General features: G+C 60.6%; 46 protein-coding genes, 1 tRNA gene and 1 pseudogene (1 of these 48 running past the window's edge). 30 read left to right on the top strand and 18 right to left on the bottom strand.

The window, feature by feature from the left end; translation table 11 throughout:
- Positions 1-202, top strand: the end of a protein-coding gene (locus QUV11_RS11825; RefSeq protein ID WP_300882938.1) for a DUF983 domain-containing protein. Its footprint begins 221 nt before the window's first position; only the last 202 of its 423 coding nucleotides appear in the window; the start codon falls outside the window, past its left edge; the stop codon is at positions 200-202.
- A 3-nt stretch (positions 203-205) separates the two neighbouring features.
- Here QUV11_RS11825 and QUV11_RS11820 read toward each other — a convergent pair whose 3' ends face one another.
- Complete coding sequence (locus QUV11_RS11820) at positions 206-640, bottom strand: DUF2147 domain-containing protein (RefSeq protein WP_300882937.1); 435 nt, start codon at positions 638-640, stop codon at positions 206-208.
- Positions 641-859: 219 nt separating this feature from the next.
- On the opposite strand from QUV11_RS11820, the gene QUV11_RS11815 reads away from it, so the two are divergent.
- From QUV11_RS11815 to QUV11_RS11795, 5 genes are all read left to right on the top strand, one after another.
- Entirely contained in the window at positions 860-2,164 is a 1,305-nt protein-coding gene (locus QUV11_RS11815) for an isoprenylcysteine carboxylmethyltransferase family protein (RefSeq protein ID WP_300882935.1), read from the top strand.
- Positions 2,165-2,246: 82 nt separating this feature from the next.
- Positions 2,247-2,657 carry a c-type cytochrome gene (locus QUV11_RS11810; RefSeq protein WP_300882932.1) on the top strand — a complete coding sequence of 137 codons (411 nt, stop codon included), beginning with the start codon at positions 2,247-2,249 and terminating at the stop codon, positions 2,655-2,657.
- A 110-nt stretch (positions 2,658-2,767) separates the two neighbouring features.
- Positions 2,768-3,166: a Co2+/Mg2+ efflux protein ApaG gene (gene apaG / locus QUV11_RS11805; protein ID WP_300882980.1), complete on the top strand. Its 399-nt coding sequence runs from the start codon at positions 2,768-2,770 to the stop codon at positions 3,164-3,166.
- A 12-nt stretch (positions 3,167-3,178) separates the two neighbouring features.
- Positions 3,179-3,991, top strand: a complete 813-nt coding sequence (locus tag QUV11_RS11800) for a LysR family transcriptional regulator (protein WP_300882930.1) — start codon at positions 3,179-3,181, stop codon at positions 3,989-3,991.
- A 7-nt stretch (positions 3,992-3,998) separates the two neighbouring features.
- Complete coding sequence (locus QUV11_RS11795) at positions 3,999-4,568, top strand: GNAT family N-acetyltransferase (RefSeq protein WP_300882928.1); 570 nt, start codon at positions 3,999-4,001, stop codon at positions 4,566-4,568.
- On the opposite strand, the gene QUV11_RS11790 is transcribed toward QUV11_RS11795, so the two are convergent.
- The 3 genes from QUV11_RS11790 to QUV11_RS11780 form a co-directional block, all read right to left on the bottom strand.
- Positions 4,504-5,826 (bottom strand): serine hydrolase, encoded by a 1,323-nt coding sequence (locus QUV11_RS11790; RefSeq protein ID WP_300882926.1) that lies wholly within the window; start codon positions 5,824-5,826, stop codon positions 4,504-4,506. The two genes, QUV11_RS11795 and QUV11_RS11790, sit on opposite strands and share 65 nt — an antisense overlap.
- A gap of 139 nt (positions 5,827-5,965) precedes the next feature.
- Positions 5,966-7,957, bottom strand: coding sequence for a DNA topoisomerase IV subunit B (parE, locus tag QUV11_RS11785; RefSeq protein ID WP_300882924.1), 1,992 nt, complete (start codon positions 7,955-7,957; stop codon positions 5,966-5,968).
- Positions 7,958-8,032: 75 nt separating this feature from the next.
- On the bottom strand, positions 8,033-8,782 hold the full coding sequence (locus QUV11_RS11780) for a GcrA family cell cycle regulator (RefSeq protein ID WP_300882922.1): 750 nt from the start codon (positions 8,780-8,782) through the stop codon (positions 8,033-8,035).
- 68 nt (positions 8,783-8,850) lie between these two features.
- Between QUV11_RS11780 and QUV11_RS11775 the strand changes: the two genes are divergently transcribed.
- The gene (locus QUV11_RS11775; RefSeq protein ID WP_289619230.1) at positions 8,851-9,729 is read left to right on the top strand and encodes an ABC transporter permease; all 879 of its coding nucleotides are present in this window, start codon (positions 8,851-8,853) and stop codon (positions 9,727-9,729) included.
- Positions 9,730-9,773: 44 nt separating this feature from the next.
- Here the strand turns inward: QUV11_RS11775 and hspQ are convergent, their stop codons facing one another.
- A complete protein-coding gene (gene hspQ, locus QUV11_RS11770; RefSeq protein WP_289619249.1) occupies positions 9,774-10,100 on the bottom strand; it encodes a heat shock protein HspQ in 327 nt (108 codons plus the stop codon).
- Positions 10,101-10,353: 253 nt separating this feature from the next.
- On the opposite strand from hspQ, the gene QUV11_RS11765 reads away from it, so the two are divergent.
- From QUV11_RS11765 to QUV11_RS11745, 5 genes are all read left to right on the top strand, one after another.
- Positions 10,354-10,443: transfer RNA gene (locus tag QUV11_RS11765), tRNA-Ser, on the top strand.
- A gap of 143 nt (positions 10,444-10,586) precedes the next feature.
- Positions 10,587-11,738: a site-specific integrase gene (locus QUV11_RS11760; RefSeq protein WP_300882918.1), complete on the top strand. Its 1,152-nt coding sequence runs from the start codon at positions 10,587-10,589 to the stop codon at positions 11,736-11,738.
- A gap of 600 nt (positions 11,739-12,338) precedes the next feature.
- A complete protein-coding gene (locus QUV11_RS11755) occupies positions 12,339-12,482 on the top strand; it encodes a benenodin family lasso peptide (RefSeq protein ID WP_300882916.1) in 144 nt (47 codons plus the stop codon).
- 26 nt (positions 12,483-12,508) lie between these two features.
- The gene (locus QUV11_RS11750) at positions 12,509-13,183 is read left to right on the top strand and encodes a lasso peptide biosynthesis B2 protein (RefSeq protein WP_300882914.1); all 675 of its coding nucleotides are present in this window, start codon (positions 12,509-12,511) and stop codon (positions 13,181-13,183) included.
- The gene (locus QUV11_RS11745; protein ID WP_300882912.1) at positions 13,183-14,904 is read left to right on the top strand and encodes an asparagine synthetase B family protein; all 1,722 of its coding nucleotides are present in this window, start codon (positions 13,183-13,185) and stop codon (positions 14,902-14,904) included. Before QUV11_RS11750 ends, QUV11_RS11745 begins: the two co-directional genes overlap by 1 nt.
- Here QUV11_RS11745 and QUV11_RS11740 read toward each other — a convergent pair.
- From QUV11_RS11740 to QUV11_RS11705, 8 genes are all read right to left on the bottom strand, one after another.
- Complete coding sequence (locus tag QUV11_RS11740) at positions 14,897-17,125, bottom strand: prolyl oligopeptidase family serine peptidase (protein ID WP_300882910.1); 2,229 nt, start codon at positions 17,123-17,125, stop codon at positions 14,897-14,899. The genes QUV11_RS11745 and QUV11_RS11740 overlap by 8 nt on opposite strands.
- Complete coding sequence (locus QUV11_RS11735; protein WP_300882908.1) at positions 17,115-19,634, bottom strand: TonB-dependent receptor; 2,520 nt, start codon at positions 19,632-19,634, stop codon at positions 17,115-17,117. Before QUV11_RS11735 ends, QUV11_RS11740 begins: the two co-directional genes overlap by 11 nt.
- 127 nt (positions 19,635-19,761) lie before the next feature.
- Positions 19,762-20,772 carry a FecR family protein gene (locus QUV11_RS11730; protein WP_300882906.1) on the bottom strand — a complete coding sequence of 337 codons (1,011 nt, stop codon included), beginning with the start codon at positions 20,770-20,772 and terminating at the stop codon, positions 19,762-19,764.
- Positions 20,769-21,326 (bottom strand): sigma-70 family RNA polymerase sigma factor, encoded by a 558-nt coding sequence (locus tag QUV11_RS11725; protein WP_300882978.1) that lies wholly within the window; start codon positions 21,324-21,326, stop codon positions 20,769-20,771. The genes QUV11_RS11730 and QUV11_RS11725 overlap by 4 nt, the downstream gene beginning before the upstream one ends.
- 328 nt (positions 21,327-21,654) lie before the next feature.
- Complete coding sequence (locus QUV11_RS11720; protein WP_300882904.1) at positions 21,655-22,248, bottom strand: GntR family transcriptional regulator; 594 nt, start codon at positions 22,246-22,248, stop codon at positions 21,655-21,657.
- On the bottom strand, positions 22,248-23,111 hold the full coding sequence (locus QUV11_RS11715; RefSeq protein WP_300882902.1) for a phytanoyl-CoA dioxygenase family protein: 864 nt from the start codon (positions 23,109-23,111) through the stop codon (positions 22,248-22,250). The genes QUV11_RS11720 and QUV11_RS11715 overlap by 1 nt, the downstream gene beginning before the upstream one ends.
- A complete protein-coding gene (locus QUV11_RS11710; RefSeq protein WP_300882900.1) occupies positions 23,108-23,731 on the bottom strand; it encodes an acyl-homoserine-lactone synthase in 624 nt (207 codons plus the stop codon). Before QUV11_RS11710 ends, QUV11_RS11715 begins: the two co-directional genes overlap by 4 nt.
- A gap of 549 nt (positions 23,732-24,280) precedes the next feature.
- Positions 24,281-25,033 carry a LuxR family transcriptional regulator gene (locus QUV11_RS11705; RefSeq protein ID WP_300882898.1) on the bottom strand — a complete coding sequence of 251 codons (753 nt, stop codon included), beginning with the start codon at positions 25,031-25,033 and terminating at the stop codon, positions 24,281-24,283.
- Between the two features lie 508 nt (positions 25,034-25,541).
- On the opposite strand from QUV11_RS11705, the gene QUV11_RS11700 reads away from it, so the two are divergent.
- From QUV11_RS11700 to QUV11_RS11655, 10 genes and pseudogenes are all read left to right on the top strand, one after another.
- Positions 25,542-26,531 (top strand): zincin-like metallopeptidase domain-containing protein, encoded by a 990-nt coding sequence (locus tag QUV11_RS11700; protein ID WP_300882896.1) that lies wholly within the window; start codon positions 25,542-25,544, stop codon positions 26,529-26,531.
- A complete protein-coding gene (locus tag QUV11_RS11695) occupies positions 26,528-26,938 on the top strand; it encodes a DUF2958 domain-containing protein (protein WP_300882895.1) in 411 nt (136 codons plus the stop codon). Before QUV11_RS11700 ends, QUV11_RS11695 begins: the two co-directional genes overlap by 4 nt.
- 185 nt (positions 26,939-27,123) lie before the next feature.
- Positions 27,124-29,280: a ParB/RepB/Spo0J family partition protein gene (locus QUV11_RS11690; protein ID WP_300882893.1), complete on the top strand. Its 2,157-nt coding sequence runs from the start codon at positions 27,124-27,126 to the stop codon at positions 29,278-29,280.
- A 91-nt stretch (positions 29,281-29,371) separates the two neighbouring features.
- Complete coding sequence (locus QUV11_RS11685; protein ID WP_300882891.1) at positions 29,372-29,848, top strand: hypothetical protein; 477 nt, start codon at positions 29,372-29,374, stop codon at positions 29,846-29,848.
- On the top strand, positions 29,845-30,651 hold the full coding sequence (locus QUV11_RS11680; protein WP_300882890.1) for a hypothetical protein: 807 nt from the start codon (positions 29,845-29,847) through the stop codon (positions 30,649-30,651). The genes QUV11_RS11685 and QUV11_RS11680 overlap by 4 nt, the downstream gene beginning before the upstream one ends.
- Positions 30,652-30,742: 91 nt before the next feature.
- Positions 30,743-35,085: pseudogene (locus tag QUV11_RS11675) on the top strand (strawberry notch-like NTP hydrolase domain-containing protein).
- 11 nt (positions 35,086-35,096) lie between these two features.
- Positions 35,097-36,143: a toprim domain-containing protein gene (locus tag QUV11_RS11670; protein WP_300882888.1), complete on the top strand. Its 1,047-nt coding sequence runs from the start codon at positions 35,097-35,099 to the stop codon at positions 36,141-36,143.
- A gap of 330 nt (positions 36,144-36,473) precedes the next feature.
- Positions 36,474-37,412 carry a DUF2493 domain-containing protein gene (locus QUV11_RS11665; RefSeq protein ID WP_300882887.1) on the top strand — a complete coding sequence of 313 codons (939 nt, stop codon included), beginning with the start codon at positions 36,474-36,476 and terminating at the stop codon, positions 37,410-37,412.
- A 63-nt stretch (positions 37,413-37,475) separates the two neighbouring features.
- Positions 37,476-38,402: a HEPN domain-containing protein gene (locus tag QUV11_RS11660; RefSeq protein ID WP_300882886.1), complete on the top strand. Its 927-nt coding sequence runs from the start codon at positions 37,476-37,478 to the stop codon at positions 38,400-38,402.
- Between the two features lie 254 nt (positions 38,403-38,656).
- Positions 38,657-39,052: a VOC family protein gene (locus tag QUV11_RS11655; RefSeq protein WP_300882883.1), complete on the top strand. Its 396-nt coding sequence runs from the start codon at positions 38,657-38,659 to the stop codon at positions 39,050-39,052.
- Between the two features lie 225 nt (positions 39,053-39,277).
- Here QUV11_RS11655 and QUV11_RS11650 read toward each other — a convergent pair whose 3' ends face one another.
- Positions 39,278-39,541, bottom strand: coding sequence for a DksA/TraR family C4-type zinc finger protein (locus tag QUV11_RS11650; protein ID WP_300882882.1), 264 nt, complete (start codon positions 39,539-39,541; stop codon positions 39,278-39,280).
- Between the two features lie 302 nt (positions 39,542-39,843).
- On the opposite strand from QUV11_RS11650, the gene QUV11_RS11645 reads away from it, so the two are divergent.
- Positions 39,844-40,869, top strand: coding sequence for a GlxA family transcriptional regulator (locus QUV11_RS11645; RefSeq protein ID WP_300882881.1), 1,026 nt, complete (start codon positions 39,844-39,846; stop codon positions 40,867-40,869).
- A gap of 73 nt (positions 40,870-40,942) precedes the next feature.
- Positions 40,943-42,808 (top strand): GGDEF domain-containing phosphodiesterase, encoded by a 1,866-nt coding sequence (locus tag QUV11_RS11640; protein WP_300882879.1) that lies wholly within the window; start codon positions 40,943-40,945, stop codon positions 42,806-42,808.
- Positions 42,809-43,126: 318 nt separating this feature from the next.
- Here the strand turns inward: QUV11_RS11640 and QUV11_RS11635 are convergent, their stop codons facing one another.
- Positions 43,127-43,906, bottom strand: a complete 780-nt coding sequence (locus QUV11_RS11635) for a TetR/AcrR family transcriptional regulator (protein ID WP_300882878.1) — start codon at positions 43,904-43,906, stop codon at positions 43,127-43,129.
- Between the two features lie 33 nt (positions 43,907-43,939).
- Here QUV11_RS11635 and QUV11_RS11630 point away from each other — a divergent pair, with 33 nt between their 5' ends.
- From QUV11_RS11630 to QUV11_RS11620, 3 genes are read left to right on the top strand one after another with little or no spacing between them, the layout of a single operon-like run.
- Positions 43,940-45,079 (top strand): efflux RND transporter periplasmic adaptor subunit, encoded by a 1,140-nt coding sequence (locus QUV11_RS11630; RefSeq protein ID WP_300882876.1) that lies wholly within the window; start codon positions 43,940-43,942, stop codon positions 45,077-45,079.
- 13 nt (positions 45,080-45,092) lie between these two features.
- A complete protein-coding gene (locus QUV11_RS11625; protein ID WP_300882874.1) occupies positions 45,093-48,296 on the top strand; it encodes an efflux RND transporter permease subunit in 3,204 nt (1,067 codons plus the stop codon).
- A complete protein-coding gene (locus tag QUV11_RS11620) occupies positions 48,289-49,728 on the top strand; it encodes an efflux transporter outer membrane subunit (RefSeq protein ID WP_300882873.1) in 1,440 nt (479 codons plus the stop codon). Before QUV11_RS11625 ends, QUV11_RS11620 begins: the two co-directional genes overlap by 8 nt.
- Positions 49,729-50,382: 654 nt before the next feature.
- On the opposite strand, the gene QUV11_RS11615 is transcribed toward QUV11_RS11620, so the two are convergent.
- Both QUV11_RS11615 and QUV11_RS11610 read right to left on the bottom strand, forming a co-directional pair.
- Positions 50,383-51,429: an aldo/keto reductase gene (locus QUV11_RS11615; RefSeq protein ID WP_300882871.1), complete on the bottom strand. Its 1,047-nt coding sequence runs from the start codon at positions 51,427-51,429 to the stop codon at positions 50,383-50,385.
- On the bottom strand, positions 51,429-52,136 hold the full coding sequence (locus QUV11_RS11610) for an ester cyclase (protein WP_300882869.1): 708 nt from the start codon (positions 52,134-52,136) through the stop codon (positions 51,429-51,431). The genes QUV11_RS11615 and QUV11_RS11610 overlap by 1 nt, the downstream gene beginning before the upstream one ends.
- A 255-nt stretch (positions 52,137-52,391) precedes the next feature.
- Here QUV11_RS11610 and QUV11_RS11605 point away from each other — a divergent pair, with 255 nt between their 5' ends.
- Positions 52,392-53,642 (top strand): cytochrome P450, encoded by a 1,251-nt coding sequence (locus tag QUV11_RS11605; RefSeq protein ID WP_300882867.1) that lies wholly within the window; start codon positions 52,392-52,394, stop codon positions 53,640-53,642.
- A gap of 24 nt (positions 53,643-53,666) precedes the next feature.
- A complete protein-coding gene (locus tag QUV11_RS11600; RefSeq protein ID WP_300882865.1) occupies positions 53,667-54,893 on the top strand; it encodes an alpha-hydroxy acid oxidase in 1,227 nt (408 codons plus the stop codon).
- Between the two features lie 9 nt (positions 54,894-54,902).
- On the opposite strand, the gene QUV11_RS11595 is transcribed toward QUV11_RS11600, so the two are convergent.
- Entirely contained in the window at positions 54,903-55,952 is a 1,050-nt protein-coding gene (locus QUV11_RS11595; protein WP_300882864.1) for an AraC family transcriptional regulator, read from the bottom strand.
- Positions 55,953-56,324: 372 nt separating this feature from the next.
- Here QUV11_RS11595 and QUV11_RS11590 point away from each other — a divergent pair.
- The coding region (locus QUV11_RS11590; protein ID WP_300882862.1) for a TonB-dependent receptor at positions 56,325-57,671 on the top strand (1,347 nt) is incomplete at its 3' end.

Genomic DNA, 57,671 nt, shown 5'->3' with positions numbered 1-57,671 from the left:
GCTGGCACCGGTGCTGATCGCCGCCGGAAGTCGCGAACTGCTGCCGATGGGGGTGCTGGCGCTGGTCGCGATCATTGGCGCGCTGCTGCTGACCATTGCGCTGCTGCAACCCGCCAAGGGCGCGGTGATCGCGCTGCAATATCATTGGCGCATGCACGGGTTCGGCGAAAAGGAAGCGGCCGCGCCGGGCAAGCCCGACTGACGCTCAGAGTTTGCGCCAGATCTGCGACTTGCACAGCAGCCCGCCCAGTATGCAACCACTGATCTTTATGCGGTTGGCGTCGAGCTGCTTGATGGTGGAATAGTAGGTGTCGCCAAGATCGGGCACGAAGACATTGCCGCGCCAATGGCCAGGTTTGGTCTGGCGGTAATTGCGCAACAGACTGGTGCCGATGAGCTGCGGCGTTCCTCCGGAAGCGGCGTCCTTCTTGGCAAGGTCACTGGCCCAGCTCACCTTGCCGCACAGTTCTGTGCCGCAAGACTGGGTGACGACACGCACGTCGCCGGTGGGGTTTTCCCATGTGCCGTGAATCGCTTCGGCACCGGCCGGCACCCCGGCCGTCGCTGCTCCCATGCCTGCGATGGCGAAGCCAAGCCCCGCCCAAGCGAGTCCCGTCACCCGCACCAGCCCCAGATACATATTCAAACCCTTTGCAACCCTTGTCCCGGTATCTCCCACTTGAGCCTGTCTCCTACGAGAGCCCAGACCCTATACCGGAGCTACGATTAGCGCACGATCGTGTTCCCGTGTCGAGCGGCTTTCCAGTTCCCGCCTCAATTTGCGACAAAATGCAGGGGCTTGGCTGCGCGCATATTCTTTCATCCAATCCTTACCAATCTGGGTTAAGGAAGCGGAACGATGTCCAGCGCCGTCCTTGCCGCTCATGATCCCTGTCCACCCAGCGCCGTCAGCCATGGCGCGGGACTGATCGGGCTTGTCGGGCTGATCGGCTGGGTGCTGCTGGCGCGGCACTATGCATGGAGCGGCCCCAACGCCGCTCTGGTGTGCTGCATCGCCACTGGCCTTCCGATGGTGTTGTGGTCGGTGCTGGTCGACAAGGTGCACAGGCGACCCAGCACCGGACTGGACTGGGCCAATCCGCGCCCCGTGAAGGATGTCATCGACACCAGCCTGATCAAGCTGACCGGGCTGTGGATGACCTGGGCCGGGATCGCGGCGATCTACGCGACCACGCGCTGGTACTGGACGGGCAGCTACCAGTTCTCGATGAACGTGTTCATCTATGCGTCGCCGTTCCTGTTTTTCCTGTCGATCCCCTATGTCATCTGGGTCGACCGCTATCTGAAGGATCAGCGCGACGGGGCATGGCATTTCGGCGCGCTGATTTCGGGCCAGCCAGGCTGGGAGCGCGACGCGATCTACCACCATCTGCGCGCCTGGGCGGTGAAGGGCTTTTTCCTCGCGTTCATGCTGTCGATCGTCCCCGGCGGCTATGCCGATATCGTCAACGCCAATGTCGCCGAAATCGCGACCAACCCGGTATGGATCGCCAGCTGGCTGATCATCGCGATGTTCCTCGTCGACGTGCAGTTTGCCACCGTCGGCTATGCGCTGACGCTGAAGCCGCTCGATTCGCATATCCGCACCGCCAACCCCTATATGGCAGGCTGGGCAGCGGCATTGATCTGCTATCCGCCGTTCGTCCTGATGGGCGACAACGGCCCGCTCAATTATCATGTCAACACGGCAGATTGGACCTACTGGTTTGAAGGCAACACCCCGCTGTTGATCCTGTGGGGCGGGTGGCTGGTGTTGCTGACCGCGATCTATGCCTGGGCCACGGTGGTGTTCGGCATCCGCTTTTCCAACCTCACCCATCGCGGTATTCTGACCCACGGGCCCTATCGCTGGACCAAGCATCCTGCGTATCTCTCCAAGAACACCTATTGGTGGTTTGCCACCATGCCGTTTCTGGTGACCAACGGGTCGTGGGTCGATGCCGTGCGCAACGCCGCGCTGCTGGCCTGCGTGTCGGGGGTCTATTACTGGCGCGCGCGCACCGAGGAGAGGCACCTGATGGCCGATCCCGATTACGCCGCCTATGCCGCATGGATGGACCGCCACGGTCCGGTGCCGCGGCTGATCGGCTGGATGACCGGCAGGCGCGTAAAGCCCGACGCGATCCCCGCCCCGGCGGAATGACCGCGCGGTCGGGTTGGAACCGCGGAGCGACGCCCCCATATCCTGCGCTTCCCTCAAGGTGCGCGGAGCAATGCAGTTGACGATGTCCTTGAAGTCGCTTTCGTTCACTATCCCGGCAGCGTCGCTGGCCTTGGCGTCGCTGGTGGTGACCAGCCCGGTTCTCTCCGCCGCCCAAAGCCCGGCCATGGCAGGCGATGCCGCACGCGGCGCGAAGGTGTATCAGAGCAATTGCACCGGCTGTCATGCGCCCGACACCAACAGCGTCGGACCCGCGCATCGCGGCGTATACGGGCGCAAGGCCGGCAGCGCGCCGGGCTTTGCCTATTCGCCGGGCCTGAAAAAGGGGGGCTTCGCCTGGGATGCCGCGCGGCTCGACGCCTGGCTCACCAATCCGCAGGCCTTCATCCCCGGCGCCAAGATGGCCTTTCGCTTGACCAGTGCGCAGAGCCGCGCCGATGTGATTGCCTATCTCAAACAGGGCGCGGCACAATAAAGGCACGCATTCCGGACTCCGCCGCGGCGGCACAGGAATTTATCCGATGCCCCCTTTCCCACGACCGCTGAACGAGGCATATTATGGCCATGGACCGATTTTCAGACAGCATGGACAAGTTTTTCGGCCATTCTGCGACCACGCACGGCGTGGCCGTCAGGGTCGCGGTCAGCTTTCTGCCTGATCGTTCGCGCGCGGACTCGGCGCATTGGTTCTGGTCCTATCACATCCGCATCGAAAACCATTCGGACAGCGCGGTGCAACTGCTCACCCGCCATTGGGTGATCACCGATGGCCGCGGCAATGTGCATCAGGTCGATGGTGAAGGCGTGGTCGGCGAGCAGCCGGTGATCCTGCCCGGCAAGTCGCACGATTATGTCTCGGGCTGCCCGCTCACCACCCCGACCGGGCGGATGGAGGGCATCTATCGGATGATGCGCGACGACGACCAGGTGATCACGGTGGAGATTCCGCGTTTTCCGCTGGTCGCGCCCGCCGTTGCCGATTAATCGGCATTCCCCATGAAGCGTACTCATCTTCCGCTCAACGGCCTGCGCGTGCTCGACGCCGCGGCGCGCCATCTGAGCTTCACCCGCGCGGCCGATGAGCTGGCGGTGACACCGGCTGCCGTGGGCCAGCAGATCCGCGCACTCGAAGACATGCTCGGCGTTGTCCTGTTCCGCAGGACCCCCAAGGGACTTGAGCTGACCGATGAAGCGGGCGCGGGGCTCGATGCGCTGCGCGGCGGCTTCCTGCAGTTCGAGGAAGCGGTCCGCGCGATGCAGCAGGGCCAGTCGAGCTTCCGCCTGACCATCGCGGTGCCGCGCGACTTTGCCGCCAAATGGCTGCATCACCGGCTGATCAACTATGCCGCCGCCAATCCGGAGATCCGCTACACCCTGGTATCGGGGGACACCGATATCGACTTCACCGAAGCCAATCTCGATTGCGCGATCCGGCTGGCCGATGGCCCGGCGGAACTCGAGGGCGCAGTGATAGGCCCTGCGCAGTTCATCACCGTTGCCGCGCCGGGCAATTCGGGCGACCGTCGGATCGAATGGCCCGGTTGCGGCCGCGACCAGAGCGAGACCGAAGCCGATGGCAGCGCGGTGATGCAGGTGGCCGATGCAGGGTTGGGCCTCGATGCGGCCATTGCGGGCTTCGGCAGCGTGACCGTTCCGTATATGCTCGCCGAGCGTGATCTGACCGAAGGGCGCCTGGTCGCCGTCGGTGAGGCCAGGCCATCGCGCCGCGCCTATTGGGTGGTCGCGCCGACCCCGCAATGGCGGCAGAAGAAAGTGCGCGCTCTGGTCGAGGCGCTGACCGCGCTATGACCGCCCCATGACCACGATGCCGGTGCTGGCGAGCGAGCGGCTCGTGCTTCGCCAGGTGCGTGTCAGCGATGCCGAGGCGCTGTTCGAGGTTCTGTCCGATGCGGAGCTGATGACCTGGTGGTCGTCGGGCCCGCACAGCTCGGTCGACGACACCCGCGCCTATCTCGAACCTGCAGCCGTCGGCGAATGGCGAAGCTGGGCGATCACCCGGGCCGGCGACGACATCGCGCTGGGCTGGGTTGCAGTGCATGACCGGCGCGAGAACGTCAGCGAAATCGGCTATATCCTCGCCCGCTCATGCTGGGGGCAGGGCATTGCGCGCGAGGCCGTGACCATGGTGCTCGACCAGTTGCTGATCACCGAAGGCCAGCGCCGGGTCTTCGCCGATGCCGATCCGGAGAACCTCCACTCGATCGGCTTGCTGACCGCGATGCGCTTCGTGCAGGAAGGCCATCTGCGGGCCGAATGGGAAACCCATATCGGCGTGCGCGATAGCCTGATCTTCGGTCTGCTCAGGGACGAGTGGCTGGACCGTCGCCCGCAACCAGCTGATCGAGCAGCCGGGTCATCAGCGTGACGAAACCCGGCTGGTCGATATCGGCCGCCGGATTGTTGGCCACCGCCGACACGATATAGCGCTCGTCGGCCGGGCTGTGGGCAAGGAAGCTCATCGCCATGATCCCGGGCTCAGACCCGCCCTTGTAGCCGAGATACGCCCAGCGCGCCGCATTGACCGGCGCAATGCCCGCATTGACCGTGAGGATCGCGCGCGTGACCGGATCGCCCTCGCGCTCCAGCATCGCCAGCAGCCTTGCGATGTCGGCGGGGCTGGCGAACCATTCCACCGTATCGATCTGGTTGGGGCCGCCGGTATAGACCGACAGGTCGAGCTTCGGCAGACTCAGCGTGTCGCCCGCTTGTGCCAGGATCGCGGTCTGCCCGGCATCATCGGCGGCCAGGAAGCGGTCGCGCAGGGCTGCATTGGCGGGCATCTTCAGGCCGGTGACCGCCTGGGTGGGCAGCAGCGGGATCATGTCGGACGGACGGGCATGGCCGCTGGCGCGCACAATCGCCGCCAGCTTTGTCTGGCCGATTGCGGCGATGAGCGTGTCGGTGGCGCTGTTGTCGCTGATCGAGATCATCAATGTCGCCAGCGACTGCAGCGTCATCGGCGCCTTGTCGGGCCAGGCCTGAGTGATGCCAGAGGGGTGGGATTTTTGCGCCAAGGGCAGCACATCGTCCCACCGCCGTTCGCCCGCGCGCACCGCCCGATCGATCTCGGCGAGCACATAGAGCTTGAACACCGACGCGATGGCAAAGCGCTCCTCCGCCGCATGGCTGGCGATGGTCTCGGTTCCCGCATCGGTCAGCTTCTGGACGACAAAGCCGCTACGCCCGGGCAGCGCGGCGATATCCGCGGTGATCTGCTCAAGCGTATCGCCCTGCGTCCGCGAGCCGGTGACGAACAATCCTGACAGCTTGCTATCCTGGACGCCGATGGTGAAGGTGATGATCGCCTTGTCGAATCGGATATCGACCCTGGCCGAGCGCGCATCCATCGGCTGGATCGCATCGACCGCCGACGCGTCACCAAACTGCGTGTTGAGTTGGACCAGCACCGTGGCGAGCTGATCAGGCGGTACGGCGGTGAGGAAGGCGGGGGTGAAGATGGTTGCGGGCTCGGCCGTGCCCTGAAGCAGCGCGAGGACATCGCGTGCGGGCTGGTCGAAGGTGGTTTGGGTTGCAGGGGCGGGGGGAGGTGCATCAGTCTGTGCGATGGCTTGGCTTCCGAAAGCAACCGACAGAAAGACCAGCGCGAAGACAATACGCTCCATGACCTGTTCCAGGCCAGTCCACCAACCAATGCCTTTTTTGTCACCCCCGCGCAGGCGGGGGTCCCGCTTGCTTCTCGATCCGCCGCGCAAAAGCGGGATTCCCGCGTTCGCGGGAATGACGGGGGAGGAATTTCGCGCGCTAAGCGTCGATCGCTTCACGATCCACCTGCGCCGCGTGGTTCTGGATGAAGTTGAAGCGGTGCTCGGGGTTCTTGCCCATCAGTTCGCCGACCAGATCCTTGACCGCGGAAAACTGCTCGTAATTGGGCGGTAGCGTGACGCGCAGCAGCGAGCGGCTCTGGCGGCTCATCGTCGTCTCGCGCAATTGCCCTGGGTTCATCTCGCCCAGCCCCTTGAAGCGGCTGACCTCGACCTTCTTGCCCTTGAGGATCGTCCGCTCGAGCTCGGCGCGGTGCGCATCGTCGCGCGCGTACCAGCTCTTGGCACCGACCACGAGCCGGTAGAGCGGCGGCTGCGCGAGGTACAGGTGCCCCGCCTTCACGATATCGGGCATCTCCTGGAAGAAGAAGGTCATCAGCAATGTCGCGATGTGCGCGCCGTCGACATCGGCATCGGTCATGATGATGATGCGGTCATAGCGCAGCTGGCCCGGATCGCAGTGCTTGCCGGTGCCGCAGCCCAGTGCGAGCGCGAGGTCGGCGATTTCCTGGTTGGCGCCGATCTTGGCGCTGTTGGCCGAGGCGACGTTGAGGATCTTGCCGCGGATCGGCAGGATCGCCTGCGTCTTGCGATCTCGCGCCTGTTTGGCCGAGCCGCCCGCGCTGTCGCCCTCGACGATGAAGATCTCGGTCTCCGCGCCCTCGACCCCGGTGCCGTCGTTGCTGCAGTCGGTCAGCTTGCCCGGCAGCCGCAGCTTGCGCGCGCTGGTCGCGGTCTTGCGCTTGACCTCGCGCTCGGCCTTGCGCTTGAGCCGTTCGTCCATCCGCTCGAACACGAGGCCCAGCAACGCCTTGCCGCGCTCCATATTGTCGGTGAGGAAATGGTCGACATGATCGCGCACCGCGTTTTCGACCAGGCGCGCTGCCTCAGGCGAGGTCAGCCGGTCCTTGGTCTGGCTCTGGAACTGCGGATCGCGGATGAACACCGAGAGCATCAGCTCGCTGCCGGTCATCACGTCCTCGGCGGTGAGCCCCGCTGCCTTCTTGTTGCCGATCAGCTCGCCAAAGCCGCGCAATCCTTTGAGGATCGCGGCGCGCAGTCCCGCCTCGTGCGTGCCGCCATCGGGGGTGGGAATGGTGTTGCAGTAATAGCTATAGCTGCCATCACTCCACAGCGGCCACGCGACCGCCCATTCGACCCGGCCCTTGCCATCGGGGAAGTCCTGCCGCCCGGCGAAGAAATCGGATGTCGCGCACTCGCGCCCGCCAAGCTGCTCGCGCAGGTGATCGGCAAGCCCGCCGGGGAACTGGAACACCGCTTCCTGCGGCACCTTGTCGTCGGACAGCTCGGCATCACATTTCCAGCGGATCTCGACCCCGGCATAGAGATACGCCTTGGAGCGGGCGAGCGCGAACAGCCGCGCGGGCTTGAACTTCGCGCCTGCGCCGAAGATTTCCTCGTCGGGCACGAAGCTGATCGTGGTGCCGCGGCGGTTGGGGGCAGCGCCGACTTTCTCGAGCGGACCCAGCGGCGCCCCGCGCGAATAATGCTGCGCGTACAATTCCTTGTTGCGCGCCACTTCGACCAGCAATTCGCTCGACAGCGCGTTGACCACCGACACGCCGACGCCGTGCAGGCCGCCGCTGGTGGCATAGGCCTTGTCGGAGAACTTGCCGCCCGAATGCAGCGTGGTGAGGATTACTTCGAGCGCCGACTTGCCGGGGAATTTGGGGTGCGGATCGACCGGAATGCCGCGGCCGTTGTCGCTGATTGCCAGATGATTTCCGGGGCGCAGGGTCACCTCGATCCGGCTGGCATGGCCGGCGACCGCCTCGTCCATGGAGTTGTCGAGCACCTCGGCCGCCAGATGATGCAGCGCACGCTCGTCGGTGCCGCCGATGTACATCCCCGGCCTGCGCCGCACCGGCTCGAGCCCCTCCAGCACCTCGATCGCCGAAGCGTCGTAAGTTTCAACGGGAGCTTGCGATTTGGCGAACAGATCGTCGGACATGCGACCTGCTATAGGGCGCAAAGACGGCGTCCGGCAAGCACGCTGCCGGACTTATCCGCTGCTATTGAGTGGTGATCAGCGGACGCGCGGTCCGCCGAACGGCATCGGCGGCGGCGGGCGACGCGTGCCGCGCGGCAGCTGTGCCTGATAGGCGCGGCCGCAATGTTCCACGCAATAGGGAAAGCCCGGATTGACCTGCTGTCCGCAGAAGTGGAAATCAGGTTCGCCCGGGTGCCCCATCGGCCAGCGGCAGATGCGGTCGCTCAGGTCGAGCAGGCTGGTCTTGCCGGCAATCTCGGCGCTCGGGCGGGCGGGGACCAGACGGCGCGGCGGTGCAGGCGGAATCGGTGCCTGCTGGTCGCCGGGGCCCTGACGCAGGAATCCGCCGGGACCGACCGATACGATGCGCGGCTGCGGCTTTGGCGGCACGGCGGGTTCTGCACCTGCATCCAGGCCGGTTTCCTCGTCATCGTCTGCCGCATCGACGGGTTCAACCGGACGCGGTGCAGGTGTCGGGGCAGGGGCGGGGGCAGGCGCAGCGCGCACCGGCTGCGCAGCCGAATCCGTCTTGAACGGCGGGGCATCGCTTTCCGGTTCCGCCTCTGCCTTTTTCGCAGGTTTGGGCGCGTCGGCCTTCTTGGCAGGCTTGGGCTTGGCTTCGCCAGCCTTGACCGGCGAGGGGCGCGACTTCAGGCCAAGGCGATGCGCCTTGCCGATCACCGCGTTGCGGCTCACCCCGCCCAGTTCTTCAGCGATCTGGCTGGCGGTGAGGCCTTTTTCCCACATGGTTTTGAGCTGATCGATCCGCTCGTCGGTCCATGACATGAACAGCAATTCCTTCTTGACCAATTGGGACTTGCCCGGTCTGGTGTCCGCCGATAGGCGCAACCACCATGAACGATCAAGCACCAAATCCCCCCGTCGCCGTCGCTGCGCCGGGCAATCGACCTGAAATCGGAACCGGCGCTGCCTTTGCAGAGCCCGGCACCGTCCGGATCGGCACGATCAACTGGGGAGGGTTGAAAGCCCTCTATATGAAAGAGGTGCGCCGGTTCTTCAAGGTCCAGTTGCAAACCATCTGGGCACCGGCGATCACCACGATGCTGTATCTGGTGATTTTTACCGTCGCTTTGGGGCGCAGTGGCCGCACCGTTCTCGACGTTCCGTTCGCCGATTTCCTTGCCCCCGGGCTGATCGTGATGGCGATGATGCAGAACAGCTTTGCCAATTCGAGCTTCTCGCTGCTGGTCGGCAAGATCCAGGGGACGATCATCGATTATCTGATGCCGCCGCTGTCCGAGCTTGAGGTTCTCGTTTCGCTGGTCATCGCGGCGGTCACCCGCGCGGTGTTCGTCGGCGGCGCGGTCTGGCTGGCGATGCTGCTGTGGCCCGGGATCGACGTGATGCCGCGCCATCCGCTGGCGATCATCTGGTTTGGCGTGATGGGCGCGATGATGCTGGCGTTCATGGGCGTACTGACATCGATTTGGGCGGAAAAGTTCGATCATGCCGCCGCGATCACCAACTTCGTGGTGGCGCCGCTGGCGCTGCTGTCGGGCACCTTCTATTCGGTCGATGCGATGGCGCCGACCTTCCGCGCGCTCAGCCACGCCAATCCGTTTTTCTATGTGATCTCGGGCTTCCGCTACGGCTTTATTGGCTCGACCGATTCGCCCTTGCTGTTTGGCGCAGGCCTGCTGCTGGCGATCAACGCCGCGCTGGCGCTGGGCTGCTATATGCTGCTGCGCTCGGGGTGGAAGCTGCGCTCCTGATCTGCGTTTCGCACGCGATCAGCCGTACAGTCTCAGCCGCACAGTCAGTGCATGGTGCGCAGACGATAGCGTCCATCGCTGAACGGCCCGAACAATTGCGGCACCGCAGGGTGATCGACAGGTTCGCCGGTGTCGTCGGTCACCAGATTCTGCTGGCTGACATAGGCGATGTAGCTGTTCTCGGCGTTTTCGGCGAACAGGTGATAGAAGGGCTGGTCCTTGGCCGGGCGCAGTTCCTCGGGGATCGATTCATACCAGTCGTCGCTGTTGGCGAAGACAGGATCGATATCGAACACCACGCCGCGGAAATCGAAGATGCGGTGGCGTACAATGTCGCCGATGGCATAGCGCGCCTTGGAGATGCGCGGCATGATTACCCCGCCTGAAGACTGGGTCGTTCCCGATGCATCGTCGTTGCCGGACCGGAAGGGATTGTTGCTCATAGCATCAATCTAGGGTGTTGCGTCGCAGCATACAAGCTTTCCGCCCAACGAGGGCAGGTTTCCACTTGGCAAGGGTGAAAGCCTGCGCTAATGGCCCGCCTTCCCGCAGATCGACCACATCGCTTTCTGCACTGCGGGGACCCGTTCAGGCGCCAGGGCATGACCTTGGCACAGCCCGGCTGGAGAGGTGGCAGAGTGGTCGAATGTACCGCACTCGAAATGCGGCGTGGGCGCGAGCTCACCGTGGGTTCGAATCCCACCCTCTCCGCCAGGTACTAATCCCACAAAATCCCTGACTGGCTCCAGACGTCCAGCTTTCCTGCGGGTTACGCTGGTGATTCGGATCCAAATGTGTCCCACGTCGTCCAGACCGACATTTTTGCAAATGTGGGAACAAATTTTATGATCACCTCCATGAAAACCACTTCGAAGACAGGCTCTGAAACCAAGAGCCAGACCACCCGCCGAGTAGGGTTTGGTGATGGCCTTTATCGCTACGAGAGGCCGGGAGGGAGCAGCAGCTGGGTTTGCCGGGTGCAGCACAAGGGCGACCGGAGAGATTTCGGCCTGGGTAGCTGCAGCAAGGTGAGCCTGGTTGATGCTCGCGAACGGGCGCGCGAGGTGCGAAGCCAGATCGAGATGGGCCTCGACCCGCAGTTCGAGCGGCGAAAGGTCGATGCCGTGCCCACCTTCAAGGACGCTGCGCAGCGGGTCTATGAGGTTCACTCGAAGACCTGGCGCAATGGCAAGCACCACGGCCAATGGATGCGAACTCTGGAAGCCTATGCCTTTCCTTTCATCGGGAAAATGAAGGTTGACCGGATCACGGGGCCCATGATCCGTGACCTTCTGGCCGAGATCTGGCTGACCAAGCCAGAAACGGCACGCAGGGTCCGGCAGCGGGTCGGCGTGGTGCTCGATTGGGCCTATGCATCCGGTTATCGCGATACCGAGGCGCCGATGCGGGCTATCACCAAAGGCTTGCCGCGCCAGCCTCGCCGTGATGGCCACTTTCCTGCCATGCCCTATGAGAAGGTGCCCAAATTCGTCCAGAAGTTGCGTTCACGAGAATCGTTCAGCCGTCTGGCGCTGGAGTTTGCCATCTTCACGGCTGCCCGGTCGGGCGAAGTGCGCGGCATGACCTGGGATGAGGTCGAACTCGAAGACGGCCTCTGGACCCTCCCCAAGGAACGGATGAAGGCATTTCGTGAGCATGTTGTCCCTCTGGCCTCCCGGCCAATGCGTATTCTGCGCCGCTGCAAGCAACTGCGCCTTCGGGAGTCGCCGTATGTATTTCCGGGCTTCAAAAATATGCAGCCACTGTCCGACATGACCCTGTCCAAGCTGATGAAGGAGATGGGCCAGCCGTACACACCGCACGGGTTTCGCTCGTCGTTTCGCGATTGGGTGAGCGAGGAAACGGATCATCCCAGTGATGTTGCCGAAGCGGCGTTGGCGCACGTGGTGGCAAATAAGACTGAGGCAGCTTACCGGCGCGGCAACCTGCTGGAGAAGAGGCGCGTCATGATGGCGGGATGGGCCGCCTACTGCGATAAGGAAAGCTGAAGGAACTTGCATCACGCTGATCTGCAGGTTCGTAATCGCGGTCAAGCTGCTTGCTCGGCTTGACCGCGAAGCTTCTTTGGACGCATCGGTCGATGATATCACTTGTTATCCTCGCGCCAGCAAAACGGTAGGCGAACCTGCCGCACTAATTGGGCTGCATTTTTCGCCTCTGGGATGCGCGATAAATCCACCCGGTTATTGGAAAAAGTGATGTTCCCAGAAAGATGATTTTAGTGCCGTGATGCGCGCTTAGCAGTTTTTCGAGCGGCAGTGGGTGCTGCTAGTGAAAAGGCTCAACCCACCAAGATTGAATTGATGCATCCGGATCCGGTTCTAATTCTGCTTGCGACCGCAACCGAATGAGTCAGTATCGACACACGCTGATGTAATATCAGCGTGTGACCGGGTTCTGACACGCATGTCCAGGCGTACCGCTAAAGGTGTCAGTACGTGCATCCGACGTGCGTTTCCTATTGCTCGGTCACGTTTTAGATCAGCCAGTCTCAATTATAATCGGATTATAAAATGGAGATGACGTTCAACCGGGCATAGCCTTTCTCTGCGACTATCCTGGTCGCATATTACGGAAAGGAACTGAGCATGAACTCGTTTGAACCTCAGCATGACGACGTCATCGATCTGGGCGCTGTCCAGGACGAAACCCGCGGTGCCTCGATCCTCGGCAACGACGATGTCCAGACGGGGCAGCGTATCTTCGTTGGCGGTATCGAGTCCGACGACTGAACAGCCAGTGGCGTGCAGCCTGATGGTTGCACGCCATTGCTGATCGCAAGCCTGTCATGATGGGATATCGGCTCTCTCCGCACCTGCACTTCTGCACATTGGGATCATGCTCGGTGTTTCTCGACCTCGATTCTGATCGCTACTTTCTGTTGCACAAGGATGCCGACGCTCGGTTCCAGCGCTTCGTGTCCGGTTGCGCAGATGTCTCGGACCTTGCCTGGCTGCAGTCGCGAAGCATCATACAAGCCGGCCCGGCAGACTCGGCAGAGCGAAAGCTCCAGGTTGAAACGCCTCTCTTCAGTGTCATCGAGAATGATATCCAGCCCGCGCCTCTCAGGCTCACAGCGAAGGCCATCTTATATCAGGCCTGTGCGGAACTGATGCTCAAGCGACGCCCTCTCGCACAGGTTTTCAGCCGAATTGCATCAACCAGCTTGCCCGCCAGGCCGGAAGAACTTCTGGTTGCCGCTCGCGCGGCAGCAGCTTTCCAGCGGGCAGGCCGCTTTACCTCTGGTATCGACAAGTGTCTGGTTCGGGGGATCGCAATGAAATGCATGCTCGCCCGTCAGGGTTGCCATGTTGACCTCATAATCGGGGTAGCATTGCCATTCTCAGCCCATTGCTGGGTCCAGTTCGGTTCCACAGTCCTGACAGACCCGCTTGACCTCGTCACCACCTACAAACCCATTCTGGTCGTGTAATGGCCGGACATTTTCGTATTGAATTGTCATCGGGCAGCGAAGCTGGAGCCGGAGCTGCTCCAACCAAGGGTTGCCCCGCATTTGTTGATCCTGCAGTGCGCGTCTGGAGCGATACTCCCGTGATCCGGATCGGTGATCACGGCTGCATCATCGGTCACCTGTTTGAAGGCGTCCAGCTAAGCCGCCGCATAACGGAACTTGATGACGTAACTGTACAGGCAATTCTGGCGAGCGAAGGCCGATCGCTACTCACAGATTTTTGGGGGGCTTATGTTGCCGTTATTGTTGGAGATGGCGGCACAGTGTCCGTGCTGCGCGATCCGTCCGGGCAACTGCCATGCTATTATCGCTCCAAATCCGGCAGTCTGATCCTTGGCAGCGATGTCGAGGACCTTGCAACTCGCGGGCCGGGAGCTGTCAACTTCGAACAGGTCGGACGGCTTCTGATCAGCCTCGATGCAATCGGGCGCGACACCTGCCTTACTGGCATTTCGGAACTTCTGGCTGGAGAATGCATCACGAGGTCGACTGCAGGAACTTCCCTGAGCGTGTGGTGGACACCATGGCGTTGGACAGATCCAGGCCAACAGATACATTTTGATGCTGCTGCCGCAAAGCTTCGCCGCGTCACAACCAATTGTGTTCGTTCCTGGGGAGGGTGCTTCGAGTCGATCCTGCTCGGCGTCTCCGGCGGGCTCGATTCTTCGATCGTCGCTTGCACAGTGCAGCCCCACACCATGCTGCACTGCCTCAATCTGGTCAGCAATGATCCGCACGGGGATGAACGAAGCTACGCTGCCAGGCTGGCAACAGTGCTGGATCGTCCGTTGCATGAACGACATTACGCCTTGTCATCAGTGGATGTCGAAGAGCCGGTCGCTCGGCACCATCCATGGCCGGTTGCGCCCTATTTCATGCAGTCCATCGCAGCCATACATTCGCAATTTCGTGCCAACCATCACATCGAGGCACATTTCTCAGGCAATGGCGGTGATAATGTGTTCTGCAGCTTGCGCACAGCTGCACCGTTCGTGGACCGGTTCCTGTCTCAAGGATCCCGCTCCGGCGTCATGACTACCTTGCGGGATCTCAGTGTCCTGACGGGTGCCGACGGTATGACAATTCTGCGCCATGCGTGGGACATTTACAGGCGGGCCGGCCATGCACCGCGTATCGCCAGCGACACATCTGGCCTGTCAAAATCAATGAGCGAAACACTTGTGCCTGATCGGTCGCTCCATCCCTGGCTCGACGTTCCGAAAAATGCGCTTCCGGGCAAAATTGGGCATGTAAAGCAGCTCATCCGCGCACAACGCAGCATTGAGCTTTATCCGCGCAAGACTCACCCGATCCACATTGCTCCATTGCTGTCTCAGCCGATTATCGAGCTGTGCCTCGCAATCCCAACATGGCTATGGGTTAATGAGGGCAAAAACAGGGCAGTTGCCCGAGCAGCCTTTGAAGGTATCGTTCCACAAGAACTGCTGCAGCGAACTTCAAAGGGTGGACCGTCCGGGTTCATGCGGAAGATATACCAATCGCAAGGCCGTAAAGCAGAGGACATGCTGCGTGGCGGCATGCTTGCAAAAGCCGGGATGCTGGACCTTTCTATCTTTGATGGAGCCGGACAACCAACCCCAGATGGATCAAACAGGGCGAGACGAATACTCACATTATGCGCTGCCGAGACGTGGGCACGATGGTGGAGCAATGCTATTTGATGACCGACGCATCCGCCGCGTTGCTTAGAGGCTGGAGTCGGCACCTTTCCGGCAGATCCTCCGCCATTCGCGCCCATCGGTCAAAATCATCCGGGAATTCAAAATCGCGGTCACGCTCGCCGCGTAGCCAGAAATCGAACCAGGCAAGGTTTTCGCGCATAGCCTGAAGGCGGTTGGAGGGAATGTGAAACAGATGCGTTTCATCCGTTGCAGCAGTCTCGCCGGGATAAAGGCCGATCTGGGCCGGAACGCGCGCAGATCGCAGCGCCAAATGGAAATCTATTGCCCCTGCGAACGGGGCCGCCATTTGGTGGAGCACCGGCGCGCACACACGATCTGCGCGTAGCGATGGCGAAAGGCGCCGGTAGTTTGGCAGATTTTCACCTACAGGCGGCCCCCCGAAGATGGCGGTATAGGAGCGGATCGCTTCATGATAGGCTGCAGGCTCGAGGAAACTGCCATCGCCACTGGACGCGGCTTTGAACAGACCAGATTGCGTCACTGCAACATTCGCAATCTGAGAACCGCGGCTATATCCTGCGATGCCAACGCGTGTGACATCCAACGCGCCTTCTTTTGCCATCTGGCCAACAACATCTTCCAGGGTATCAATAACGTTCAGCCAGACATGGCGCTGAAGTTCTTCAGGTGTCAGTTCGCCACGCCCAGCCCGCCACTGGGCATAGGCCGCCATCAAGGCCGGATCCTGCCTCGGGGACGGTTCATTTACGAGAACGACCATGTATCCACGCTCTGCCCAAAGCTGAACGGGATAATCCCATTGGAAGTCCTGTTCGGCAAAACGCTCGTCGGCATCGCTTCCGTGCGTAACGACAATGGCAGGATATTTCTGACCCCTTTCAAACCCGCGGGGCCAGACGATGAACCCTGTTGTATTGAGCCCATGTCGATTGGTCCATGTATGTGCCGTTGTGCGCAAGGGTGTTACAGCTTGGTGTCGCGCGGAAAGTTCGATGATGTTGTCGACCGTGCCGGTGCCGGGCTTAACCCTGACCAGCCTAGGTGATTGTGTCATCGACTCTTCGACACAGACGCCCCAGTCCACGTCCGCACGAAAATCGCACCGGGTCAGACTTCCATTGGTCAAGATCGGTCGCACGCCGCGTAAGGTCACAAGCGCCAATCCGTAGCGCGGATGCTTGGTCGTCCGCATTCCAAGAACTGTTCTCTGACCATCGGTAGAGCGCCAGCTTGCCGCGGCCCGTGGATCCCCCACATAGAAAGGATACTTGCCGTAACTGTGTTGCGGAGCGCTGGCCTGGGTCTCGACCAATTCGAACGCCGTTCCCAATCCGCTGCTGGCGAGGAGGCCCCCGCGAGGCCCTCGGACAAAATCAACCGAAGGTAGACCTTGCTGTTTTCCAACTGACATGCTGGCCGTTGATCCGAACTTCAGTTCAAAGGCTTCAGATTCATCGCTTTGTGTGCCGGATGTGGTTTCGACGTAATAGCGTAAGCCATCTTTGGTCCATTTCACGGTGCCGGCGAAATAGAAGGCAAGACGGTCTTTCGTAGGACGTGTTGCAACAAGTATGTCTTCACCCGTTGGCGACCGCAGGCGCAGTTCGACCATCGCACTGACCGGTGCACGGCGCCTGTGCTTTTGAGCTATGACATCGTCGTCCCGCTTCAGCTGAGGGCGGTCGATTGTCGGCTTAAGTGCAGTATACCACAACCATTTGCGATCCGGGGACCAGTCATATCCTAACACGCCGACCCTGTGCGGCGCGTTATTCGTAACCGCAAACAAACCACCTTCTGTCTGTCCGACCTGAACATTGTCCTCATTCGCGACGACGAGTCCGACATTCAATCTCGCGTCAATCCGATAAAGCTGCTGCCCTTGACCAAGGTCAAGCAGCACATTCCACTCTCTGGCGCCCGCGATCGCCTTGAGATGGTCAGCGGAAGCGGCACGCACGATCTCTTTTCGCACCCGGGTAGCCAAATCCAGATGGTACACGATGTAAAGCGTTCGGTTCTCCCGGAGATCGGCCACCTTTTCGATATAGGCCAGATCCTTTCCATCGGATGACAGCGCAAGCGAGATGACTTTTGGAACCGTAACAATATCTTCCGCCGACCAATAGCGATTGGGTTCCATACCCCCCGCTGCACTCGGCAGGGCGATCAACGACATGCCAGCAAACAGTGACCAGACTGTTGTCCCTGTACGGATCATGCGCGGCTTACCAGTCATGACGTATCGTCAGGCCGAGGAAGCGTCCGACCGCCGAGTAATTGGTTGAATCAAATGCTGCGTCGAACGCGGCCGCCGTGAAGATGCGATCGGGCTTCTCGTTGAGAATGTTGAGGGCGTTGACCGCGATCTCGGTCCCTGTCCCCAGCGTCAGACGCGCCGTCAGATCCAGGGTGGTGAATGAAGACAGCTTGGTCTGAACCGGTCTGCGATTATCGGTCACGCTGCCGCTATGGTTGACGAAGGTGGAAAGCGAAAGCCGCTTTGTGCTGTACGTCGCCCCGGCCCGCGCGCGAATATGCGGCGGAAAGAATATGTTTCCGGCCAGTTCGGTCACGGGCAGGCCGGGAAGAAGACGCTGGCTGCTTTCCATCCATGTACCGCCGCCGCTCAGCGAGAGCCGCTGACCCGGGCCAGTCTCAAGGTCGTATCGTGCCGACACATCGACGCCGCTGTAGGTCTGTTGGGCAATATTGCGGGTGCGTGCATCGAGAAGCGCAATCACCCGCTGCGGGTCATAGGGAGCGCCAGTCCCATTCTGTAGCCCGCCATTTGCGCCGCTGAACAGTGCATCGAGCAAGGCTGCTGACGGATTGAATGTGATGAGATCTGCGAAGATCGGGTTATTGAGCGCGCCAGCGCCTGAGGGCAGCGGAGGTGTTACCCGGTCCGTATAGTCGATATGAAAATAGGCAGCGGACAGCTCCAGACCGCCTGCCGGTTTCACCGTCGCGCTGAAGGTCCAGTTCTCCGAGCGCTCAGGCCCCAGCATCTCGCTGGCCCCCTGGGCAACCGCGAGCGTCGAGCTCGCCGGAAAACCCTGTCCGAAGCCGCCAACCGGCACCAGAACTGCTGAATAGCCCGTATATTGCTGAAAGAGCGTCGGCAGCTTGAACGATTTGCCCCATGAGATGCCAAAGGTCAGCCCGGCTACCGGCTCGTAGATCATGCCGACCTTGGGAGTGACGATATCGCCCGAATCCGAGTTGTCCTCATAGCGCAGCGCGCCGGTGAGCGATGCCCGGTGCGCAAGCGCGACGCCCTGTTCCGGGCTGGTGAGCGGCACATACAGCTCCCCATAGGCAAAATAGTTTTTACGAAGCTGGTCGAACGCCCTGCCGCCAAGCCTCGCCTCGAAAAAGCTGGAACGGTAACCAGCGCCCGCTGCAATCCGGGCGGGCCCTCCAGGCAGCTCGAACAGCGCGCCCTGAAGCCCCGCCTCAACCGAGAAATTCCGGTTGAAGAAATATCGTGGGGCGGTGCTCGTCTGAATGCCTCCGGAAAAAATCCGGGTAAGACCATCGGTTGTGTCGGTGCCATAAAAGCCGAGGATCTCGAAGGTCCAGTCGTCCGACAGATCAACGACGATTTTCGGAGCAATTCCGAATGTCTCGAAATCGGTGCGAACCTGGTTACCAGAGGTGGTGATCGGCACTGTGGCCGAGAAGCCCGAGGCCGCGATCTGTCTGCCCGTCTTGAAAATGGCGTCGGCGCTCAGTTCGACGCGATCACCAAAAGCCTGGTGGGCGCTGATAAGAACGGCGTGCCGACGCAGGTCGGGAAATAGGGTGGCATCCGGATTATTCGAGACTGCATAGCTGCGCGACCCGGCCTGGATCGAAGAATTGCTGCTGACATCATAAGCAGCCAGCACCCCGCCGGTCGACCAGCTCTTGCCGGCCAGAACGCTGAATTGCTGCTGGAAATTGCCGCCATCGGTCGATCCGCCAACGCGCGCGCTGGTTGATACGCCATCATAGCTTCGCCGCAGGATGATGTTGACGACGCCCGCCACCGCATCTGCGCCGTAAATCGCCGAGGCCCCGTCGGCGATCACCTCGACACGCTCGACCGCAGCCACGGGAATTGCGCTCACATCGATGACCGAATTGACCCCGCTGAAGGCAAAACGGTTGCCATTGATCAGTGTCAACGTCGCATTGGGCCCAATGCCGCGAAGATTGAATGTCGATGCACCATTGACGTTGACGTTCTCGTTGGCAGCGCCTTGAGTGTTGCCGATGCCCGGGTTTTGACCCCCACCGAAGTTCTGGGGAAGGCTGCGTGCCACTTCGCCAAGATCATTCTGACCGGCATTGCGGATGTCCTCGCTTGTCACCGTCGTCACCGGAACGGCCGAAGGCGCACCCTTGATGCGTGATCCCGTCACGATGATGGGATCGGATTGCGAGCCGGCTTCATCGGCGCGCCTGCCTTCAGCGCGTCCGATCGTCACCGACCCCCGTTCAAACCGCGCAACGAGGCGGGTGCCACGCAACAGGGCCTCAATGGCTTCCCGTGTTGTCAGATCACCCTTCAGGGCAGGCGCCTGAAGACCTTCAAGATCATCCGCCGAAGCGTAGAGTTCGATTCCGGCTCGCGTGGCCACATTGCGCAGCGCGTCGCCAAGATCCTGCGCTGGCTGGTCGTAGACCATCTTTTCCTGCTGCTGGGCATGTGCAGCACCTGGCATAAGCCCCAGCGCCACGCTGGCCATCAGCGCGCGCATCACCTGTGATTTTCCTGACATCATCCTGATCCCCCTTCGGTTTGGGGCCGCTTGTCGAGGAGACACACGGCCTTTGAAGGGGGAATGACGCTGGTTGTTTGGGCACCTTAGTCAGGCAATGGAAAAATTATCGCCGTTGCAGATATATTCCGTTGGCCCTGCGCTCGATGGCAAGATCGAACAGCTGTGCAAGGCGCCTGACGAAGGTATCCGTCTGGCTTATCCTGAAACGGCCGGACGCTTCGAGGCGGGCGATGGCAGGGTCCTCGATTTTGATCGGAACCGCCGCATATCGATTGGCTGCGGCCACCAGCTGGTCGAGCCTGACCGTGCGATATTCTGCCCAGCCAGACGGCCATTCACTGTCGCCATAGATTGGCGACCGTGCCCGAAGCCTCAGCCCGGCATCATCGGCGCGATATGCCAGGGGCGTTGCTGCAGGAAGCTGGCGGATTACGGATTTGGAGGTGTTCCGACCAGTCGGTGCAATTACCGCCGCGCCATTGGACAGAGTGACGCCGATCATGCCGTCGTAGTCATAACCGATATCGAGTAAGGCTTGCGTGGTGGTGACCTCGCCAGCCCCTGCCAGAATGCGGAATGGCCGCGCGTCAGTGGCGATCTGCAGGCGTGCCCGGCCTCTGCCAAGCTTCACGACCCTTGCATTATCGCTCAACGCCACGTCGAGGCGGCTGTCGGTATCGAGCGTGACAACGGATCCGTCATCAAGCCGAAAGCTCCTGATTTCGCCGTGCCTTGTCATCAGAGGCTCGGCAGCCCAGGCGGCTATCGGATTTTGGCCATTGGCACCGGAAAGGGAAGCACCTCCGGCACTGATCGCCAGAAATAGCATGGCCGCTGCGGCTGCCAGCGCACCGGCGGTCAGCCATCGCTGCATGACAGGTCGTTGAGCGGCAGGCCGAGACTTGCGCGCCCGGCCATGTCGCATAGAGCCCTTCAGGATAGCGGACTGCGCCATGATAGCTTCGGCCCGCTCATAGGCTGCCTTGTGCGCAGAGTCGGCATTATGCCAAGTCTCGAACTCGTGACGCAGCTGGTGGGCGTCCGGACCCCGCATCTTGATCAGCCAGGCGCGCGCAGCGTCATCGATTGCATCATCGCGGTGATCGTGCGTCATCGTGTATAGTCCACGGCCTGCGCGATATGCGCGAGCGCCTTCATCATGTGATATTCCACCGTTGCAACGCTGATTCCCAGATGCTCGTGTATCTCCCGATAGGTCAGTTCGTCGACCCGGTGCATCAGAAAAACCTCGCGCGTTCTGGGTGACATCGAATCCACGGCTGCTTCGTACAAACTCATCAGATCAGCCGCTTCCATGCTCCATTCCTGCTGTGGGGGCGCGGCAAAATCCCGTTCTTCGCAGAACGACACCTCAGGCGCCCCATGCCGATGAACCTTGCGCGATCGGTCGATCAGCAGGTTCTGGGCGATGCGACGGAGAAAGCCGCCGGGGTTGACCAAGCTGTGCCTCTGGGCGCTGCCTGCTGCCCTTGCGAACACCTCCTGCACCAGATCGGGCGCTTCCTGCGGGCTCGCCTTGCGACGCAGAAACTGGAGCAGCGCTGCGGCATGTTCCCGAAACGCTGCGTCTAGATCACTTGTCTCGCGCGATGCTGGTTCGCTTTGAACCGGACGGTCGTCCGGATGGGCGTGGCATGCCGATGACACCGAGAACGGGTGACGTTCAGAAGAAAGGCTTTTCCATTTTGGCGAAGACACGCAGCAGTACCCGCACGGCACAGATCAACAGGCCGGGCAAAGCCAGTCTGTCCATCATCCAGTGCTGCGCCGACGTTCGGTGACTTGTAGAAGGTCACGTGGTCCGTACCGGCCGCCCGTCCCTGAATGGACAGGCGCTCATAATGCCTGGCGGAATATCCCGCACCGGGCTGCCAGATCTGCCCCGTGCATGCCAATGATGTCAGGATGACATTGCAATGACAAGGAAAAGTCCTCCGCACAGTTGTACTCACGTTTTGGCGGGCGTGCGCGGTGTTCAGGCAGTGATATGCCGGATATAGGCAGCAGCGTCTTGCGCGCGCCGTTCATGGTAACGCAGCAACAGCGCTCGGACTTCGGGGTGGGCTGGGTCGTTGGCATAGGCCGCTTCAAGATCGCTGAGTTCGTCAGTCGTGTCGCCGAGTATCTCGGCGTCGGCGAGACGGGCGATATGGAGCCGGGCACCGAGGCCAGCAATGCAGCTTGCAAGCTCCCCATTGCCCGAGCGCCGGGCGATCGAAAGGAACAGCGTACCAAATCCGTCCGATCCTTCGTCCAACCGGCCCACTGGCGTGATTGAACCGCGCACTTGCGTCGCCAGCGCTGCCAGCATCAGCACAAGATGCAGCTCCAGCATGCTGCGCAAATCGCCTTCGGTCATCCGCGGAGCATGAAATCCCACGCCATGCGTAAAGTCGACCATCCGTTCGCCCGTCAGCCGGTACAGGCTGTCGCGCACAGGTGTGATGCTGACATGCAGCAGGTCTGCAATCCTTGCAGCCTCCAGCCGCGTTCCCTGCGGCCAGTGGCCATGCATCAATCGGCGCTTGATCGCTTCATAGGTCGGTTCGATGACATGCGCCGGGCTCACTAGCTTATCCGCTCCTGCTCGGCGAACGCAGCCAGCATCGTTTCCTGATCGGGACGCAGGGCGTCGACGGCACCGAGATGCTCCGGCACGACATCGTCGAGAAGAACGGATGGGCATTGGCCCTCGTAATTGCCCAGGTTGGGACGGTGCTGGACATAGCCTGCCAGTGCCGCAAGGTCTGGAGGAAAAGTCCGGGCTACCGATGGGGGATAGGCAAGCCAGAGATTCTCATAGGGCTTCAGCCAGCCCAGGCTGTACCCGATGACGATCCCGCGCCTGACCTCGCTGGTGACATTTGCGCCTGCTCCGTGCGCGGTCGAGCCCAGGAAACAGATTGCGGCTCCGGGGTCGCACTCTGCGATAGCCGGTTCGCTCAGATCCTGCCGGGCCATGCCGTCTGCACCGTGGCTATCGGGATAGATGTGCGTGGCACCATTGGCTGCAGTGAAAGGGGTAAGTGGCCAGATTACGTTGACGAGATATTCGTGCGCTCCCTTTGCGCCGTTCCACATATCATGGTCTCGGTGAGGGAACTGACGCCGTTCTCCGGGGTGGATCTCGATGGCTTGGGCGACATTGACCTGGATGCGATCGCAGGCATCGCCAAGGATGGAATTTACTGCCGCCAATATGGTGTTTTCCAGCACCAGTGCATGCGAATGCATCGATAGCTTGAGCAGGCCGCCAAAGCGTTTGGTTCGGTAGCCATAAAAGCTGCCCTGGCCAAAGGGCGTCGCCGCAAACACCGGGTCGAGATCGCTGGCAAGTGCCTCGATGGTGGCGCGCGGCACGACATCAGGCACGATGCAAAAGCCTCTATCGAGCAGCGCACTGGCTAGCTTTTCGGACGACATCGCGTTCATGCGACCGACTCCCGGCTTTCGACAAGCTGCAGCGATAACGGGGTATAGATGCCAGTGCGCTCGAGCCTGGCCCGTGTCTGGTCATCGATCTGGATGCGCAGGGCCCCGATTTTCGACCCTGTATTGCCGTGCGGCTCCCCGAGCGGCTCGCACTGCCAGCCGAAGCGGAGGATCTGTGCGAGCCAGCCGAGCTCGGCAACACCGGTATAACAGTCGATGCGCTCATGGATCGCGTGATCAACCAGCGCGGTCACGAGCTGATTGCGGGCCGACAGACGCGACGCAGCATCCTGGTTCCGGTCGAGGCAGAAGCGCGAGATTTCGAGAATGCGAGGACCTCGCGGGACGTCGCCCTCGCACAAATGGGGATACAGATCGCCCAGGATATGCGGCCCTGCGGTGGGAAGGAGGCGGGCCGAGGCGCGATGCTGCCTGTCTGCGCCAAGCAGGATCAGGTAGCGGGCGTCGGGGGTATCGAACTGGTCGATCTCGAACTGACCCTCGAGGACCGGCAAGTCCCATTTCAGAAGGTCTACAAAGACCTGCTTGCGGGCCGCGAACATGGCGCGCATGGCCAAGTTGCTTTCCGCAATTTCCAGACGGGCTATGGCGTTGATCATGGTTGTTTTCCCAGAACTGTTGTTCTGCAAACCAGACCACGATCGGTATTTGGGCGGTATACCAAGATCAGGGGATGGGTTAAGCCGCCCCCATATCGTCACCGTTATAGATGCTCTGGGGATGAGTGATCACGCGCGCCCGAAAGGCCTTGCTCTGGTGGGTGCTATCTTGGGCGCTTCCGTCGTGCGACGCCCATCAAACCAAATTTTCGCGTACGCGCGACCGGCATTGCGCTGAAATGGGCGCCCTATCGTGTTAAAATGATCGGAGGTTCATTAACACGTTGAAAGTGTCATGTTAGCGCCGACCTACTACATCGACATCGAGCTTGTCCGGATGTTCCTGGAGGTGTCCGAAGGAGGGTAAGCAGGTCAAGGCTGCGACCGTGTCCGGTGACGACCCAGTTTCAATCTTCTGGGTCGCTCCGTAAGCAGCGATTGCCTTCGCCGGGTTCCCCGCCCCGCGACCCTTCGCCTCAAGCTTTTGCACAGAATTGAGCGCCTGATAGGATGAACAAACCTTGCAGAGCGTCTCATGTCTCAAATCCTTCAGTTTGGATTCCACCAGTCGAAGATATCCGAGAACCCGATGAGCCCGTCGAACAGCGCGCACAGGATCAGCATCTGCCGGCCATGGACATCGTACCGCTCGCGCGCATTCTTGAGGTGCTGGACTACCGTTTCCTCGCTGATCCCCAGGATCGCGGCGATTTCGCCGGCTGTCTTGCCCCGCGCCGACCACAATACGCATTCGCGCTGTCGTTCGCTCAGCACCGGCCTGGGCTCTACCTGCTTGGCACCGCTGATGCGGCGGGCGGTGGCAAGCGCCGTTGCGCCGACGATCTCGGCAGTATGGAGGAAATGCTGCGGCAGATCGCGATCCTGGCTGATGACGAACGTACAGCTGCCGCTGGCCTCGCCGACCAGATGTCTTGGCACAGTATAGCCGTCGGCCAGACCGTTTTCACGGCCAACGGATAGCATTTGCCGGTCTGCGGCCGTCAGCGGAACATAATGCTCGATCTGCTGCCAGCTGAAGCCCGTCAGCGCGCGCTCCCCGGCCCGGCGAACAGGGTCCGCCTTGCTAAGATCAAACCCCTTGTAGACCGTCGCCCAGCTTTCCGGATAATTGTGCACAAGCAAATTGCCGGGTTCCGAAAGCCCCCTGCGGTCATAGGCTAGCGCGAAATGATCGAAATTCATTCGCGCCGCCGCTTTTTCAAGCGCACCAAAAAGATGCAACTCATCCGTCGCGCTGGATATCTCGAGCGACAGGTCTTGTGTCAGATGCCATTGGTTCACGTTCTAAAGCCCGGCAGCAGGCGCGTTTCCGACCCGTCGACCCTGCTGGCCACTCCTTCAGATCGCCGATTTCCGGTTCCTTTCCGGAATCGCCGAACGGCTGGATGCACTTATGTCCTTTGCAGGCCATCGGTATGCGGGCTCTGGCTGCGGCTCGATTTCGAACGATGGCGACCACGTGTGTAACCTAGCACCCTGATTCTGCATGATAAAGTCCTCGTGCCGAAGAATCGGCTCCGGATCCGGTTCTATTCTGCTGCGCCAGTCCGGATAGCGGCAACGAACGGGATCGACGTGTCTGACCCACTTCGGTCGCCGCAAGGCGCTGACCTTGCAGGCTGCTGGTTTGCGCTGCGAATTGCCGCGAGCCGCTCGCTGATCCTGCCAGGTGCCGCTGGTGCCAGGCAGGACAGCTGCCTTTCGGCAGGGAGGAAGAGAAGGGCCGGGGTCCCGTGACGGAGTGAAGGCAGGCGAGAGGTTCGCTGGCCATCCGTCGCGGAGACCTGCCATGCGTAAAACCTATCGATCCACCTCCGGTGCGACACCGCGCCCGGATGTCTACCGCAAGGTGACCGACCAGATCCTGGCTGAGCTTGAGGCGGGCCGGGTGCCCTGGGTCCAGCCATGGGATAACAGCCATGCCGGGATCGGCCTGCCTTTCAATGCCGCAAGCCAGCGGCGCTACAGCGGCGTCAACATTCTTACATTATGGCACGCAGTTACCTCACGCGGCTTCACCGGCCATGGATTCCTGACCTTTCGGCAAGCAACAGCCCTTGGCGGGACGGTGCGGCGCGGCGAGCGCGGCACTCCGATCGTCTATACCCGCCGCATTGCTCCGGACGATCGGCGAGAGCGATCCGATGATCGCGAGGCATCGTCAGATAAGGGCTTTTCCTTTCTGAAGTTCTTCACCGTGTTTTCCGTCGATCAGTGCGAGGGCCTGCCCGACGCCATCCAGGCGAGTCCAGAGCCCGTTCCCGATGGGTTCATCCTGCCAACTGCGCAGGCGCTGATCGATGCGACCGGTGCAGATTTCCGGATCAGCGGTCCTGAGGCCTATTACAGTCCGACCCATGACTTTGTTGCAGTGCCACGGCCGGAGGCCTTTCACGAACCCATTAACTGGTATCGCACAGCCTTTCATGAACTGGCTCATTGGGCCGGCCACAGCTCGCGGCTGAACCGCGACCAGAGCGGTGCTTTCGGTTCAGTGACTTACGGGCGCGAAGAGCTCGTCGCAGAAATGGCGGGAGCTTTCGTCTGCGCCGCGCTTGGCATTGCCCCCACGGTGCGGCACGCCGATTACATCGGATCATGGCTTGCGATCCTTCGCGAGGACCATCGCGCCATCCTGCGCGCAGCCAGCGCCGCATCCAAAGCGGCGGATTATCTGCTCGCCTTTCAGCGTGACCTGCCGCTCACCTCAGCCACGGCTGATGCGCCTGTCTGTCCGCTGGACAGCTCGTCTGTTGCGATAAGGAGGGCAGCGGCATGAAACTGCTGACAAAGAAGCTCGCAGCACGGCTGCAGCGCAACGCCCGGCAAAGGGCTGCTGCCTTGGCACAATGCATACCCGAACCCGATCCGCTACCTGTGGTGCGGTTCTTCAATCCTTTAGGATCAGTCAGCTGGCTCGCCACCGAACTGGATGAGGATGGCATATTGTTCGGGCTTGCCGACCTCGGGTTCGGCTGCCCCGAACTCGGCAGGTTCGCCTTGTTCGAGCTGGAGGCGATCCGGCTGCCACTGGAACTGGGTATCGAGCGCGATATTGTCTTCGAACCCGTCCTTCCCCTCTCGGTTTACACGTATGCCGCTCGCCAATGCGGAGCCATCGTGACAGCGCGAGGCAAGCTGGCCATGGCTGCCAGTGCGCTGCGCGCTCGGCAGCAAGACCGCTGACGGGATGGGAATGCGTTGCGGTTGCCCTGGCAAGCGCGCCTGTACCAGCAGGCGCCGCCAGCGTTGCACAAGCCGGTGGTCGCTGGCGCAGGCTTCAGCCAAGAGAGGAAGAGGGTGGACAGGGTCATGTGACGGGTTTGAAAGCCGGGAGGGAGTCTCTCGGCGGCCCGTCATGGAGAATGGCCATGGCCAGATCAAAAGCCACAATCACCCTCAGCCCTTCGCGCGATATCCCATTCGACCGGCTTGTGTTGTCCCAGTCCAATGTCCGCCAGATAAAATGCGGACTGTCGATTGCCGAACTTGCCGAAGACATCGCGCGGCGCGGCCTGTTGCAGAGCCTCAATGTGCGGCCAGTGCCTGACGCGGACGGCGCCGAGACCGGCATGTTCGAAATCCCGGCGGGCGGGCGGCGCTATCGCGCGCTCGAGCTGCTGGTGAAGCATAAGCGGCTCGCCAAGACCGCTCCTGTTCCCTGCATTGTCCAGCAGGCGTCCGCCGATATCCTCGCTGAAGAAGACAGCCTTGCAGAAAACGCCATGCGCGAGCCGCTGCACCCGCTCGACCAATTTCGTGCAATGCTCAGCCTTGTCGACAGCGGGCAGCAGGTCGAGGCGATCGCAGCCCATTTCATGACCACGCCTGCAGTCGTTCGGCAGCGTCTGAAGCTCGCTGCGGTTTCGCCTAAACTGCACGAGATCTATGCCGAGGACGGCATGACCCTCGACCAACTGATGGCGTTCACCGTCAGCGACGATCACGAGCGGCAGGAGCAGGTCTGGGAACTGCTCGCGCACGGCTACAACCGCTCGGCTGGCTATATCCGTCACAAGCTGACCGAAAACACGGTGCGCGTCGCCGACAAGCGCGTGCGCTATGTCACGGAAGCGGCCTATGTTGCTGCGGGCGGCAGCGTCGTGCGTGACCTGTTCGAGCCCGATGATGGCGGCTGGCTGACCGATGTCGCGCTGCTTGATCGGCTGGTCGATGAAAAGTTGGCCAAGGATGCGGAACGCATTTCAGCGGAGGGCTGGAAATGGGTTGCCACCGCCATCGACCTGCCTTGGAATGCCACATCCGGGATGCGAAGGATTTCCGGAATGGAAACCCCGATAACGCCTGAGGAAGCTGCACGGCTTGCAGCGCTTGAAGCGCAGGCGGACGAGTTGTCGGCGGTATGGTCGGATGCTGCCGAGATTCCGCAGGAGGTCGATGCCAGCATTGATGCCGTTGAAGCCGAGATCGGCGCGCTGGTCGATCGGCCGACGATCTTCGATCCTGACGATATGGCATGGGCTGGCGCATTTGTGTCCATCGATGCCGATGGGTCCCTGCGGGTCGAACGCGGGCTGGTGCGGCCCGAAGATGAAGCTGCGGACCCATCTGCCGATGATGCGGAAGTGCTGGGGTCTTCCGGGTCTGGCAGCGCTGCGGTACGGAGTACAGACCTCGGGCGTGGTGGGACCGAACGGACTTCGCTTCCCGGAGGTGATGACCCCAACGGCGATGTCGAAGAAGAAGGCGGCCTCAAGCCGCTTCCCGACAGGCTGGTCTCCGACCTGACGGCCTGGCGCACGCTGGCCTTGCAGGATGCCTTTGCGCAAGACCCCGCGACCGCCTTTGCAGCAGTCCTGCACGCGATGGTGCTGTCGGCTTTCTACAGCTTCAGCCATGAAAGTTGCCTGCAGCTGACGCTTCACCCAGTGCACTTCAGCAATCCGCCCGACGGCTTGCGCGACAGTGCGCCCGCGCGTGCGATCGCGGAGCGCCATGCAGACTGGACCGGGCGTCTGCCCCAGGACGACACCGAACTGTGGGAAGCGCTGCTGGCACTCGAAGCAGATGATCAGGCCAGCCTGTTTGCGCATTGCGCATCGCTCGGACTCAACGCCCAGGCAGAGATCGTGCCCAAATATGACAATGGCCGGATATCCCGGCGCAGCATCGAGCGCCGCATCGCGCACGCGCATGTCATCGCCCGGGCGGTGGAGCTCGATGTTATCGCAGCAGGCTGGCGCCCGACGGTCGAAGGCTATTTTCGCGGTGTGACAAAGCCGCGCATCCTGGCCGATGTGACCGAAGCGCGCGGCGAGCAGTTTGCTGGCATGATCGACCATCTGAAAAAGGCCGATATGGCACACGAAGCCGAGCGGCTGCTTGAGGAGACGAACTGGCTGCCCGAGCCGATGCGTACTCCGGGCGAGGCGGAACCGCCGTCGCATGGCGCTGCGAACGACGATGGCACCGGCGCTCTGCCCGCAGGGCTCGCCAATGATTTTGATGGCGAGGTGGAAGACACCTGCGAGGGTCACGGGGGTGCCGATGCCATTGCTGCCGAATGATACCGGGCCGCGCTGAGCGGCTGATCAATCCCTTCACCTCCCGAAAGCCCGGCCACCGCGCCGGGCTTTCCCTTTTTCAGGAGAATTCCAAATGTCAGCCTTAGACATCTACCGCCATGCCCCGCTGGGCGCCAAAATCCGCGTCTGTAACGGCGAACCGCGGCCGCCCGATCGCTTCACGCGCAAGGTTCGAGCGTGGGAAGAAGACAACGGGACCGGGACGCTCGTTCAATGGAGCCCCGGAAGCAAAAACGGGACCTGGTCCTCACCTCCGACGTTTGGCCTTCACATCGCGACGTATGCAAGTTCAGGAGTGCCAGTCATCGTCCTGCGCCGTATTTATTCCACGACAAGCCAGCTTCAGTTCGAGATCATCGAACGACCGCGCTTCGGCATGGCACGTATCCTCACGGCTATTGGCGAGGGCGATGAACTTCAGCATCTTGCGGAAGATGAGGCGGCGGCACAATCGTGGTTGACCCGGCATCGTTACCATGGCGCGCGCATCGACATGATCGTCGATCCTGACGTTGCCAATCGTCCCCTCTTGCGGGGGATGGCGGCATGACCAGCATCAAAGCCGAATACCGCACAACAACCGATGGCCTGATGGCAGCGCGAATCGACTATCTCGCGCTGATCGCAATCCCGGCCCGAGATGGTCAGGGAAATCGTGTGGCGACCGCATTGCCCGGCTCGAAACCAATTTGCGATTGGTCGGCGTCTGATGGCTTGAGTTCCGATGGGCAGGTTGCAGACGAAGCCGGCTTTCGTGCCCATGTCGGAGAATGCCTGCTGCATTTGCGTCAACGCAGTGCTTTGGGCCGGACGACGATCCATCAGCCCGTATCCACGCCCTGGGGACCATCGCAGTGTGCAACGCGCTATGCCGAAAGCATTGTCTGCCACGAGACCGCCAGCCACGGCGGGTTCCATCTCGACGCCAAACGCAATGGCGCCATGCACCCGGTGCTGCGGCTGCCCAACGGGTGGTACGAGGAAGACGGTGACTGGGCCCGGGTCGCAACAGCCTATCCCGACATTTTTACCGACAAGGAGAAGCGCTCTGCGGAGAAGATCCTGCGCGACTGGATGCCGGATGCATGGGAGGCTGTGCATGGTCGGCAACTTGGTCGGTCGGAATCCTTCACGCGCGACCGCGAGGGTTTTGCACGGGATCATGCAGCTGACTGGATCGTGATTTCTGCGGCACGGTCTCCGGCATATCCGGGCGATGTCGTCGGCACGGCCACGATCGGGGGACATCAGGAAAATGCTCATACCCGCAGCTTCCTGATCCCAGGCAGCGAATATGCCACTGGCAGGCACGGGTTCGTGATCCATACCGCCAGGCACAAGCCGCTGGATTGAGAGGGAGAGACGGGACCGGAACGGGCGGGCCGCGGGGCCGGGAGAGAGCGCCGCGCGGCTCGCTCTTTCCCGCTCTCCTGAGGATCCAGCCATGACATTCATTCCTTCCCACGCGGCGCAGGGCGCCGCGCTGCGACACCCCGAAACCGCTGCGTGCCTTTATGCTGCCGCTCAAAACATCCTGCCGCTGCTCGAGGCAGGTCAGCTTTTCGACACGGGCCAGTTGCGCACCGCCATGGCGGCGGCTTTTGGGGCGAGCGATGCCGAGGGTGCCTGGGACTGGAAAGCGGCCTATGACGCCTGCGAGGGATCGCAGGTCCTGTTGCTCCGCGCGTACGGCCGCGCGCTTATGACGCGAGCGGGTTCCTCGCAGCAGTGCCTCGCGATGTGGGAGCGCATTGCGCGGCGCATCCCGACGCACACACGCCGTTCGCAGTCCGGCCAGTCTCTCCAGCAATTCTCGACCCCATTGCCGCTGGCCTATGTTGCTGCGCAGGCAGCGTGCATGCGCGCGGACGATAGGGTCCTGGAGCCATCGGCCGGTACAGGCATGCTCGCGATCCACGCCGAGCTTGCAGGTGCAACGGTCGTGCTCAACGAGCTCGATTGCGGCAGGGCCGAGTTTCTTGCCCATCTGTTTCCGGGCCTGTCCGTGACCCGGCATGATGCCGCCTCGATCGACGACCGGCTGGACGGTGCGATCCGGCCCGATGTCGTGCTCATGAACCCGCCGTTTTCGGCGGTGGCCGGCGTCGAGCGTCCCATGCGCGATGCAGCATTGCGGCATCTCGCCTCAGCGCTGGCACGTCTTCGCGATGGCGGACGACTTGTCGCGATCGTCGGGGCGAACTGTTCGCCCGAAGCGGCCGCTTGGCGCGATGCATTCGGTGCACTTCAGCAGACAGCCGCGCTTCGCTTCTCGGCGGCGATCTCAGGGCGGGTCTATGCCAAACATGGAACAACCATGCCCACGCGGCTCCTGGTGTTCGACAAGGTGCCGCATGCAGGCGGAACTGCGCTGCTGGAACGTCGCGGTGAGGCATCCGACCTTGCTACTTTGCTGCAATGGGTCGAGACCGACCTGCCGGAGCGGCCAGACCCGTCCCCGCCGCGGTCAGCAGTTGCATCGCCAATTCCGATCGCTATCTCCAGCCATTCGCGCGGCCCGGCAAGGTTGCCGGTTGGGTCGTCCGAAGCTGGCGGCCCGGTCGGCGACGACCAAGGCGAACTGGTCTATTCGACGCGCGAATGGCAGTCGCCCGAAGGCAGGCTCGGCGATACGATCTACGAGCCCTATTCATTGCAATCGCTTTGCATCGACGGCGCGCGCCCGCATCCGACCGCTCTGGTCCAGTCCGCAGCGATGGCCTCGGTTGCGCCTCCCAGGCCCTTCTATCGCCCTAATCTGTCGATGCGCCTGGTGGAGGATGGAACATTGTCCGACGCCCAGCTCGAATCCGTGATTTATGCAGGCGAGGCCCATTCCGAACATCTCTCGGGCGCGTGGGCTGTCGACGACCATGGGATACGGTTTCGGCGGCGAGCGACGACATCGAAGGCGTCATCCGGTTCCGGCGGGGCTGGTTCCTGGGCGACGGCACCGGTGCGGGCAAGGGGCGGCAGGTCGCGGGGATCATTCTTGATAACTGGCTTAAGGGGCGCCGTCGTGCGGTTTGGCTGTCAGTCTCCGATCGCCTGCTCGAAGATGCGCAGCGAGATTGGGCGGCGCTTGGTCAGGAGCGGCTTCAGGTGACGCCGCTTTCGCGCTTCAGGCAGGGCACGCCAATAAGGCTGGCCGAAGGCATTCTATTCGCCACCTATGCCACGCTGCGCAGCCAGGCGCGCGGCGGAAAGGCCAGCCGGGTCGAGCAGATCGTCGAATGGCTCGGCCGGGATTTTAACGGCGTGATCATCTTCGACGAAGCCCATGCCATGGCCAATGCCGCCGGAGGCAAGGGAGCGCGCGGCGAGCAGAAGCCATCGCAACAGGGCCAAGCCGGTCTTCGCCTCCAGCACGCGCTACCCGATGCGCGCATCGTCTATGTGTCGGCGACCGGCGCGACGACCGTCCAGAACCTGGCTTATGCGCAGCGTCTGGGCCTGTGGGGCGGCACCGATTTTCCGTTCGCGTCGCGCAGCGAGTTCGTCGCTGCGATCGAGGAGGGCGGTGTCGCGGCGATGGAGGTTCTGGCACGCGACCTCAAGGCACTGGGCCTCTACGCTGCCCGTTCGCTCTCGTTCGACGGGGTCGAATATGAGCTGCTCGAGCATCAACTGACCGACGAGCAGCGGCGCATCTATGACAGCTATGCCGGTGCATTCCAGATCATCCACAACAATCTGGATGCGGCGATGGAGGCCGCAGGGGTAACGAGCAGTCTGCACGGCACGCTCAACCCGCAGGCAAAGTCGGCGGCGCGTTCGGCGTTCGAGAGCACCAAGCAGCGCTTCTTCAACCATCTGATCACCGCCATGCAGACGCCTGCCATGATCGCGAGCATCGCGCGCGACCTCGAGGCAGGCAATGCCGCCGTGGTGCAGATCGTCTCGACAGGCGAGGCGTTGCAGGAGCGCCGCCTTGCCGACATCCCCACGCAGGAATGGGGCGATGTGTCGGTCGACATCACGCCGCGCGAATATGTGCTCGACTATCTCGCGCACAGCTTTCCGGTCCAGCTCCACGAACCGTTCACCGACAGTGAGGACAATCTCGCATCGCGCGCAGTGTTCGACGCTGACGGCAATCCGGTTTTCAACCGCGAGTCCTGCCGCCGCCGCGATGCGATGATCGAAAAGCTTGCTTCGCTGGAACCCGTGCCTGGCGCGCTCGACCAGATCGTCCAGCATTTTGGTGCCGATGCGGTTGCCGAGGTCACCGGGCGCTCGCGGCGGATCGTGCCGGTCAGGAGCGAGGACGGATCATTGCGCTTTGCGGTCCAGAACCGGCCCGCCAGTGCCAACCTTGCCGAAACACGGGCATTCATGGACGATGAGAAACGCATTCTGGTCTTTTCGGAAGCCGGCGGGACAGGCCGGTCCTATCACGCTGATCTGGGCGTCAGGAATCAGCGCCGACGCATCCATTATCTGCTGGAACCGGGCTGGAAAGCAGACAGCGCGATCCAGGGGTTCGGTCGCACCAACCGCACCAATCAAAAGCAGCCGCCGCTGTTCCGTCCGGTGACGACAGACGTGATGGCGCAGAAGCGCTTCATCTCGACCATTGCCCGCAGGCTCGACACCCTGGGCGCGATCACCCGCGGCCAACGCCAGACGGGCGGCCAGAACATGTTCCGGCCAGAAGATAATCTGGAATCGGCTTATGCGCGTGATGCGCTTCGTCAGCTCTACCGGCTGCTTGTCGATGGCAAAACCGAGGGCTGCTCGCTGCTCGCATTCGAGGCGGCGACCGGCCTGACGATCATGGACGAAGGCGGACTCAAGGACGAACTGCCGCCGATCACCACCTTTCTCAACCGGATGCTCGCGCTGACGATCGATTTGCAGAACATCCTGTTCGAGACGTTCGAAGGCCTGCTTGCCAGCCGCATCGAGGGCGCAGTAGCATCGGGCACGTTCGAGATGGGTCTGGAAACCCTGAGGGCCGAGAGCTTTACGGTGGCGGGGCGTCAGACGATCTATGTGCATCCGGGAACAGCCGCGCAGACCCAGCTCCTGACCATCGAGCGGAAAGACCGGATTGCGCCGCTTCTGCTCGCCGACGCGCTGGACCTGGTTCAGGCGCGCGGCGGCGACCTGTTTGTCAACGCGCGCTCCGGGCGCGCGGCGGTGAAGCTCCGCATGCGCAGCCTCATCGATGACGATGGCAGCGTCCATCGGCGCTTTGCCCTCCAGCGGCCGCTCGAGAAGATGCGGGTGCTCGCCGAGGATTTTGAGCATTCGCACTGGCAGCCAGCCACCGTGCAGGCGTTTGAGGCGGCCTGGAATGCGGAGCTGGGCGAACTTCCCGAATTCGAAACATCCACCCTTCACATTGTTGCCGGGCTGTTGCTGCCGATTTGGAAGCGGCTGCCCAAGGAATCGACGCGCGTTTACCGGCTGCAAAGCGATGCAGGCGAACGGATCATCGGGCGCAAGGTGTCGCCTGCCTGGGCTGCGAGTGTGACAGGCAAGGGCCCTGTGCGGCTGGATGTTTCCGAGGCATGGCGGATGCTGGGTGCAGGCACCATCGCGCTGGAGATCGCCGAGGGCCAGACATTGCGCCGGGTGCGCGCGATGAACGACTGGCGGATCGAGCTGTCCGGTTTCAACGATCTGGGCGTCGAGCGGCTGAAAGCGATGGGCTTGATCTCGGAGATCGTCTCGTGGAAACTGAAGTTCTACGTGCCGGCAGGGGCTGCTGGCGCCGATGTGTTCGCTGCGCTCGTCGATCGGTTTCCGATTGTGCGGGTGCAGGATCGCAAGGCCGCCTGAAGGAGCCCCGCATGATCGATTCCCCCTCCGATATCGCACGCCGCCTCGGTGAAAATGCCGAGGCGGTGTGCCGCCACTATCTCTCCAGCGGTCGCCGTGAGGGGCATTACTGGATGGTCGGTGACGTCCGCAACTCACCCGGTCGCAGTCTCTATGTCCGGCTTACAGGTCCGCGTGAAGGTCGCGGGTCGGTCGGCAAATGGTCCGATGCCGCGAGCGGCGAGCATGGCGACCTGCTCGATATCATCGCTGCTTCATGCGGACATTCGGCATTCAGCGATACGCTTATGGAAGCGCGGCGATTTCTGAGCCTGCCGCTGGAACTTGGACATCCATCGGGCAGGACCAGGCGCACCAGAACGAATGCCGGTACGCCTGAGGCGGCGCGGCGGCTTTGGGCCAGATCTCTGCCCGTCGGTGGAAGCCCGGCTGCGGCTTATCTGGCAGGGCGCGGCATCGCCGACATCTCCGATTGCAGATGGCTGCGTTTTCATCCCCGTTGCTTCTACCGGCCCGGTGCGGACGACGCTTCAGACGTCTGCACGGCCTGGCCCGCGCTGATTGCTGCCGTCACCTATGATGACGGCGCGGTTACCGGTGTCCATCGCACCTGGTTGCATCCAGACATGACAGGCAAAGCATCGGTCGCCACGCCGCGGCGTGCCATGGGCCATCTGCTGGGGCATGGCGTCCGTTTCGGCAATGCAGGTCCGGTCATGGCAGCGGGCGAGGGGATCGAGACCATGCTCTCGCTCCGGCAGGCGATGCCCAACATGCCTATGATCGCGGCGCTTTCCGCCGCGCACCTTGCTGCCCTCGAATTTCCCGCCGGGCTCAAACGGCTGTATGTTGCCTGCGACAACGATCCCGCAGGCGAGGGGGCCTTTGTGAAGCTGGCCGATCGCGCAGCAGAAAGAGACATCGAGGCGATTGCGTTGTTACCCGAGCGCGATGATTTCAACAGCGATCTCATGGCAGCTGGTGTGGACGCATTGGCGGCAAGACTGGGATCGATGCTCAAGGGCTGCGATGTGGCGGAGTATCTGCAACCCCGTTGAATGGCGGCTGCGAAACCGGGCGGGGTGCCTGCGCCAGTGTCGAGAATCGGTCTGATGACACAGACCCGCATGCAGGGACGCTGCGCCTTTGGCCTTCGCTCGTGGCGACTGCGCCACAGGGAGCAGACACGCAATGGCATGGCCAGGCTATTTTCCGCCGGGGCATGCGCCCCTTTGCATCGCGAGGCAAAATAGCCTGTCCCTTGCCATCCTCCGCTGCGCTCCGGCCCGCGCGCGGTGCGCGCCGGTGCATGTCTGCACCCCGATGTCGCTGTTTGTCGCTGCGAAGGCCGCGAGAGGCGCGGCTTGGAACATACAGGACCATTCGACATGACACACGATCCTGACCTTGGCGCGCAAGATGAGCCACAGACCGGGGCAAGTGCCCAGCTTCTCCAGGAAATGCAGCTTTACGGCTATCGCCCGTTCGAGGATGAACCTGATCCCAGGCCCTTGCCCGACGAACGTCTCGCCAGCGGAGCCGTCGCCGACATGTTCGATGGCCTCATCGCCAGCCTGATCGACACGCGGATCGAGCCTGATCTTGAAAATCTGCTGTGGAACCTCGTCAACATCTTCCATCGCGCCGCCGAGCGGGTCGAGATCGAACTTGATCGCAACGAACAGGATCAGCGCAGCCTTCAGCGCGAGCAGGACGGCAGCGAGGTTCGTTCGGTCGAACTGGAGCGCACGATCGCCGAAGGCATCTCGATGATCGAGCGCCGCGACACCATGGAATTCTTCCGCGACACCGCTGCCGAACAGTTCCGCACCCATATGCGCAAGGCCTGGACCCCGCGCACTGGCTCACGCATCAACCACCGCACTCTCACCGCATCGATGATCGACAGCCGCGACTTCATGGACAAACGCCTGCGCGACAAGGCGAATGCTCTTCTTCCCCAGGGCACCCGGGTCGCGTTCAGCGGCGGGCCTTCGTGCAACGATCACCAGCATATCTGGGCAGCATTGGATCGCATCCATGCACGCCATCCCGACATGGTTCTGCTTCACGGCGCAACCCCGACCGGCGCCGAGCGCGCCGCTGCCTGCTGGGCCGAGACCCGCGGAGTGCCGCAGGTCGCATTCCGGCCCGACTGGAACCGCCACAAGAAGGCAGCACCGTTCAAGCGCAACGACCGCATGATCGAGGCAATGCCCGTCGGACTGGTCGTGTTCTCTGGGACCGGCATCCAGGACAATCTCGTTGACAAGGCCCGCGCGTTCAACATTCCCGTCTGGGATTTCCGGGTGCCGCCGCCGCCGTGATGGTCGGCTTTCCTCCTGACTTTGCTTGCCATTATGCCATCAGACTTACACAGTGAGATGACCATGCGAACCGATCTCGACCATCTTCCGGCCAACAAGCAGCGCGAGCTTGAGCGCGTGAAGCAGATCATCTTCGAAGAGTTCGAAGACGCCCTGGCGCTTGCCACGCACCAGTGGAAGAAGAAGGGCCGGATCGAGAAGCTGATCCTCTATGGCAGCTATGCGCGCGGCGGCTGGGTCGATGAGCCGCACACGGCCAAGGGCTATCGCTCGGACTTCGATCTGCTGATCATCGTCAATGACAAGCGCCTCACCGAGCGGGTCGATTACTGGCTGAAGTTGGAAGACCGGTTGATCCGCGAGCTTACCATCGATCGGACGCTGCACACGCCAGTGAACTTTATTGTGCATACCCTTCAGGAGGTGAACGACGGGCTGGCGCATGGGCGCTATTTTTTCATGGACGTCGCAAAGGACGGCATCGCGCTGCATGAAGCTGATGATCGGGAGCTGCACACGCCCAAGCCCAAGACGCCTGAGCAGGCGCTGGCCATGGCACGAGAGTATTTTGACGAGTGGTTTCCGAGCGCAATGGGCCGCGACAAGCTTGCTAGGTACGCGGTGCAGGAAGGGCTATTCAAACACGCCGCGTTTGAATTTCATCAGACTGCCGAGGCATTATACCACGGTGTTCTCCTGGTCTGCACGTTCTACACTCCGCACGTCCACAATTTGGGTTTTCTTCGCACCCAGGCGGAGCGGATCGACATGCGGCTGGTTGACGCATGGCCCCGCGATACGCGGGTTGATCGCGCTCGGTTCGAGAAGCTCAAGGAGGCTTATGTAAAGGCCCGGTACTCAAAGCACTATCGCATCACCGAGGAGGAGTTGAACTGGCTTGGCGCTTGTGTCGAAGAGCTTGGGCGGGCTGTCCATGCAATCTGCGCTGAACGAATTGGCAATCTGCAATCTCAAATCGGTATTGCTTGATAGCATTGCAATTTGAACATCCAGTCAACATCGAAATGCTGTTTGAAGAACGTCTGAAATTGGGACTTTCCTGCCGTTACGACGTAAGGTGTCAAACGGCAGAGCTCGCCAATACCTGACGTCCGGTGCTTCCCCGACTGGCCAACTAAGCGCGACCGGATAGGCCTTCTAAAATGGCTGAGAACGCAACTCGTCGCTTGCTCCGATCCCGCACTGCCTCCACAAGCGTCCTCGTAACGATAGGGAGAGAGAAATTGCTATTCCACACGATGGTAGGCTCTAATGACATCGAGCGATCGCGGCGGTTCTACAACGCGGTTTTGGGTGTTCTGGGTGTGCCAGAGCCGATGATCAACATCGCTGGAAGCGGACATACGCGCCTCTTCTACCCGAACCAGGGCGGAACCAACTTCATCGTCACCCAGCCGATCAACGATGAACCTGCCACCGTGGCGAACGGGAGCACCGTTGCTTTCTCGTGCAATTCGCCCAAGCAAGTTCAGCAATTTCATGATGTAGCCGTCGCCAACGGCGGGACGTCAATCGAAGACGCTCCTGGCCCGCGGGAGTCCGCGATGGGAACTATCCACCTGACTTACGTGCGCGATCCCGACGGCAACAAGCTTTGCGGGATCTACATACCCGGATAGATTTTTTACCCCTCTCTCGACCTGCCCACCGAGCGATTGGGCGTTTCGTAGGGCCGGTCCACGTCGAGCCATAAGTGGTCAAAAGTGCCGCCGATGTGATATCGGGAGACGGGCGTGGGGGCTTCAGGCGCAGGCACAAATTCAATTTGGAACCCTGACCGATTGGGCCTGGGTCGGTTGCTTCCGGCGCCTCCCAGGTCTGCTTGGTCAGTTCACGTTTCTCGATCAGCGCAACTGACTGTCCTTACTGCCTCTCCGGTTGATTCCTGCGGTGCGCATCTGCCGGTCTCGTATCGACTGGCAGGTGATGCATGTACGAATACCAGCCAGCGCCGCGCGCCGCGGCTTTGGAATCTCCTCGCCGCAGTCGTCACAATATTCGGTGCCCTCGCCAATCGGCAATCGCGCCCGTGCGCTGAGCACCGCGTCTGTCACCGTGTCGTCGATCTGATCTTGGATCGCACCGTCGCGCGCCCAGCCGTTCGCCATTGTAACGTCTCCTCGTTGTGAATTGGGCGCTGACCGTCCACCGAGTCCCATATTGTTTCGGGCCGCGGCTCTCCATCTGACCTTGCGAAACAAAATGGCCGCGTCTTCGCCACCCCTTGGAATGCTATCACCGCCAGACACCCAAGGGCATCTCACAGGCTGCCAACCTCACAGCGTATGTGGTGATCATCCTGCCGCCTGGCAATGGCTCGGTCGGCAGTGTCGCACGCGAGTGACGACCGCATCCGCGACGCGCTTTGTGTTCGGCGAGCATGGGCGTATACGACTTGGGCCATGGCCTTGTGCTGTCGCTGAGCGGAGTACAGGCCATCCATATCACCATCTTTGCACCCTCAAAGGTGCACCTGCTCGAAATCGCCGGTATTCGAGATGCGCTGTTCGAAGCCAATTGCAAGATCAGGTCACGACCGCATTACACTGTTGAGCTCGTCACCGAGCGCGGCGGCGTTGCAGACACCGCTTCTGGCGTAAAATATGTGGCTGATGCCAGCATCGACACTGCGGCGCCGAACTGCGACACGCTGATAGTCACCGGGCCTTATGGGTTGCCGGCGCGCCCGAGTGGCCCCGCAATGCGATGGCTGCAGGATCAGGCTCGGCATTCCCGGCGCTATGGATCGACGTGTACCGGCGCTTTCCTGCTCGCGCACGCCGGATTGTTGGCAGGGCGCCGTGCGACGACGCATTGGGAATATGCGGATCGTCTGGCGGCCGACTTTCCCGACATCGAAGTGGAGCCCGACCAGATTTTCGTCCGCGACGGACCTGTGTTCAGTTCAGCCGGGGTGACCGCCGCCATCGATCTGACGTTTGCCCTGATCGAAGAGGACCATGGCCGGGCGCTCGCGCTCTGGGTGGCACGCCGCCTCGTCGTGTTTCTCAAGCGCCCGGGGGGTCAGTCGCAGTTCAGCGATGCTCTGACCGCTCAATCTGCCACGAGCAGTCCGATCGACCGGATCAAGCTGCACATCCTCGAATATCCCCGCGGGGAACTGGCCCTCGAAGCACTCGCCGAGGTTGCAAGGGTGGGACCGCGCCAGCTGTCGCGGCTTTTCCACGCCGAGCTGGGCTCGAGTGCAGCTACCTATGTCGAACTGACGAGGATCGATATTGCCCGGCGTTTGCTGGAAGACAGCAGCGCGCCGCTCAAGACGATCGCATATGCCGCTGGATTTGGCTCGACGACAACCCTTAGGCGCGCCTTTATGCGCCGGATCGGTGTCACCCCGACAGAATATCGCCAGCGATTTCAGACCGCCGGGTCTGGCGCTGCAGGCAAAGACGAAAGTGCCGCCGATTTGTCCTGAAGCGTCGCTCTGCGGTCATTGAAGGTTTGGCCGGGGGTTCGCATTGTCGAACCTGGAGGCCAGACAATGCGAAATGACCGCGCTGTTTTTTGCGCAAAAACCAACCAGACCAAAGTTCTCAAGGTTATCGGCGGCGATCCCTGGACGCGCCATGGCGCATGACCGAGACGTCGGCAAGGGCCCACCGCAAGGCGATTTTGGATTCAGGCCCAAGCAATGGGACTGCCTGGATCGGCCATCGGACGATTCCGATTCCATTTTGGCTGCATATGGGCTGGCCCTAGACCACGTCGGTGATGGCGTGGTGGTCGCGGACATGCGTCAGCGTGGGCACCCTATCGTCAAGGTCAACGCCGCGTTCGAGGCGATTACCGGATATGCTGCAGCGGAGGCCGTCGGCAAGAATTGCCGCTATCTTCAAGGCAGCGACCGCCTGCAGCCCGAAATCGCCGAAATCCGCGCTGCGCTGACCGAAGGTCGCACCTGTTCGGTCACCCTTCGCAACTACAAGCGCGACGGCACGATGTTCCGTAACGCGCTTCGGATGGTGCCGCATCGCGATGCATCCGGACAGATCACACACTGCGTCGGCCTGATCCGCGATGTTACCTACGCATCAGGCGTTGATCGCCTGACCGGTCTGCTTGATCGCTACGGCCTGCTTGATCGGCTGGCGTCGATAAGCGTGCCCGCAGGATCCGCCGTACTACTGGTCAAGCTCGACATCATGCGGTTTCACGATGTCAACAATGGCTTCGGCTATGATATCGGTGATGCGCTATTGCGATCGGTCGCCGGGCGCCTCGCGACGCTGTCATCGGTCGCCTTGGCGCGCGTGGGCACAAACAGCTTCACGCTTGCCTTCGAGCTTGGCGAAGCCGAACGCGCCGCGGACTTGGTCGACGATGTTCTTAACCTTTTGCAGCCCCGCTTCATCCTGCCCGGCGCAGCACTGACGGCCCAGTTCGCTACGGGCTACACCGTCGGGTCGATCGGGTCGGATCCGCTCCAGCTCGTCCGCCAGGCCGCCGCAGCCTTGCAGCGATCCAAGGCGATGGCCTCACACCCACCGCATCGCTTTGCCGCGGCGGACGAACGCGACGCATCCAATCGCATCCGGTTGGCAAATGATCTGCAGGCGGCAATTCCGAACGAGGAACTGCTGTTGCATTATCAGCCTCAAGTGGATCTGCATTCTGGAAACATCGTGGGTGCCGAGGCCTTGCTGCGATGGAACCACGGCGTGTTCGGGCTGCAGTCCCCAAGTCGGTTCATCGGCGTTGCCGAGGAGACCGGCGCGATCCTGGACATCGGGGCATGGGCCATGCGAACGGTTGCAAGGCAGGCAGTGCGCATCAATGACGGACGACGCACACCGATACGTTTCTCGTGCAATGTGTCGGTGCTGGAGTTCACCCGCAGGGACATGGTAGCGTTTGTCGACCAGGTGCTCGCCGAGACCGGCTGTCGTCCTGAATGGCTGACCCTTGAGCTCACCGAAAGTCTCATGATGCCCGAGCCTGCGGAAGTCCTGCGCCTATTTCGCGACCTGCGCGGCTTGGGCGTTGAAATCTCTATCGACGACTTCGGTACCGGATACTCGAATCTGCGGTATCTGGAACGATTTCCGCTGACCGAGATCAAGATCGACCGCAGTTTCGTGCGCGATGTCGTGGACAGCCCGGCCAAGCAAGTGATCGTCGAGAGCATCATCAAGCTAGGCGAGGCGCTGGATATCCGCGTTGTTGCAGAAGGAATCGAAACAGAAGCCGAGCTCGGCATCATGCGATCGCTCGGCTGTTCGGTAGGACAAGGCTATTTCTTTTCGCGACCGCTGGATGGCAGCGCTTTTGACGATTTCCTTGGAGATCACGCAGTGTCGCATGAAAAATCTCTACGGGGTCGCCTTCTGGGTGTGCTCGGTGACAATTGTGCATAGGGCAAGGCAGGTCGTCCAGGATCATGGTACGCCAGCCATTACGTTTGACCGCATCGGCATCGCAAACATGCCATGATCCAAATTTGGTCTAGGCCGATCGCACGTACTGGGAACGTCTGCTGTCGGGAAAGGCCGTCGCCAGCAACCTTTACGCTGAACGACGTAAGTTGGTCGGGAACCGACTTCCGACGTCGAGAAAGCTGCCACGGAAGGAAGGCAAAGGGATAGTGCCGAGCTTCAACATGACAGTCATTCAAAACATCATTTGAGGCTTTATCAGCTTCGCAAATCCCTGCGGTATGCCAGACCAATTCGCGATCAGACGCTTACAGCGCGCAGGAAGAAGCTCCACCGTTCCTGAAAAAATGCCTCAGGATCGATAGCCACCGGATCAACGATTTGATCACGTAGCGCCTTGGGCAGCCCATCCATCAGATCGCATAGTATGGCGCACAATATTGCGGGGTCGCCATCATCAATCTTTCCTTGCTGCTGCGCGGCACTGATCTGGCGCAGCACAGGACCGCGTATTTTTCCCTGCCAAGCGCTGAATCGCTGGCGCAACATGGCATTATGGGCCGATTCACAGCTGAGTAACCGGCCGAAACTAACCGCATCAGGCTCCACCGACGCTTTGAACACGGTCTTTATGGTTTCTTCCAACGCATCGAGTGGTGATGTCGATGCCAATACGTTGAGTTCTACCGCAGCAGTCAGCTCGGCAATGACTCGGTCAACGACCGCTATTAGCAGCGCCTCCTTGCTGGGAAAGCGGCGGTAGATGGTCAGCTTCGAGACGCCCACATGAGCAGCTATCTCGTCCATTCCGGCAGCAGCATACCCCTTCGCTAAAAACATCTCATGGGCGCCAGCCAGCACCGCGTCTGCGATTGCGGCTGCTTGCTCACGGGTGGGGCGTCCTGGGCCCCGGTCATCTGTTTGCGTTTTTTGCATCTCTCCGCAGTCCATGTAGCACACGCAGAAATAAAAAGAACCCACCAGTTGCTTTTGTGAGATGAGCTTGTAAAGAAACTCGCGAGTATCGATAATCTTGCCAGTGGAGGCCTGCTTTCCGTGTTCAAATCGCCCTGCACCCAACCCTTCGTTGCGCGCATTACGCTGGCCGCTGCGATGCTGATCACGACCGCGTGCAGTGCCGATGACCAGACGCCGCCAGCGCCGCCGCCGGTTGCGGTCACCGCGATCACGCTGACCGCCCAGCCGGTGCCCAACATCATCGAACTACCTGGACGCATCGAAGCAGTCCGCCGGGCAGAAGTGCGCGCTCGCACAAACGGCATCATCGAACAACGATTGTACACAGAAGGCACCGATGTGCGCGAAGGCGCGCCGTTGTTCCGCATCGATCCGCGCGACCTGCAGGCGCAGGTTCAGCAGGGCCGCGCCGCGCTGCAACGCGCCATTGCGGCCCGGCGCAACGCTGGGCAAATCGTGAACCGCTACAAGCCGCTAGTGGCTGAGCGCGCGGTCAGTGCGCAGGAATACGATCAGGCACAGTCCGACCTGGCGCAAGCCGAAGCATCGGTTGCCGATGCCCGCGCCACCCTTTCGCGTTCGGAGCTGGAACTAAGCTATACGACGGTGCGCGCGCCCATTGCCGGACGGATCGGTCGGGCGCAGGTCACCGAAGGGGCGCTGGTCAGCGCAACTGAGGCTACGCTGCTGACCACTGTCGAACAGCTGAACCCTGTCTATGCTGTCTTCACGCAGTCGAGTGCGCGTATACAGGATATCGCGCAGCGCGTTCGCGGCGGTGAACTCGTGTTGCCCGATCTATCGCGTGTCGAGGTGCGCTTGATCCTCGAAAATGGAACGGAGTACGGCCCGGTTGGTCATCTGAATTTTGCCGATCTGACGGTTGACCCGTCTACAGGAAGCCAGGTGCTGCGCGCTGATTTCCCGAATATTGAGCGTACATTGCTGCCTGGCACCTTTGTACGTGGCCGTATTTTTGCCGGTACGACGACCAATGGCATCGCGGTGCCTCAGGCAGCCGTACAGATTGCTAACGAGGAAGCATCGGTCACAATCGTCGCAGCCGACGGCACGGCGCAGCGGCGCCCAGTTGTGCTCGGCGGACTGGCGGGTGGCAAATGGGTGATCCGTTCGGGCCTGAAATCCGGCGAGCGTGTCATTGTAACGGGCTGGCAAAAGGCGCAGCCAGGTCAGAAGGTGCGTGTCCAGCCCGCCAGGAGCGGCCGCCCCGCCACTGCGCCTGCGCTCCCTGCGCAATCTACCCAGACACGTTGAGGGGCCCGGCAGCATGAACCGCTTTTTCGTTTATCATCCGGTCTTTGCCTGGGTCATTGCCGCATTTATCGCACTCGCCGGTGTGATCGGCCTGACCAACCTGCCGATTGAGCAGTATCCAGCAGTAGCCCCGCCTGCATTGTCGCTGAACGTCAGCTATCCAGGGGCCGATGCAGAAACCATGGATCGCACGGTAACCGCGGTGATCGAGAAGGAAATGAACGGGGTCGACAATTTTCTTTATATGGCTTCGACCAGTCGCTCCAGTGGGACCGCAGCGATTACGGTCACGTTTGAAAGCGGCACCGATATGGATGTTGCACGAACCCAGGTTCAAGATCGCCTCAGCCGGGTGGAGCCGCGACTACCCGAAGAAGTGCGCCGCCAGGGCGTGCAGATACAGGAGGGATCAGCCGGCTTTCTGATGCTGGTGGCCATGACCTCCAAATCTGGCGAAACAACACCGCTGGAACTGGGAGATTACGCTTCGAACAATATCGTCGAAGAACTGCGGCGGATCGAGGGGGTCGGCGATGTCCAGTTATTTGGGTCGCAATACGCGATGCGGATATGGCTCGATCCCGAAAAGCTGGCCGGGTACAGCCTATCATCGAGCGAGGCGCTGGCAGCGGTGCAGGAACAGAACAGCCAAACCGCAGGCGGATCGCTCGGTGATCAGCCACTGGCAGAAGCAACCGCATTCAGCGCCAAGATCGTGACGCAGAACCGGTTTTCCAGCGCCGAGCAGTTTCGCGAGATCATCCTGCGCTCCAACCCTGACGGATCTACCGTGCGGCTGGGCGATGTCGCGCGGGTCGAGTTGGGCGCCGACAGTTACCAGTTTAACGCCACGCTGAACGGCAAGGACATCGCCGGCATGGCGATCCAGCTGGGCAATGGCGCCAATGCGGTGGCAACCGCCGATGCGGTGCGTGCTCGGCTTGCGGACCTTGAGCGGTCATTCCCCCCGGATATTGTCTGGCAGGTTCCTTTTGATACGACGCCCTTCATCAACGCATCCATCGACAGCGTTATCATGACACTGATCGAAGCGATGGTGCTGGTGTTCCTGGTGATGTTCCTGTTCCTGCAAAACTGGCGCGCAACGCTCATCCCTGCCTTGGTCGTGCCTATTGCGCTGCTGGGAGCATGCCTTGGGCTGTGGCTATTCGGCTTTTCCATTAACACCCTGTCATTATTCGGCATGGTGGTGGCCATCGGCATTCTTGTGGATGATGCGATTGTCGTGGTCGAGAATGTCGAGCGCATCATGGCCGAAGAGGGGCTCAATCCCAGGCGCGCCACCGTCAAGGCAATGGGTCAGATCACGGGCGCTATCATCGGCATCACTCTGGTGCTGGTTGCGGTTTTCGTTCCGATGGCGTTCTTCCCCGGATCGACAGGCGGAATCTATCGCCAGTTTTCAGTGACGTTGGCAGTATCGATCTTCTTTTCCGCTGTCCTCGCATTAACTCTCACGCCTGCGCTCTGCGCCACATTGCTCAAGCCCCATGATCGGGATCATGGAGGCGCCATGCCGGCACCTCAGCCCGGTGCGCGTGGATATCTGCAGCGGTTCTTCAACTGGTTCAACGACCGCTTCAGTCGCACAACGCACAGCTATGCCGGCGGCGTTGGCAAAATGGTCGCGCGGCCGGTGCGCTGGCTGGCAGTTTTTGCGGTTGTCTGCGTCGTCACCGCATTGCTGTTTACGCGGTTACCTGGCGGCTTCCTGCCGTCAGAAGACCAGGGCTATATGTTCGTGAACTATGATGCCGCCCCCGGCAGCACGTTGCAGACGACGGGCGCTGCCATCGAAAAGACGGAGGCGTTCCTGCGCCAGCAGCCGCAGGTGAAGGACGTCGTATCGATCCGTGGCTTCAATTTCTTCGGACAAGGCCAGACGGCCGGCTTGTCCTTCGTTAACCTGACCCCGTGGGAAGATCGCGCCGGTACCGAAAACAGCTCTGAAACTCTGGTCGGCAAGGTCATCGGCTTTGCGCAGGATATTCCGGAAGCAACGATTTTTGCACTCAACCCGCCGCCCATTCAATCGCTTGGCAATGCCACTGGCTTTTCGATGAAGCTGGAGCACCGTTCAGGTGATCGCGAAGCCCTGCTAGCGGCCCGTAACGAGATTCTGGCCAGGGCGGCGAAAAGCCCTCTGCTGGTAGGCGTCAGGCTCGAAGGACAAGGCGATGGCCCGCAGTTATATGTAGACATTGATCGCATTCAGGCGCGTGCGCTTGGCCTGTCGATAGCCGACGTCAATGCGACGCTGTCGATCAGCTTTGGGTCGGCATACGCCAACGACTTCGTGCGTGATGGGAATGTCCTGCGTGTCTATTTGCAGTCCGAAGCTGCGAACCGGATGACCGATGACGATGTCGGCAATCTGCGCGTTCGCAACACAGACGGCGCGATGGTGCCGTTCTCGGCCTTCACCACGACGCGCTGGACATCGGGACCGCAGGCGCTGGAACGCTACAACGGCTATGCAGCGCTGACCATTGCGGGGCAGGCAGCGCCCGGCGAGTCAAGCGGTGCAGCGCTGATCGAGATGGAACGCATCGCCGATGAGGTTCTGACAGGCAACATGGCGCATGAATGGACCGGCATCGCCTTTGAGGAAAAGCAGGCAGGGGGGCAGATCGGCCTGTTGCTAGGTCTGTCGATGGTCGTCGTGTTCCTGCTGCTCGCAGCGCTCTATGAAAGTTGGCCGATCCCGCTGGCAGTGCTGCTGGTCGTGCCATTCGGTGTTCTGGGGGCGGTTGTCTTCACGACGCTGCGGGGCTTTTCGGCCGACGTCTATTTCAATGTCGGGCTGATTACTATCATCGGTCTGGCGGCGAAAAATGCCATCCTGATTGTCGAGTTCGCCATTGCCGATGAACAGGCCGACAAGGGCTTTATCGAGGCGACGATAGAGGCGGCGCGCCAGCGCCTGCGGCCCATCTTGATGACCAGCCTTGCCTTCATTCTTGGCATGGTGCCGCTGGTGATCGCGAGCGGTGCAGGTGCCGCCAGCCGCAACGCAGTCGGCACCGGGGTGATGGGCGGCATGATCGTTGCAACTGTACTGGGCATATTCTTCACACCCGTGTTCTATGTCGCGGCCCGCAAGTGGCTGAGCCGCAAGCGCGATCATATGGCGGAGGACGTCGCCGAAGAAGCTGCCGACAATGGATCCCGCTCAACGGAGACTGCGCATGCGTAAGCTGATCGTCGCCATCAGCGCAACCGCGCTGGCCTCTTGCAATCTGGCACCAGAATTCCGCCAGCCTGCTGCGCCCGTTGCACCCACCTATACGCAACCATCCGATGGCAGTCGCCTGGCCAGCGATATTGGTTGGCGCGAGTTTTTCGGCGATGCGCGGTTGCAGGCCTATCTCGCTGCTGCCCTGGCTAACAACCGAGAGCTGGCCCAGTCGGTCGCACGGATCGAACAGGCCCGTGGCCAATACCGGATCACCGAAGCCGACCGCCTGCCGCAGGTCGATCTGAACGGGTCGGTTACGCGATCGCGCTCGCCGATCAATGCTTTGGGCTTTGGCAATACGCTGCCCGGGGCCGCGGGCGGCGAACAGCCGACCTCGATCGACATAACCCAGTATAATCTTGGCGTGGCCGTCTCATCGTTCGAGATCGATTTCTGGGGCCGGGTGCGCAATCTGCGCGATGCAGCGCGCGCTCGGTTCCTGTCGACCATCGAGGCAGAGCAGGCCTTTCGTCTGTCGCTGATTAGCCAGGTAGCGGCGACCTATCTGGCAATCCGGTCAGGCGAAGAGCGTATTGCTCTTGCGCAGCAGACGGTGACCGCGCGGACCGAGGGGCTGCGGATCGCCACATTGCGCGCCGATGCGGGGGTAACCTCGGTCGTCGATCTGGATCAGGCAACGGTGCTGCTCACCCAGGCCGAAACCGAGCTAGCGGATCTGCAGCGGACAACCGATCAGTCGCGAAATCTGCTCGACGTGCTGGTCGGTGGTCCAGTTGCAGGCCCACTTCCCGAAGGCCAACCGCTCTCCGATCCAGCTCAGTTTCGCGGACTGGATGCTGGCCTCCCATCACAACTGCTGGCCAATCGGCCTGATATTCTTGGGGCTGAACTGCAGTTGAGAGCAGCCAACGCCGATATCGGCGCAGCTCGTGCGGCCTTCTTCCCGAGCATCTCGCTCACAGGTAGCCTTGGTTTTGCATCGCCCGCTTTGGGCAGCTTGATCAACAGTGATGCACAAAATTGGTCGTTCGGCGGAGCGCTTGGCCTGCCGATTTTTGACTGGGGCCGCCGGGAAGCGCAATTGACCATCAGCCGCGCGACCGCTGATGAATTGACCGCAGCCTATCAACGCGCTGTGCAGGAAGCGTTTCGCGAAGTGTCTGACGCTCTGGTCGGCAGGCAGCGCTATGCCCAGCAGATTGCAGCCCAGGAACGAGCTGTCGCAGCGCAGCAACGTCTGGCTCGCGTAGCGCGTATGCGGTATGATAACGGCATTTCGATCTATCTTGAAGTGCTCGATGCTGAACGCAATCTGTTTGCCGCGCAGCAACAATTGCTAGCGCTGCGGTCAGCTGAGCTACAAAATGGCGTTTCGCTCTACGTTGCGCTGGGCGGCGGCCTTTCAGAGCAGCCTGTCGGAGGCAACTGAGGACACGACACATTCGCACGTCTAGGCAAGCTGATTGGGAGTGGAAAGACTAATCGAGGCGCCCCCGGCCCAGCGATGCAGCCCTACAGAGTTGAACAACTGAGAGTTGGCGTTTGCGTGCGGGCCGGAAGGTGCGCTCAGGCAGAAGCTAGGGGGTCTCTGTGCCTGGCAGCTATCATGCTTGCGAAAGGCCGCCTGAGAATCCCTCCCGTGAGCTAGCCTCAGCGCCCCTTGATATTACGGTGAATGCCGATGATCTAGATCATCCGCGTCATATCGTACGCCAACACGCACTAACTCGCCTCTATTCTGATGTTTTGGCGCGTCTTGGTCAGGAGAGCGATACTGCCCATCCAGGATTTGAGCATGCTGAATACATGTTTGAAGGTTTCGCGACGGATGCCCGTGGTATTGGGTAGCAGATCGATCCGCCGTTGCATGGCTCCGATGCCCGACACTCTGCGTTTACCCGACTCGTCATGCACGGCGACAGTACCTGAACCTACATGCCCGGTTACCTATATTGACCGCATCATCCGCTATGCGGCCAAGTCACAAGACTTTGGAGCTTGCAAGCTCAAGCAGCGCTGAAGGCCGAAAGCGGTATCCCGAACGGTCCACCGCGCAGTATAAAAAGGTGAGCGCAAAAAATGTTTAACGTTGACCCGGGAAACGGGGGATGTCGATCTCATCGAACATACCGCCGTAACCCAGCGCCATTGGCATGTCCCAATCGAGCATGTTGTAGGGGTGGCCGACATCGTAAGCACTGGCACGATCGAGCTCCGCTAGAGTTTCGGTATCCAGCGTTATCCGTGCGGCCGTCAGGCTTTCGGTCAGTTGATAAGCGCGAGTTGCTCCCACGACTGGAATTACATCGCGAGACATTACCCAAGCCAATGCAACTTGCCCAGAGGTGATCCCAATCCGGTCGGCGATAGCATCGAGAGCTTTGGCGATTGCGCGATTGCGGTCATCCAGCGGCTGGAGCTGCATCGAATCCATCCGACGGCGGCTGCTTTCAGACCCGCTGCGGGTATATTTGCCAGTAAGAATGCCTCCGGCGAGCGGCGACCAAGCCGTTACACCAATATTGTGAGTCCGTGCCAAGGGCAAATGCTCACGTTCGATCGAGCGCTGGACGAGGCTATATTCGAGCTGCATCGCTGCTATTGGCACCATCCCTCTCAAATCTGCAAAGGTTTGGGCGCGGGACGTCACCCACGCCGGGACATCCGACAATCCGACATGAAGAATCTTGCCTGCGCTGACCGCATCGTCGAGCGCGCGCTGAACCTCTTCCACCGGTGTCGTGAAATCCCACCAATGGACATAGTACAAGTCGATGTAGTCGACGCCCAGCCGCTGAAGGCTGGCATCAAGTGAGCGCATAAGGCTTTTCCGATGCATACCGGCAGCGTTTGGATCGCCCGCGCCTGGGACAGCGTTGGCATATTTCGTGGCAACAACAAATCGATCGCGATCGCCAGCAATCAGACGACCGATAATTCTCTCGCTTTCGCCGCCGGTATACATATTGGCGGTATCAATGAAATTCCCTCCGGCTTCGGCATAGGTGTCGAAAATCGCCCGGCATTCCTCTTCAGGCCGTGACCATTCAGCGCCAGGGCCGAACGTCATGGTGCCCAAAGCGACTTGCGAGACCCGTAAACCGCTTCGCCCCAACAGCTGGTAGCGCATCACCGGCCCTCGGAAAGACCGGGGTTGTCGCGCCATGCCTCATCAGGGAAGGGAATAACGCCAAGCTGCATGGCAAATTCGCGGAAGTTCCAATGCGTCCGGCAGCGAACTATTTTGCCATCCCGATAAAATTGAGTTGTCGTGCCGCGCGTATATGTTGTGCGCCCGGCGGCGGGGATACCGAAAAAATCTTCATTATGCGTGGCTTTCCAAATCCACTGCATATAGCCCCATTCATCATACTCAAAATCCGACCCAAGCATGATATTATCTGCATATCGACGATAAATTTCGTCACCGAAATCTGCAGGGGTGCTGCCCTTACGAGTCTGTGCATGCTGAGGGGGGCAGCGATCCCCATCATAACTGAGTACTTCAAACTTGTGCACGCCAAACGGAGATTCTGGTCCTGAGTTGTTAAATACGACAAAGGCTTTGTAGAGATCTTCCTTCGTTGTGATCGTCTGCATGAATTCGATATCTTCCCAGACAAAATCGTCTGCATAGTATGCCAGCACCTCTTCTGCGCCCTTGTCAAAAAACGCCGTTACCCAGTCTTGGGCGCTATTGAAATCTTTCGGTCGCGCATTGTGCGAAGCGGTCGGCATCTCCGACGTGATCGTAGGTGACTGGAGTGCACGCAAAATCCGCTGTTGATCAGGGTTGAGATGATCTTCGGTGACATGAGCGGCATATAAAAAATGCATGGTACATTCCTCTCCTCAAAGGTGACAACACGGACATTTTGCCCGTTCGGCTAGAAGGCAATTGTTAAGGGGAAAGGCGCCGTTTGCCACGGCACAAGGAGCCAGCTTAAAGCCGATCGTGACATTTCCTGCAAATCTTTGGCACCCATTGCCTGTTCCTGGCACGGCAGGCTCTTGGGTGGAAGCGCTGCGAGTCATAAGCTGGCGTGCAACAATAAGCATGCCACCTTGCCATTGGCCTGCATGGAGAGAAAAATGTCTGATCCTACGTTGACCGTTCTTGAATCGCATAAAAGCGAAGTGCGCGTGTACGATCCTCTCGATCCAGTCGTAAAGCACGAACCCTATCCGTTTTACGCCAAACTCCGGCGCGACGACCCGGTCACATGGCTTCCTTCAATGCAGGCTTTCGCCGTGGCGCGTTATGACGATGTCGACATGCTGTTGAAAAACGGCAAACTTTACAGCTCGTCCATGTTCTGGCCCGCGCTGCTCGGCGAGTTTGATCCGGTGCCCGAAGTGCCGCCGATGATCTCGATGGACCCTCCTGGGCACGTTCACCTACGCAAGCTTGCAAACAAGGCTTTTGTGCCGTCAAAAATTAAAGCGCTAGTGGATCGTACATACGAGGTCGCAAACGAGTTGATCGACGATATTGTCGAAAAACATGGTCCAGAGGGGGAGTTCGACTTCGCCGTTGATTTTTGCGCGCTGTATCCAGTGACGGTGATTGCACAGGTGCTGGGTGTTCCCACGGCACGCCGCGCCGAATTCAAGATATGGGTGGACAATGTCCTCGCCGCCGCAAACCGCGCGGCCTACGGTCCGGAAAGGCTTGCCGAGATTCAGGAAAGTTCGGACAAAATCCGTGCCTTTTTTGAAGAGCTATACGACGAACGCGCTGCCTGTTTGCAGAACGATCTGATCTCCGACTTCATCCAGGCCGAGATTGATGGCGAGAAAATGTCGCGCATTGAAGTGATCCAGATGTCGATACTGCTTTTGATAGGGGGCGTTGAAACGACCACCAATCTGTTGGGCACCACGTTGATTGAGCTCAACCGGCACCCGGACGTATATGCCAGAGTGCGTGCAGATCAAACTCTGGTGCCCGCACTGATCGAGGAAGTGTTGCGATACAATCCCCCGGTGCAGATCATATTCCGGCACACCATGGAAGACACAATACTGAACGGTGTTACCATCCCGAAGGGCTCGACAGTGATGCCACTGCTGGCCTCTGCAAATCGCGATGAAAGCAAGTTTGCGGACCCGGAGGCATTTGACATTGATCGAAAGATCGAGGTTCCGTTGATGTCTTTTGGCCAAGGCCCGCATTTCTGTCTGGGTAATTATCTTTCGCGTATGGAAGCACGTTCAGCGCTTGAGACCGTGTTTTCACGCTTCGAACTGCTCGAACCAATTTCCGATGAGGTCGATTGGCTTGATTCCTATTTTGCACGAGGGCCTCACCATCTCAAAGTGCGCTACCGCGTTCGCTCCTAGCAACTGAGAAGGGGGCGAGCCGACATGGCCAAGCTGAAGAACTGCCTGGGGACTGCGGACTTTATGGCCGCCGCGCAGCGGCGCCTGCCGCGTCCGTTGTTCGACTACATCTGCGGTGGGTCTGACGACGAAAAAACCTGCGTGGCCAACGTGGCGTCTTTCGACCGCTATGATTTTGTGCCGCGGTATCTAACTGATGTCACGAAAATCAATATGCAACGCAAAGTACTTGGCTGCGATCTGCAGTGGCCATTGATCCTTGCTCCAACCGGCATGAGCAGGATGTTCCATCCCGATGGGGAGATCGGCGTTGCAAAGGCCGCGGCTGAATCTGGGGTAGGCTATGCGCTATCAACCATGGCCACGGCCTCAATAGAAGATATTGGCAAAGCAACAAATGGACCCAAGATCTATCAACTTTATTTGTTGGCCGATGATGCGCTAAACCGCGAGAGCATTGATCGGTGCCGGGCGTCCGGATTTAATGCCGTGTGCATCACAGTCGATACCGTCGTGGCCGGGAACCGCGAGCGTGATGTGCGTTCAGGCCTTACCGTGCCTCCTCGTCTGTCCGCCGGTTCATTGGCCGCATTCGTCAGTCGACCCGCTTGGTGCATGGGCTATTTGAGTGGCGGCGCCTTCACGCTACCCAATGTGTCAAGCGACAGAAATGCCGATATCTCGACCCTGGCGGCGTTTTTTGCGGAGAAGATGGAGCGCCACATCAGTTGGGACCAGATTGGCAGGCTTGCCAGCTACTGGGGCGGCCCGATCGCTGTGAAGGGACTGCAAAGTGTCAGCGATGTTCGGCGTGCCGCCGATGCAGGTGCCAGTGCGGTAATCATCTCCAACCATGGCGGGCGTCAGCTTGACGGGTCGGCTGCAACAATCGACATCGTCGCCGACATTGCGGACAGCATGGGAGACCAGATCGAAATCATCCTGGATGGTGGGATCCGGCGAGGAACCCATATCACGAAGGCCTTGGCTATGGGTGCGCGCGCTTGCATGACCGGTCGACCTTATCTCTATGCCCTCTCTGCGTTTGGAGCACCGGGTGTCGTGCGATGGCTGAAATTGATGCGGGAAGAAACCGAACGCACGCTTGCATTGCTTGGCTGTCCCGATTTGCAGCTTCTTGGCCGCGATCATCTGCGCGCGGCTGACGCATTGCCTGAATTTCTGCGAATGCAAGCAGGAGTGCCACACGGACAAAACAACTCCGCCCCCTTGCTGGTTGCGCGGAAATAGACTGGTGGACTAACTATCGATTTTGCTGGTGACGCCGCGCAATTCTTCGGCATTCATCTGCGCAATGGTGCTGGGTCGCCTGCCAGTCCAACGTTTGAATGCGCGGGAAAAGGTGCCTTCGTCGGAGAATCCGAGCATATACGCTATATCACGGATGGTCAGATCATCCCGCCGCAAATATTGGAACGCCTGTTGCAGCCTGACCTGATCGAGTACATCGGAGAATGTCGTGCCCTCTTCCTTGAGCCGACGGAGCAGAGTGCGTTCGGTCATGTGCAGCCGCTTAGCAATATCTCCCTTGCGGACCATGCCATCGCCCAAACGTGCTTTCAGGGCATCACGTACCCGCAACGCGAAGCGGCCTGCCATGCGCTTTTCAAGGTAGCGGTTGGCGACACCGTCCAGCAGCGACGCCAACTCTTCATCGGCCACCATGATCGGTGCTTCAAGATCGACCCGTCTGAAAACGATGCTGTCGTCGGGTTGGCCATAAGCGACAGGACATCCGAAATAGGCTTCGAGCCCGCCCCCCATGAGTGGCTTTGGATGAACGAAGTTAACGGCAACAGGATTGATTTCTTCCCCGGCAATCCACCGCAAAAAGCCCAAAACGGACGCTAGCACGGTATCGACCGTCTGATAGATGGGTGGCGGGCCTCCGGTATCGAAATGAATTGCAAGGGTCGCCTCTTCGCCTGACTCCGTCAATGTCGCGGTCGCCGAGTCCGAGATGAGGCGACAATAAAAGGCGAACCGGTGCAATGCGCGTGATAGCGTCGCGGAGCAGCTCATCGCATAGCCGACGACATGAAAGGTGGAAGGACGCACTTCAGCAGCAACGCGTAAGGCAAAGTCTGCATCGCTCAACACGACGGCTTTTTGCCATAGCAAGCTGATCTGGTGTTGCGAATATCGGCTGTAGCCTCCTGCCAGGCGTGAAGGGTCCATGCCGATGTCACGCAACACCTGGTCCGGATCGATTCCGCTAGTGCGCATGGCGCGGACAATTGCCAGCACCCACCCAGTTAAGCCAGATTTTGTTTCATCCTCGACCTGCATTTTCCGCGTCCCATCCCTCCTGCGTGCGACTAGGCTATTGAGGACGTTTTGTCACGATAAGCCTTTTCGCATTCATCTTGGCTGGCATCGTTTCCGGAGCAACCAGACAATGTGTGGTTTGTCCCGAACAGCTTTGCCTTGGCACGCCATGCCCTGTCGTTTGCTGAAACTTTGGCCAATGTGGATCCTGCAAATTGACAAGAAGCGAGCCGTTTAGGCCGACGATGTCGAGCAAGGAGAGACAGGATGCACTCAAGGGGTACAAAATTTCATGCGTCGTTGGCGTCGGTCATAGGTCTGGCTCTCTGCAGCTCGCCAGCCATCGCGCAGACCGAGCCCTCCGACATTCCTGCCAGCAATGGTGAGATCGTTGTGACGGGCACCAAGCGAGATGAGAACCTGAGCCAGGTCCCGATTGCAGTTTCGGTTGTGACCGATGGCGATATCGCCGCAAAAGGGATCGTCCGGCCACAGGATTATCTCATTTCTACGCCAAATGTTACCTTCATCGACGAGGCGACCGGCGACAGCTTCACCAATATCCGAGGACAGACCTCGGTGCGTAACTCGGATCCGAATGTAGCTGTCGTGATCGACGGCGTGCAGCTTTCCAGTCTCAAGCAGTTCAACCAGGATCTGTTTAACATCGAGCAGATCGAGGTTCTCAAAGGTCCGCAAAGTGCAATCTTTGGCCGCAACGCCGCTGCCGGCGCAATCGTGGTGAGGACAAAACTGCCGCGTAGCGAGCTTGGCGGCTCTGTGCTCGCCAGCTATGGCAGCTGGAATACCGCGAGAGCTCAGGTCGATGTAAGTGGCCCGCTCAGCGACACCCTTGGCTTTAGCGTCGCAGGCTCGTTTCGCGATACACAAGGACCGTTCACCAACATCACAACCGGCGAAAAACCGTATCGGCTGCGCACTGCACTGGGGCAGGCCCGCCTTTATTGGGAGCCGAGTGCTGACCTGACCGTGGACCTCAAGCTGAGCGGCCACGATACCCAGGATGGATCGACTGCCCTGCAGTCGCAGTTTGTGGGGCTACCGATCGGTGGCATTCCAGTCAATGAGCTGGATGCCAATCGCACTGACCTCCCCTTCGTGACGAACGTGAGGGGGGAACTTGATGAATGGCTCGTCTCTGGGTCGCTCAAGATCGACTACGATATGGGGTGGGCATCAATCACGTCAGTAACCGCTGCAGACAAGCTATATCAGTTTTTTGGAGGTGACTCGCCACCTTATCTGGCAGACTCCGGTGGGCCGGGTTCGACCGTCCAAGGCTACAAGTACCGCGACCGCAATTTTTCGCAGGAAGTCCGCCTGACTTCTCCTGATGATCAGCGGTTTCGCTGGCAGGTGGGCTTATACTATCTCAAGTTCACGCGCGGCCAGATCAGCGAACTGAATCAGGACTTGGTGGGAGTGGTGCCACCTTCGGATGGTATTGATCCATTGGGCAATGCAATCATCGGCGCCACGGTCTCGTATGCTCGCCAACGCTACGAAACCGAGAGCTTCGCACCTTTTGCGAGCCTCCAGTTCGACATCACGCCAGAGCTGCATCTCAATCTGGCAGGGCGCTACGACATCGAAAAGCGAAGTGTCGTCGAACTTGCACCCAACGCCATCAACCCGGCGACAGGGGCAAACTACAACTTGTGCATCCAGGCACGCGGTCCAGGCACCACGCTCGCAGATTGCCGGGCATCGGAAACGTTC

The organism is Blastomonas sp., assembly GCF_030373265.1.
In the GTDB taxonomy this organism is placed as follows: Bacteria; Pseudomonadota; Alphaproteobacteria; order Sphingomonadales; family Sphingomonadaceae; genus Blastomonas.
This window is presented reverse-complemented; position numbering and strand designations above follow the sequence as displayed.

Coding starts and splice junctions, on each gene's coding strand:
- QUV11_RS11625 (WP_300882874.1), top strand. CDS start 45,093: ATGAACCGCTTTTTCGTTTATCATCCGGTCTTTGCCTGGGTCATTGCC.
- QUV11_RS11800 (WP_300882930.1), top strand. CDS start 3,179: ATGAAGCGTACTCATCTTCCGCTCAACGGCCTGCGCGTGCTCGACGCC.
- QUV11_RS11685 (WP_300882891.1), top strand. CDS start 29,372: ATGTCAGCCTTAGACATCTACCGCCATGCCCCGCTGGGCGCCAAAATC.
- QUV11_RS11620 (WP_300882873.1), top strand. CDS start 48,289: ATGCGTAAGCTGATCGTCGCCATCAGCGCAACCGCGCTGGCCTCTTGC.
- QUV11_RS11815 (WP_300882935.1), top strand. CDS start 860: ATGTCCAGCGCCGTCCTTGCCGCTCATGATCCCTGTCCACCCAGCGCC.
- QUV11_RS11615 (WP_300882871.1), bottom strand. CDS start 51,429: ATGCGCTACCAGCTGTTGGGGCGAAGCGGTTTACGGGTCTCGCAAGTC.
- QUV11_RS11810 (WP_300882932.1), top strand. CDS start 2,247: ATGTCCTTGAAGTCGCTTTCGTTCACTATCCCGGCAGCGTCGCTGGCC.
- QUV11_RS11760 (WP_300882918.1), top strand. CDS start 10,587: ATGAAAACCACTTCGAAGACAGGCTCTGAAACCAAGAGCCAGACCACC.
- QUV11_RS11715 (WP_300882902.1), bottom strand. CDS start 23,111: ATGAACGCGATGTCGTCCGAAAAGCTAGCCAGTGCGCTGCTCGATAGA.
- QUV11_RS11730 (WP_300882906.1), bottom strand. CDS start 20,772: ATGACGCACGATCACCGCGATGATGCAATCGATGACGCTGCGCGCGCC.
- QUV11_RS11630 (WP_300882876.1), top strand. CDS start 43,940: ATGCTGATCACGACCGCGTGCAGTGCCGATGACCAGACGCCGCCAGCG.
- QUV11_RS11790 (WP_300882926.1), bottom strand. CDS start 5,826: ATGGAGCGTATTGTCTTCGCGCTGGTCTTTCTGTCGGTTGCTTTCGGA.
- QUV11_RS11650 (WP_300882882.1), bottom strand. CDS start 39,541: ATGGCGAACGGCTGGGCGCGCGACGGTGCGATCCAAGATCAGATCGAC.
- QUV11_RS11665 (WP_300882887.1), top strand. CDS start 36,474: ATGACACACGATCCTGACCTTGGCGCGCAAGATGAGCCACAGACCGGG.
- QUV11_RS11735 (WP_300882908.1), bottom strand. CDS start 19,634: ATGCGCGCGCTGATGGCCAGCGTGGCGCTGGGGCTTATGCCAGGTGCT.
- QUV11_RS11700 (WP_300882896.1), top strand. CDS start 25,542: ATGCGTAAAACCTATCGATCCACCTCCGGTGCGACACCGCGCCCGGAT.
- QUV11_RS11710 (WP_300882900.1), bottom strand. CDS start 23,731: ATGATCAACGCCATAGCCCGTCTGGAAATTGCGGAAAGCAACTTGGCC.
- QUV11_RS11660 (WP_300882886.1), top strand. CDS start 37,476: ATGCGAACCGATCTCGACCATCTTCCGGCCAACAAGCAGCGCGAGCTT.
- QUV11_RS11610 (WP_300882869.1), bottom strand. CDS start 52,136: ATGCATTTTTTATATGCCGCTCATGTCACCGAAGATCATCTCAACCCT.
- QUV11_RS11670 (WP_300882888.1), top strand. CDS start 35,097: ATGATCGATTCCCCCTCCGATATCGCACGCCGCCTCGGTGAAAATGCC.
- QUV11_RS11780 (WP_300882922.1), bottom strand. CDS start 8,782: ATGTCATGGACCGACGAGCGGATCGATCAGCTCAAAACCATGTGGGAA.
- QUV11_RS11745 (WP_300882912.1), top strand. CDS start 13,183: ATGGCCGGACATTTTCGTATTGAATTGTCATCGGGCAGCGAAGCTGGA.
- QUV11_RS11740 (WP_300882910.1), bottom strand. CDS start 17,125: ATGACTGGTAAGCCGCGCATGATCCGTACAGGGACAACAGTCTGGTCA.
- QUV11_RS11695 (WP_300882895.1), top strand. CDS start 26,528: ATGAAACTGCTGACAAAGAAGCTCGCAGCACGGCTGCAGCGCAACGCC.
- QUV11_RS11775 (WP_289619230.1), top strand. CDS start 8,851: ATGAACGATCAAGCACCAAATCCCCCCGTCGCCGTCGCTGCGCCGGGC.
- QUV11_RS11690 (WP_300882893.1), top strand. CDS start 27,124: ATGGCCAGATCAAAAGCCACAATCACCCTCAGCCCTTCGCGCGATATC.
- hspQ (WP_289619249.1), bottom strand. CDS start 10,100: ATGCCGCGCATCTCCAAGGCGCGCTATGCCATCGGCGACATTGTACGC.
- apaG (WP_300882980.1), top strand. CDS start 2,768: ATGGACAAGTTTTTCGGCCATTCTGCGACCACGCACGGCGTGGCCGTC.
- QUV11_RS11595 (WP_300882864.1), bottom strand. CDS start 55,952: ATGCAGGTCGAGGATGAAACAAAATCTGGCTTAACTGGGTGGGTGCTG.
- QUV11_RS11795 (WP_300882928.1), top strand. CDS start 3,999: ATGACCACGATGCCGGTGCTGGCGAGCGAGCGGCTCGTGCTTCGCCAG.
- QUV11_RS11600 (WP_300882865.1), top strand. CDS start 53,667: ATGGCCAAGCTGAAGAACTGCCTGGGGACTGCGGACTTTATGGCCGCC.
- QUV11_RS11605 (WP_300882867.1), top strand. CDS start 52,392: ATGTCTGATCCTACGTTGACCGTTCTTGAATCGCATAAAAGCGAAGTG.
- QUV11_RS11680 (WP_300882890.1), top strand. CDS start 29,845: ATGACCAGCATCAAAGCCGAATACCGCACAACAACCGATGGCCTGATG.
- QUV11_RS11640 (WP_300882879.1), top strand. CDS start 40,943: ATGACCGCGCTGTTTTTTGCGCAAAAACCAACCAGACCAAAGTTCTCA.
- parE (WP_300882924.1), bottom strand. CDS start 7,957: ATGTCCGACGATCTGTTCGCCAAATCGCAAGCTCCCGTTGAAACTTAC.
- QUV11_RS11820 (WP_300882937.1), bottom strand. CDS start 640: ATGTATCTGGGGCTGGTGCGGGTGACGGGACTCGCTTGGGCGGGGCTT.
- QUV11_RS11755 (WP_300882916.1), top strand. CDS start 12,339: ATGAACTCGTTTGAACCTCAGCATGACGACGTCATCGATCTGGGCGCT.